The organism is Amycolatopsis sp. NPDC000009, from assembly GCF_055563465.1.
Map to the genome: position 1 here is coordinate 1 of NZ_JBVHDI010000005.1, position 55,179 is coordinate 55,179.

Sequence of the window (55,179 nt, forward strand, 5' to 3'; positions counted from 1 at the left end):
ATAAGCTCTACTGGCTTAGTTCACTAGCACACTGTTGAGTTCTCAAGCAACACACCCCAGATCGCACCGCACTACACGGCCTTATCCGAAGCAGTCATTCCTAGCAGTTTTTGGTGAGACACCCACTCAATCGCCTTGAGGCGAGAGCTTGGTTCGTGTCCCGCGGCCACCCGGTTTCCCTGGCGACTTGGAGAACTTTACATGGCCGGAAACCCCCGAAAACAGGGGGGTACCTTAACGACATTTACGCAGGTCAGAGCCTGGAAACGAGTCCCAACCGGGCGATCACCGGGTGATCGACCGGGGAGCACCCGGATGACCACCCGGGAAGAAACATTGCTCCGAGTACATTGCACCGTATTGATCCTGATGATTGCTCCGATTAGCGTCGGGTTCATGAGCACTGCGGAACTCGACGGCATCTCCGTCGCTTACGACGACCTCGGCACCGGGTTGCCGGTCGTCCTCGTCCACGGCCACCCCTTCAACCGTTCGATGTGGCGTCCCCAGGCCGAGCGCTTCAGCCAGGAGGGTTACCGGGTCATCACCGCGGACCTCCGCGGGTACGGCGAGACGACCATGCCGGCGAAAGACCAGAAGACCGGGCTCGACGTCTTCGCGGCCGACATCGCCCGGCTCGCCGATCACCTCGGCCTCGGACGCTTCGTACTCGGCGGCCTCTCCATGGGCGGGCAGATCGTCATGGAGTTCCACCGCACCTACCCCGACCGCGTCGCCGGGCTCCTGCTCGCCGACACCTCTCCTCAAGAAGAGACAGAGAACGGCAAGCGCGTCCGCAACGAGATGGCCGACCGGATCCTCGCGGAGGGATTGAACCCCTACGCGGAGGAAGTCCTGACGAAGATGGTCTCCCCGGAGAACGTCCGCACGATGCCGGACGTGGCGGCGCACGTCCTCGGGATGATGCGCACGACGCCCAAGGAAGGAGCGGCGGCCGCGCTCAGGGGACGGGCCGAGCGCCCGGACTACAGGGAGAGCCTCGCCCGCGTGGAAGTACCGGCGCTGGTCGTCGTCGGGACCGAGGACGAGTTCACGCCGGTCTCGGACGCCGAGCTCATGCACGACCTCATCCCCGGCTCCACCCTGGCGGTGATCGAAGGCGCCGCCCACATGCCTAACCTGGAGCGCGAGGCCGAGTTCAACACCGTGTTCGCCCAGTTCTTGAAAGAGACAAGCTGATGCCCCAGAAGACCGTTTTCGTGACCGGTGCCAGCGCCGGGTTCGGCGTCGAGATCGTCCGCCGGTTCGCCGCCGACGGCGCCAAGGTCGTCGCGGCCGCGCGCAGCAAGGACCGGCTCGACAAGCTGGCCGTCGAGCTGGGCGAGAACGTCCTCCCCTTCGAGCTCGACGTCCGGGACGCCGACGCGGTGGCCGCGCTCCCCGGCACGCTGCCCGCCGAGTTCGCCGAAGTCGATCTGCTGGTCAACAACGCCGGCCTCGCGAAGGGGCTCGAGCCCGCCCATCGGGCGAAGCTCGACGACTGGGACCAGATGATCGACACGAACATCAAGGGGCTCGCGCACCTCACCCGCGCACTGCTGCCCGGCATGGTCGAGCGCGGCCGCGGGCACGTGATCAACATCGGGTCGGTCGCGGGTTCCTACCCCTACCCCGGCGGCAACGCCTATGGGGCGACCAAGGCGTTCGTGCACCAGTTCAGCCTGAACCTGCGCGCGGACCTGCAGGGCACCGGCGTCCGGGTGACCAATGTCGAGCCGGGCCTGGTCGGCGGTACGGAGTTCTCCGTCGTCCGATTCGAGGGCGACCAGAGCAAGGCCGACAACGTCTACAAGGGCACGACGCCGCTGACGGCCGCCGATGTGGCCGAATCCGTCTTCTGGGCGGCTTCGCAGCCGGAGCACGTGAACATCAACGTCATCGAGTTGATGCCGGTGGTCCAGAGCTTCTCGGCGCTCCATATTCACCGAGAGAGCTGAGACCGAAGAGGTCGAAGAGCGCCTGCTGTTCCGGGCTCCGCTCGGTCAGCAGGCGCCGCGTCCGCGGGCGGCCGCCGGTGGACGGATACCGAAGCACCGTCTCCCCTATTCCCGCGAGGCTGTCCATCAGCTCACGGACCGACAGGTTCATCCCGGCGCGGTCGGCCTCGCGCCGCATGAGGTGCGTGACCGTGGACGCGAGCACCGTGACCAGCGTGTGCACCGCGATCCGATGCGGCGTCCACTCCCAGCGCGGGGCCGGCCCGGTGACGGCGGGACCGGTGAGCCAGCGGAACGTCGAGTCGAGGTGCGTCCGGGCCCGGTACGCGGTGACGACCTCGGACACCGGCCAGCCGTGGTCGGTGACCAGCACCTGCTTGCCGAAGAACTCGTCGTGCAATCGCGAGACGGCGGCGTCGTCGACCTTCCAGGTCAGCCGGATCTCCCCCGGCTTCGTCCCCGCTAGGGACGGGGAGAGCACCCGTTCGACTCGCCGGCCGCGGGTGATCCGCGCGATTTCGGCGTTCACCTGGCCGCGGTCACCCCGGTAGACGCCCGACGCCAGTGCGGCGTCGAGGCCGGCGAGTTCCCGCGTCGCGGTGCTCAGTTCCTCGCCGAACGCGCGGGCCTGCGCGTGGTGCAGGGTCTCCGAATGGGTCAGGATCACCCGCCGCCGCACCCCGGCGACCACGGCCCTGGTGTCGAGGGCGGTCAGCCCGGCGAAGCGCTCCGGGTCGACGGGTTTGCGCGCGGACGGCGGTTTCGCCAGCAGTTCCGGGTGCTCCGAGAGCGGGAGCGCGCCGACGAAATGCCGTCCGAGGTCCAGTTGTGCCGCCTGGCCCGCGGTGAAGACCAGGGTGACGGGATACAGCGAGCGGAGTTCCTCGGCGAGCGCGGCGAACGGCGGCGCCCCTTCCCTCGGGTACACGTGCGACGCCAGCGGGATCGCGCCGTCCTTGGTCACCACCAGGCCGAGGCCGGCGAGTTCACAGCGGCAGGGGTCGGCCGTGGTGAAGGTGGCGAACTGCGGGACGTCCACGGCGAGCGCGGCGTCGCCGGTCCCCAGCCAGGAGAGCACGGCGTCGGCGACGGTGGTCTCGATCCGGGCGATCCGTTCGGGCGTGAGGCGGTGCAGGGCGCGCCAGTGATTCGGAAGGTCGGCCCGGACGAATTCCCGGGCGACGGAGTCACGCCACCAGTCGGCTAAGTGCGTGTCGGGGGCTGTGGCCCGGTGCAGGACGGCGAGCGCGAGATGCGTCCCGAGCGTGGTCGCGGCGCGCTGCGCTCCGACGGCTTCGTCGACCCGGCGCACGAAGTCGAGCCGCCGCAGCGTGGCCCACACCGCCGCGACGTCGCCGAAGGTCCGGTGACGCGCTTCGCCGGGCGCGGAGACATCGCCCTCCATCGCGCGCCCGATCTCCTCGGCCGTCCCGAGGTAGCGCTGCGAAACCACGCGAGGCTCGCCGCCGACCCGCGCGGAGGTGACGAGGTAGTAGTACGTCCGCCCGCCGACCTTCTTGCCGATCACCGAAGCCACACTTTAGGTAATACACTCGCACCCGCTGATCGGCAACCAAGATCTGACCCTGAACAGCGGAAACGGTGACCTTACCCACGTGGGTGACGCGGTGGCGGGTTGCACACTGGCAGGTGGAGCGAGTCCGGCCATAGCGTGCGGGAATGGCATCGGATGCAGACGCGAACGCCCCCACCACCTCGGCGATGCGCCGGGCGCTCGCCAGGGCGCGCGACGGGAAGACCCTCGACATCACCGAGGCCTCGATCCTGCTCCAGGCGCGCGGCGACGATCTCAAGACGCTGTCCGAGCACGCCTCCCGGGTCCGCGACGCCGGGCTCGTCGCTGCCGGCCGTCCCGGCGTGGTCACCTACAGCCGCTCGGTGTTCATCCCGCTGACCCGGCTGTGCCGGGACCGCTGCGGTTACTGCACCTTCGCGACCGTCCCCGGCCGCGTCGAATCGCCGTTCCTCTCCCCCGACGAGGTCCTCGACATCGCCCGCAAGGGTGCCGCGATGGGGGTCAAGGAAGCGCTGTTCACCCTCGGTGACCGTCCGGAGGACCGCTGGAAGGCGGCCAAGGACTGGCTCGACGCGCACGGCTACGACGACACGCTGTCCTACGTCCGGGCGATGGCGATCCGGGTACTCGAAGAGACCGGCGTCCTCCCCCACCTCAACCCCGGTGTGCTGAGCTGGCAGGACTTCCAGCGGCTCAAGCCGGTTTCGGCGTCGATGGGCATGATGCTGGAGACGACGGCGAAGCGGCTGTACACCGAGAAGGGCGGCCCACATTACGGCTCGCCCGACAAGGACCCCGACGTCCGTCTGCGGGTGCTGGAGGACGCCGGCCGGAGTTCGGTGCCGTTCACCACGGGCATCCTGATCGGCATCGGCGAGAACTTCTCCGAACGCGCCGACTCGCTGTTCGCGATCCGCAAGGTCGCGAAGACCTACGGCGGCATCCAGGAAGTCATCGTCCAGAACTTCCGCGCGAAGCCGGACACGAAGATGCGCGCGACCCCGGACGCCGATCTCGAGGAGCTCGCCGCGACCATCGCCGTCGCGCGGCTGGTGCTCGGGCCGCGGATGCGTATCCAGGCGCCGCCGAACCTGATCGGCCAGCAGTACGAACTGATGCTGAACGCCGGGATCGACGACTGGGGCGGCGTCTCGCCGCTGACCCCCGACCACGTGAACCCCGAACGCGCGTGGCCGCAGATCGACGAGCTCAAACGCCGCACCGAGGCGCTCGGGTTCACCGTGCGCGAGCGGCTGCCGATCTACCCGGAGTACGTCAAGGCCGGTGAGCCGTGGCTGGACCCGCGGATGAACGCGCATCTCGCGCCGCTGACCGACACCGAGACCGGGCTCGCGATCGAAGAGGCGATCCCGGTCGGCATCCCGTGGCAGGAGCCCGACGGCGGCTGGAAGGAGGCCGGGCGCACCGATCTGCACGTCGAGGTCGACACGGTCGGGCGCACGGAGGACCGCCGCAGCGACTTCGACTCGGTCTACGGCGACTGGGCCGAGATCAAGGGCAACATCAAGACCGCGCCGCAGCGGTTCGACCTCGACATCCGGGATGCCTTGCGCAGCGCGGAAAAGAACCCGGCGGGTCTCTCGGACGACGAGGCGCTGGCGCTGCTGCACGCCGACGGAGCGGAGCTCGACGCCTTCACCAAGATCGCCGACGACCTGCGTCGCGAGGTGAACGGCGACGACGTCACCTTCGTGGTCACGCGGAACATCAACTTCACCAATGTCTGTTACACCGGCTGCCGGTTCTGCGCGTTCGCCCAGCGGCGCACCGACGCGGACGCGTACACGCTTTCGCTGGAGCAGGTCGGCGACCGGGTCGACGAGGCGTGGGCCGCGGGCGCGACCGAGATCTGCATGCAGGGCGGTATCCACCCGGATCTGCCGGGCACCGCGTACTTCGACCTCGCGGCCGAGGTGAAACGCCGTCAGCCGGACATCCACCTGCACTCGTACTCGCCGATGGAGGTCGTCAACGGCGCTTCGCGGACGAACCTCTCGATCGAGGACTGGCTGGCGCGCGCGAAGGAAGCCGGCGTCGACTCGCTGCCGGGCACGGCCGCGGAGATCCTCGACGACGACGTCCGCTGGGTACTGACGAAGGGCAAGCTGCCGACGTCCGAATGGATCAACGTCGTCACCACCGCGCACAAACTCGGCATCACCACGACATCGACGATGATGTACGGCCACGTCGACACCCCGGCGCACTGGGTCGGGCATCTGAAGCTGCTGGCGAAACTGCAGCGGGAGGGCCTGGAGCGCAACGGGCGGCGCGGGTTCAGCGAGTTCGTGCTCCTGCCGTTCATCCACCAGAGTTCCCCGATCTACCTCGCCGGGCTCGCCAGGGCGGGGACGACGCTGCGCGAGAACCGCGCGGTGCACGCGCTGTCCCGGCTGCTGCTGCACGGGATGATCGACAACATCCAGAGTTCGTGGGTGAAACTCGGCGAGGAGGGCAGCCGCGCGGTGCTCCAGGGCGGGGTCAACGACATCGGCGGGACGCTGATGGAGGAGACGATCAGCCGGATGGCTGGTGCGGCCAACGGGTCGTACAAGACGATCAGCGACATGCGCGCGATGGTCGAACCGCTGGGCCGTCCCCTGCGCCAGCGGACCACCGAATACGGCACGCCGACGGCGGAGCGGATCGCCGCGGCACAGGCGTCCGACGGCGTCGCGACCGCGGTCCGCCGTCCGCTGCTGCCGCTTGTCACCAGCTGACGAAAAGTCACTGACGGCCCCCTTATCCGCGGACGACCGCGGGCAAGGGGGCCGTCACGTTCCGTGTGGCACCGCTCACAAGGCGCGGGGGTCGTGGGCGTTTTCTGTGCTAAACCCGAGAATCACTTCCGGGCAGCCGAGAGGACGTCGATGACCGCGAGCGCAGTCCAGGTGGCCGATACCGCCCGCTATCCGTTGTCCGAACCGGGAAGCCCCGCATGGCGCGAAATCGTTTCCCGGACCCGCGCCGAACTGCGGGAAACGGGCTGCAGTGTGCTGGCCGACTTCATCCGTCCGGAGTTGCGTGACGCACTTCGCGACGAAGGAGCGAAGATCGCTCCGGAGGCGTACGCGAAGGTCGAACGCGTCAACGCCTACAACATCGCCATCGACACTCCGCTGCCGGAAGATCACCCCGGCCGCACGATCATGGAACGCGGCAACGCCTTCGTGGCGCGTGACCGGATCCCGGCGACAGCGGTGATCCAGCAGTTGTACACCAGCCTGGAGTTCCAGCGGTTCGTCGCCGACTGCTTCGAACTCCCCGAACTGCACGAACTCGCCGATCCGCTGTCCGGCCTGGTGCTCAACGTGATCGAACCGGGCCGCTCGCATCCGTGGCATTTCGACACCAACGAGTACACGGTCAGCATGCTCACCCAGGACGCGGCCGAGGGCGGGGTCTTCGAATACTGCCCGAACATCCGCTCCGAAACGGCGGAGAACTTCGACGACGTCCGCGCCGTGCTGGCGGGCGAAGGTGATCACCTGATCCGGCGGCTCACTCTGCGTCCTGGCGATCTTCAGCTGTTTCGCGGACGCTTCGCGCTGCACCGGGTGAGTAGTGTTCAAGGGGCAGTCGCCCGCCATTCCGCGATCTTCGCGTACAGCGAGCGTCCTGGGGTCATCGGCAGTCCGGAACGGACGAGACAGCTGTTCGGCCGGGTCCTGCCGGAACACGTCGCTTCGGCGGCGGTCCGGGGCGATCAGCTGCTCGACTAAGTCAGGAGCTTGGCCGTGCCATTGGATTCGACCGGCAAGATCTCTTTCGACCACATCTACACCGAGCCCGATCCCCGTGCGTTCTTCGGTACCTTGCGCAGGCTGGATTACGCCATCCCCCAGCAGGCCAAGGCGTACTTCGCGACGCTGATCGACGAATACCGCGCGGAAGCCGACGTCAAGGTCCCGACGGTGCTCGACCTCGGCTGTTCCTACGGCGTCAACGCGGCGCTGCACCGATGCGGCACCTCGATGGAACGGCTGTACGACCACTACCGGGACGGCGAGTCGCTGAGCCGGGAAGAACTGATCGCGCGTGATCGCCGGATGGTCGAGAAGCTCGCCGCCGGTGACGGTGTCCGCTTCATCGGCCTAGACGCCTCCGCGCCCGCCCTGGACTACGCGCTCGCCGCGGGCTTCATCGACGAAGCGATCCATGCGGATCTGGAGAGCGAAGACCCGACAGAGGAGCAGCGCGCGCTGCTGGCCGACGTCGACATCGTCATCTCGACGGGCTGCGTCGGCTACGTCACCGAGAAGACCCTCGTGCGGATCGCGCGCGAAAACCGGCCGTGGATGGCGCATTTCGTACTGCGGATGTTCTCCTACGGGCCGGTCGCCGAGAGCCTCGCCGAATTCGGGTACGAAACGACCGGGATCGACGGCGTCTTCCGGCAGCGGCGATTCGCTTCGGATGAGGAACAGTCGCAGATCTTGGACAATCTGTCCGTCGCGGGCGTCGACCCGCGTGGGCTGGAGGACGGTGGCCGCCTGTACGCGCGGCTGTACGTCTCCCGGCCGAACGGCGCGGCGGGCGGGCTCGCCTCCGCGCTGAACGCCCTTCCCCTTCGAGATCAAGGATGATCGTGAGCAGTCCGGAACCGTCCACCCGCACGTTCGGCAACGAGGACATCCTGCCGCGGGTCCCCGTCCCCAGCCTGGAGGACACCTGCCGCCGGTTTCTCGAGTGGTGCTCGCCGCTGCTCACCCCCGGCGAGCTGGCGGAGACCGAAGGCGCCGTCACCGAGTTCCTCGCGGAAGGAAGCCCGGCGCACGAACTGCAGAGCGCGCTCGAAGCCTTCGACGAACGGGAAGGCGTCCGCAGCTGGCTCGACACCTTCTGGCCGTATCGCTACCTCGGCCGCCGCGACCGGATCGCGCTCAACGCGAACTTCTTCTTCCTGTTCACCGAATCCCCGCTGGGGCAGCTGGAACGCGCGGCCGAACTGGCGGCGTCGGCGGTGGACTACAAGCTGAAGCTCGACGAGGAACTGGTGCCGCCGATCGTGCTGCGCGGGCAGCCGCAGTCGATGGTGCAGCACAAGTACCTGTTCTCGGCGACGCGGATCCCCGGCGCCGTGCAGGACACCGCGCGCACGCCGTACCGCGAGGACTGGCCGGGGCCGTCGAGGGCGCGGCATATCGTGGTCTTCCACCGCGACACCCCGTTCCGGATGGACGTCATCGCGCCGGACGGCCACCCGTATTCCCCCGAGCAGCTGGTCGCGGGGCTGCAGACGATCGTGAAGTCGGGGAACTTCGTCGAGGACCCGCGGACCGCCGCCGGGCATTTCACCACCAAGGCGAGGGCGGAGTGGGCGGCGACGCGGGAAGCGCTGCTCGCCGCCGGGAACGCGGCCGCGCTCGACGACATCGAGACGGCGCTGTTCTGCCTGTGCCTGGAGGATTTCACGCCGGCGAACACGCAGGAGGCGTGTGACAACCTGCTGCACGGCGACAGCGGGAACCGGTGGTTCGACAAGGCCGTTTCGCTGATCGTGTTCGAAGACGGCACGGCGGGGATCAACGTCGAGCACTGCGAGCTGGACGGGACCACGATCCTCGGGTTCACCGACGCGCTGCTGAGCGGAACGCGGCTGGAACGCCCGCCCGCCGACGGCGTCCCGGCGTCGGAGGTCATCGAGTTCGTCCTGGGTGAGGCATTGCGCGAGGACGCCCGCGCCGCCGCCGCGTCCTTCGCCGAGTACGCCGACGCGACCGCTACGAAGACGGTGTCCTTCACCGACTTCGGCGCGAAGCGGGCGAAGGAGCTGGGGATGTCCCCGGACGCCTTCGCGCAGATGGCGTACCAGCTCGCGCACAAGCGGGCGAAGGGGATCACCGGCGCGACTTACGAGTCGATCGCGACGCGGCAGTACCAGAACGGCCGCACCGAAGCGATGCGCGTGGTGACGCCCGAAGTGCAGTGGTTCGTCCAGGTGATGGACGACCCGCAGGCCGACCGGCAGACGCGCCAGGCGGCCTTCCGAGCGGCGGCCGCGAAGCACGTCACGCGGGCGAAGGAGTGTCAGGCGGGTGACGCGCCGGAGCAGCACCTGTGGGAGCTGCAGCTGATCCAGAAGCGGCGTGGCGTCGAGGACTCTCCGGCGCTGTACTCGTCGCCCGGCTGGCTGAAGATGCGCGACGACTACCTGAGCACCAGCTCGGCGCCGTCGGTGAACATCCAGTACTTCGGCTTCGGGTCGACCAGCCCGCAGTGCATCGGTGTCGCGTACGTGCTGCTGCCGGAGTCGTTGAATCTGTACCTGTGCACGCCGAAGCATGTGGCACACGAGATGGAGTTGTTCGCGACCGAGCTGGCCAACGCGGTGCGGGAGCTGCAGGAGTTGCTGGCCGTCCAGGGAGCGGCCTGAGATGGGCTGAAAGCGTCCTTCGCCGCGTCGGATGCGGTGAAGGACGCTTTCGGCCAGGTGCTGCGGGTCGGCGGAATCGGCCCAATGCGTTGCGAAAGCCACTTTCGCAACGTTGAAGGTTGCGAAAGTGGCTTTCGCAACACGGACGCTGACGGCTTGGCACCCGAAGCTCAAAAACCGAGGCCGCTGAACAAGCCCTCGAAGAAGTCCGGCGCCGACACGACCACGAAACCGGCGAGCCCCATCGGCAGCGCGGCCAAGGCGACCTGGGCCGCCTGCCGGGGCGAGCGGATTCCCCGCCAAGCCACGAAAGCGATCGCGAGGGCCGTCGCGACCATCAGCGTTCCGACGCCGGACCGGTCGGACCGCCGGACGAGGTCGGCGAGCAGCAGACCCACGATCGCCGCGGTGGCCACGGTGCCGCGCCGGTCGGTCCGCCCCACGGCGTCGAACAGAAGTCCGGCGGCGAGGCCACCGGCGACCGCCAGACCACACCACAGTACGAGCGTCGAAAGGTCGATCCGGTAAGGCATGCCCGGGTACTTGACGCCGTACATCACCGCCTTGCCGAGATAGAACGCGAGTACCGCCGCGATCAGCGCGCATACCGCCCGGACCAGCGCCCGCCGCCTCGGCATCCCGGGAACGACCGCGACGATCAGCACGATCCAAAGGGTGAAGCTGTGAGCCAGCGGCCGTAACGGCTCGCTGTAGTAGGCGTAGGCACCGACCGCGCCGGACACCGCACCGGCCGCGATCACCGCCAGATCGGTGAATCCGAAGTGACCGGACGCCTGTTCACGCGCCGCCTCGACCGACATCGTTCCCCCTCGCTCACGGATACGACAGTGAACCAGGGTTTGTGACGAGACGGCACGGCTCTACGACGGTTCCGCCCCGGATCCGGGCCAGTGCGGCAGAGCGCCCTTACGATCGGTGAGCCTTTCGATCTTGGGGGAACCATGGCTCGCATCCTGCTCGTCGAGGACGACGTGGCACTGTCCGAAGCGCTCACGCTCGCGCTGAAGGCGCTCGGGCACGACGTCGTCGTCGCGCCGAACGGGGAACGGGCGCTGGAGGCGCTGTTCACCGATCGGCTCGAACTCGATTTCGTCCTCCTCGACGTCATGCTGCCCGGGATGGACGGCTTCGAGGTGTGCCGCCGGATCCGCGCACGGAGCCGGTTGCCGCTGGTCCTGCTGACCGCCCGCGGCGACCCGATCGACATCGTCGCCGGGCTGGAATGCGGCGCCGACGACTACGTGGTCAAACCCGCCGAACCGCGGGTGATCGACGCGCGGATCAAGGCGATCGGCAGGCGTGCCGTCACCGCTCCCGGGCCGTCGGCCGGCCGGTTGCGGCTGGGACGGCTGGAGATCGACGCGGCCGCGATGAGCGTGACCCGCGACGGCGCCGAACTGGCGCTGACCGCGACCGAGATCCGGCTGCTCGTCGAGTTCGCCGAACATCCCAACCAGGTGCTGAGCAGGCAGACCCTGCTGAAGCGGGTGTGGGACTACGGCTACGTCGGCGATTCGCGGATCGTCGACGCGGCGGTCGCGCGGCTGCGGGCGAAGATCGAGGACGATCCGGCGAATCCCGTGGTGCTGAAGACGGTGCGCGGGCTCGGTTACCGGCTGGTGGGCGAATGAGGTTCGGGCTCCGCGCCGGGGTGACCGCGGCGGTCGTGGCGGTGACCACGACGGCGACGGTCGTGATGGCCTTCAGCGCGGCCAAGATCCAAGAGGACGGCGCGCTCGACAGGTTCACCGCCGCGGCGGAGACGTCGTTCGGGGTGATGTTCGGACAGGCGTGGCCCCATCTCGAACAGTTCATGAATGGCGACCCGCAGGCCTTGGATTTCTTCTCCCAGACCATGGACGCGGCGGCGGACTGGATGCTCGTCACGAGCCACCCCCGACTGACCAACGACGGCTTCAGCGCGCCCCAAGAACCTCTCGAAGTCGTCAAGTCCTCGTCGCGAAGTTTCGATCGGGCGACCGGCGCCGAGAACACGAACCCTCCTGACCGAAGGGCGGCGTTGGAAAGCGTGAAGGACATGGTCCTCCTGCGGACCTTGAGCCCGGGAAACCTGCTGTCGACGATCACGGCCGATCCGGCGACCGGCCGCAGGCTTCTCGTGATCAGTGCGAACTTCGTCGCGTACTGGGTCGTGCAGTTCTTCGACCTCACCACGTTCGAGCAGGATCTGGCGGCCCAGCGGTGGAAGCTGGGGTGGATCGCACTCGGCGTGACCGTCCTCGGCGTGGCGGCCGCTGTCTTCGCCGCGGGCCGGATCCGGCGGCCGGTGCTCCGAGTCGCCTCCGCCGCCCGAGACCTGGGCGGCGGCGCCTTCGACGTGCGTGTCCCGGTGAAGGGCCGCGACGAACTCGCCGACCTCGCCGCGTCGTTCAACACGATGGCCGATCGGGTCGGCACGGCGATCGAGGAGCTGCGCGCCAAGGACCGCCAGCAGCAACGATTCGTCGCCGATGTCGCCCACGACCTGCGGACGCCGCTCGCGTCGATGGTCGCCACGGTCGACACCATCGACGACGCCAGTCCCGAGGTCCGTACCCGGGCGACCGAGTTGCTCGGTGCGCAGGCCCGGCGGCTGGCGCGGCTGGTCGAAGACCTGATGGAGATCTCGCGGTTCGACGCGGGTTCAGCGGACCTGCGCCCCGAACTCGTCGACCTGCCCGCACTCGTCGAGGACGCGATCGAGGTGAGCGTGCCGGGGACTTCCGTTCAGGTGACGAGCGCCGGCGACACGACCGTCTCCGCCGATCCGCGCCGCGTCCACACCATCGTGTGCAACCTGCTGGTCAACGCCGAACGGTACGGCCGGGCCCCGATCACGGTGTCCCTGGAAGGCCTTTCCGGCACGGTGACGATCCGGGTCGCCGACTCCGGCCCGGGGGTTCCCGAGGAGTTGCGCCCGATCCTGTTCGACCGGTTCGTGCGCGGCGATCACGCGCGGCAGGCGACCGAAGGCAGCGGGCTGGGGCTGTCCATCGCCCGCGAGAACGCGCTGATCCACGGCGGGGAGATCACCGTGCACAACGACGGCGGCGCTGTGTTCACCGTGCGGCTTCCACGGGAGTCACCAGCGTGAGCCCGCGCGGCGCGTAGCCGTCGAAGTACGGCATCGGGACGTGAGTGAGGACCAGCAGGAGCGCGGTCAGAACGCCGGTCTGGGACAGCTTCAGCTCGCGGTGACCGAGCCAGAGCCACACCACGACGAAGAAGTTGGTGACCAGCAGGAATCCCCATCGGGCGTCGTCCCAGCCGCCGAACGCGAGCAGCGCGGGGGCCCCGATCGCGGCGGCCGGCACGACGGCCGCGAGCGTCGGCCGGTGCAGGTACAGGAAGCCGCCGATCACCACGACCGCGATCGGCAGCAGGTAGAGCAGCACGCCGGTGACCGAGTACAGCCGCCAGCTCTCGGCCTGTGTGCGCCCGAACAGGTCCAGCGCGTCGGCACGATAGGGGAAGTCCGCTGTGGACAGTTCGCGCCGGAGACCGTCGACGGTACCGGGAGCGGCGGGCGGCAACGCCAGGATCCCCAGGCCGAGCACCGCGGCCGGGGTGAGCAGCGCGCACGCGCGCCGGACCGGAACCGTCCGCAGCAGGGCGAAGCCGAAGATCGGCACCACGGTGAGCAGCGCGATCTCGTGCACCGTCACCGAAAGCGCCATCACCGCGCTCGCGAGCACCGGCCTGTGCCGGTGCACCGCCCACAGCGCGCCGGACAGCAGCAGGTACAGCACCTGGTCGAAGTAGCCGACCTCGTGGAACAGGTAGCCGCCGGTCGGCAACAGGAGCCAGACGACGATCAACCACCGCCTGCTTTCGGTGCGGCTGCGGAAGAAGGCGAGTGCCGCGACCGCCAGCACCGCGCCGAGGACGGCGAAGCTCGCGACCGCGAAGACCGGATAGTCGTGCCCGAACGGCTTCAGGAGTGTGCCGACGAGAAACCGCCGGTGGAATCCGTCGGTCAGGGACACGGCTTGCAGGGTCGCCGCCCACTCCCCCGGCAACCGGAACCCGGTGTAGCCGGCGACGAGGACGGCGATCGCGAACAGTGCCGCGACGCTTCGCCGCGGGGTTTTCCCGGCGACGGGAGCCACAGCTCGTTCCAGCAAGGTGGTCATGGCGCCAAGCTAGGAACGGATCGTCCCGCTGCCGTGATGGTCGCGTGACAGTTCCGCCACAGCTCTGTTACATGGTTGTCGAGGTGAGGAAGGCCTGTTCGGACCCGTCGGCGACGAACGCGGTCCGTGACTTGGTGGTCGTGGGCAGCTCGCAGGAGAGCCACGCCGCGCCGGACGGCAAGAGCGTCTTCAGCTGTTTCGGCACCACCGGGACCCCGGCATGGCACTTGTGGTCGTCCAGGATCCTCGCGACAGCCTCGCGACGCAGCTTCACCACCGCGGACAACCGGAGGTCGGACGGCCCGGGCGCCTCGATCCGGCCTTCGGAGGTGCCCATCCTCTCCTCGACCCAGGACGCTTCGACGATCTCGCCGAGATCGGGGAAGTCCTCGGCGACGGGCGCCGGATCGGTGCGGACGGCCATTTCCTTCGGTGGTGCCGGGGCACAGGCCGCGATCAGCACGATCGCGGCCGTGATCCCCAGCGTCTTCCCCATGGTGCGCATGGGGACATCCTGGCTCAGGCGGTGAGCTTCAGGATGTCGATTCCGCGAGTGTTGTCGGCGACGTAGACGTAACCCTTGTGCCAGTAGGGCGCCCACGCGCTGGCGTCCGCCGGGCGGAAGTAGGCGATCTGCTTCGGGTCGGTCGGGTCGCTGACGTCGAGGAACCGCGTGCCCTGCGCGTAGAACGACTGCACGAGGACCTTGCCGCGGATGTCGAAGTAGTGCGCGGAGCAGTCACCCGAGGCCGGGTCGCTGCCCTCCTGCCCGGCGACGCTCCAGGTGCCGACGGACTCGAGCCGGAACGGCTTCTCCGGCGTCGAGCGCCAGCCCTCGCCGTGGTAGGAGTTCCGCAGCGACGAGATCGTCAGCACGCCGTCACCGGCGCAGCCGTCGAGGAAGGACTCTTCGGTGGCGTAGATCAGGTCGCGGCCGTGCCAGCGGCCCGAGTCGGCGCCGTCGGCCGAGCGGTGTCCCGCCGGATGGAAGCTGTTGTGCATGAACTTCGACGGTGCCGCCGTCTCCTCGATCCCGCCGCCCGCGTAGGGCACGGGGTCGAAGGCCGTCGCGCGGCGGACCTTGCCCTGCACGGGATCGCGGTGGTAGCCGTTGGTCCAGTAGCCGCGGACACCGCCTCGGCCGGACACCCACGCCACGCCCGCAGCGTCGACCTGGACGTCGTGCACGTAGTCGGTCTTGCCGTCGTTGCGCGCGAGTTCGATCGGGTTCGGGAACGTCTTGGGGTTGCGCGGGTCGCGGATGTCGGTCACCCAGATCGGGCGGCCGCCCCACTCCGCCGGCTGGTTCGCGGCCTTGGCGGGACCGCCGGTCCACAGGTACCGGCAGTCGTCGACGCAGCTGGTCGTGTGACCGGCGGGCACCTTGGTGTAGCTCAGGATCGCCGGTTTGTCCGGATTCTTCAGGTCGATGATGTAGATACCGGACTCACCGGTCTGCGTGGTGCCGCCGTAGGCCCGCGGGTCGCGCGCGAGGAAGACGAGCTTGCGCTTGACGTCGACCTCGGTGTCCTCGGTCTCCCACAGACCGGGAAGGCTGACTTCACCGATCAGCTTCGGGGCGGTGGGGTTCTTCGTGAGGTCGTAGACCTTCAGGCCGAACTCGCCGGAAACGGCCATGACGTCACGCTTGCCGTACTGCAGGAATCCCATGGCGATGGCGCCTTGCGCGTCGGGCACGTTGCCGACGGCCTTGACGTTCTTCACCGCGCCGGGCGCGCCCGCGACCCGGACCTTCTCATCGGCCGGTTTGTCCTCTTCGCCGCACGCGGCGGCGGGCAGGCCGGTGGCGATCAGGGTCGCGGTGACCGTGGCGAGCGCCAGGCACGAACGGAGCAACCAGTTTCCTCGCACAGAAACCTCCCAGGCTGGTTCCTGCACCTTATGATCGCCACTTTGCCCGCACAACCGCCATTGGTCGGGGTGGGACTGCTATGACATGACCATGCGCTTGCGTCTTCTGGTCCCGCTCCTGGCCGCCGCCCTGGTCGCGGCGGGCTGCACGGAATCCGGCGAACCGCCCGCACCGGACGTTCTTCGCGTGGGCCTGACCGCTCCGGCGACCCTGCTGCCCGCCGACGTCCGCGACCAGTCCGGGCGGATGCTCACCGGCGCGCTGTGGACGCCGCTGGCCGATTACGACCCGGCGACCGGCAAGACGGCACCACGGGCGGCCGAAGCATTCACCAGCGCCGACCGGGTCACGTGGACGGTCAAGCTCAAGGACGGCGGGAAGTTCCACGACGGCACCCCGGTGACCGCTCAGTCCTATGTGGACACCTGGAGGGTGATCGACGCGGAGCAGTGGCAAGCGTCCCGGGTGATCAAGGATCTGTTGCGGGCCAAGGAGATCAGCGCGCCGGACCCGCTGACCATCCGGCTCGTGCTCGACCGGCCGTCCGGTCAGGTTCCGGCGTTGCTGTCGTCGCCCGCGCTGGTCCCGCTGCCCGCGTCGGCGCTGGCGTCGCGTGATTGGGCCGGTTTCGCGCGGCGGCCGGTCGGCAACGGGCCGTTCCGGCTGGACGGCGAATGGCAGGCGGCGGGCGGCAAACTGATCCGGGTGGCGGACACGCCAGGCAAGGCGCGGGTGATCGAGCTGAAGACCGGCGACGCGGCGGCACAGTACGACGAGGTCAAGGCCGGGAAACTGGACCTCGCCACATTCGTCCCCGGCGATCGCCACGAGGCCATGCACGCCGATTTCGCCCAGCGGCACGTGATGTGGGCCCTGCCGACCGTCGCCTACCTCGGGTTTCCCTTGACCGCACCGCATTTCTCCGACGCGACCGTCCGGCACGGCTTCGCGCTCGGGATCGATCGCGCGGCACTGGAGGCCGGCGCCCTCGGCAAGCAGGTGGATCCGGCGAAATCGCTGTTGCCGCCCGCCGTCGCGCCGGGCGAGCGCAGCAGCACCTGCCGCCCCTGCACGTTCGACGCCGGGGCCGGGAAATCCCTGCTGACCCAAGCGGAATTCCCGGCGACACCTGTCCACTTCGGACAGTCGCAGGCCGGCTGGCTACGCCCGCTCGCGGAGCAGGTCAGCACGGCCGTCGGCCTCCCGCTCGCCCCGGAGCCGGGGCAGGGTCCGTTCGCGATCGAGGTGGCCCTGATGACGCCGAGCCCCCAAGAGGTGCCGGCCGAGATCGTGAAGGCGACCGGCTACGCCAGCGACGGGTTCGCCGACCTGCTGAAATCTGCCGAAGAGACCGACTCCGCCGACAGCGGCGAGGTCTACCGGCTGGTGGAGAACCAGTTGCTCCGGGATCTCCCGGTCGTACCGCTGTGGTCCGGGCACGGGCACGCCGTCTGGGCGGACCGGGTCGGCGACGTCAAGGCGACGGCGTTCGGCGGGGTGGACCTGTCAAGCGCCTCCGTGCGGTGACCCGAGCGTGCACTCCCCCGCGACGACGTCGATGAAGGCAGAGGTCAGCGGGTCGGGCGTGCTGCGGCAATAGGCGGCGAGCGCGCGCCGGATCGCCGGTTCGGGCCGCAGGACACGGCCGTGGAAGCCTTCGGGCAGGACGTTGGCCGGGACCAGCGCGGGACCGAGTCCCGCCGCCGCGAGCACCGGGGCCGCCGCGCTCTGTTCGGTCCGGACCGCCGCCCGCGGCTGGAATCCCGCCGCGGCGCACGCCTGGTCGACGAGGTCGGCGAGGCCGTTGCCCGGCGCGTAGTGCACCCACGCGCAGTCCGCGAGGGTCGCCAGATCGACGACGCCGGTGCCGTCGTCCTCGCGCGGCCCGTCGATCGGCAGGACCACGACGAACTCCTCGGCACCGATCTCGCGGACCGGCCCGTCCCAGCCCGGCGGGACCGGGCCGACCGCGACGTCGGCCTCACCCGCCGCCATCGCCTCCCGGAGCTCGTCCGCGTGCCGGAACTCGACGAGCCGGACGTCGACCTCCGGCCGCTCCCGCCGCCAGACCCGCAACGCCGCGGGCAGGACCCCGATGCCGACCGAGTAGACCGTCGCGATCTGGAGTTCCCCGGCTTCCAGTCCGGACGCCTGCCGGGCCGCGCACCGCGCGCGCTCCGCGTCGGCGAGGGTGGCGCGGGCGTGCGGCAGCATGGCGCGACCCATCGGGGTGAGCCGGACGCTGCGCGGCAGCCGTTCGAGCAACGGGCCGCCGACGCCCTTCTCCAGCGCACGCACCTGATGCGACAACGCGGGCTGCGTCACGTGCAGCAACTCGGCGGCCTTGGTGAACGAGCCGGTGTCGACGACGGTCACCAGGTACTCGAGCTGCCGCAAGCTTGTCATGAAGAGAGTTTATCGGAGTCGTGAGATCTATGCCTTGGACTTATCCTCACGGTGGGGCCAGGCTTGAAGACATGAACGAAGAACGCAAGGTCGCCCTGGTCGCCGGGGCCAACGGGGTCATCGGCAAGAACCTGATCGAACACCTGGAGACCCTGCCCGGCTGGCGCGTCATCGGCCTGTCGCGGCGTGGCGGCCCCGGCCAGATCGCCGTCGATCTGCTCGACGCGGACGACACCCGCGCGAAACTCGGCGGCCTGGACGACGTCACGCACGTGTTCTACGCGGCCTATGTCGACAAGCCGACTTGGGCCGAACTGGTCGCGCCGAATCTGGCGATGCTGACCAACCTCGTCGACGCGATCGAACCCGCGGCGCCCGGCCTGCGCCACGTCAGCCTCATGCAGGGCTACAAGGTCTACGGCGCCCACCTCGGCCCGTTCAAGACCCCGGCTCGCGAGGACGACGCCGGGCACATGCCGCCCGAGTTCAATGTGGACCAGCAGGAGTTCCTGGAGAAGCGGCAGGCCGGGAAGTCCTGGACATGGTCGGCGATCCGGCCGTCGGTAGTCGGCGGGACCGCGCTGGGCAACCCGATGAACCTGGCGCTGGCCATCGCGGTCTACGCGTCGATCTCGAAGGAACTCGGCCTGCCGCTGCGTTTCCCCGGCAAACCCGGCGCGTACGACAGCCTCCTGGAGATGACCGACGCCGGGCTGCTGGCGAAGGCCACCGTGTGGGCGACCGGATCGGAGAACGAGGCGTACAACATCGCGAACGGAGACCTGTTCCGGTGGAGCGACCTCTGGCCGCGGATCGCGCGGTACTTCGACCTGGAGGTGGCGCCGCCGCTGCCGATGTCGCTGGACGTCGTCATGGCGGACAAGGAGGAACTCTGGACCTCGATCGCCGCGAAGTACGGCCTCGACGTGCCGTACAGCGCCGTTTCGTCGTCGTGGGGATTCGCGGACTTCGTGTTCGGCTGGGACTACGACATGTTCGCGGACGGCTCGAAGGCCCGGCGGGCGGGATTCCACGAGTACGCGGAAACCTCGGCGATGTTCTTCCGGCTGTTCGACGAGTTCCGGAAGGCGAAGGTGATCCCGTGATCTCTCGTGAGTGGTAAGGACTGTTCTAACCGTCCTTACCACTCACGAGACCGATCGCTAGCCGCGCCCGATGTACGGCATCGCGGTCGCCGTGACGGTCAGGAACTGGACGTTCGCGTCCAGCGGCAGCCCGGCCATGTACAGCACGGCGTCCGCGACGTGGCGGGCGTCGAAGGTCGGCTCGGCCTTGACGCTGCCGTCGGCCTGCGGGATCCCGTCGGCCATCCGAAGCGTCATCTCGGTGGCGGCGTTGCCGATGTCGATCTGTCCACAAGCGACGTTCCAGGCGCGACCGTCGAGGGAGATCGACTTCGTCAGCCCGGTCACCGCGTGTTTCGTCGCGGTGTAGGCGACGGACGCGGGGCGCGGGGCGTGCGCGGAGATCGAGCCGTTGTTGATGATCCGGCCACCGCGCGGGTCCTGCGCCTTCATCAGCCGCACGGCCTGCTGTGCGCACAGGAACATCCCGGTCAGGTTGGTGTCGACGGCGCGTTTCCAGTCCGCGAAGGACAGTTCGTCGACGGTCCCGCCCACCGAAACACCCGCGTTGTTCACCAGGAGATCCAGCCGCCCCCACTCCGCGCGGACCGTCTCGAACAACGCGGCGACGGAATCGGGATCGGCGACGTCGGTGGGTACGGGAAGCGTGTCGGTGTCGCCGCCGGCGGTCTCGGCCAGCGCTTCCGCGCGGCGGCCGGCGAGGGCGACCCGGTAGCCGGCGCCGAGTAACGCCCGCGAGATCTCCCTGCCGAGCCCGGAACCCGCCCCGGTGACTACCGCGGTCCTGCCGTTGCCCATCGAACCTCCTCGCAGACCGTGCCGGACCGACCCGGCTCGGTGATTGTTTTCCGATTACCCGCGTCCGTTCAGGCTAGCGCGCCGCCGCCGAAGGAAAACGTTCACCCGTCGGCCGTCGCGCCTTCACGAAAACCGGTAACCCCCTCACCACATCGAGGCGATTCACGGGATGTGACCAGGGGGAATTCAGTAGCGAAGAATCCACGCTTTCAGCTCGTCCAGACCGGCGAGCAGACCATTCGATGGCGGCTGCTCGGCGGCAACAACGTGTCGCTGGGTTCGGCGCCCGAAGACTATCCACGAGCCGAGGAATGCCTTGTCGCGATCGCTTGGCTCAGCACCCATATTTCCGAACTGACCAGCGATTTCAGCCATCTCAGCGGCGGGCGCTGGCGCTGGCGCCTGCATCGGGAAGACACCATCGTCGCGATCGCCAGCCATGCCTACGGACGGCGTATCGAGGCGCAGCGCGGCCTCGACCGATTCCGCTCGGCCACCACCGAGGCGTCCATCGGCGAAGGGATCGAGACGATAGCCGATTGGCGCCGGAAATACCGGCGTGATTCCGGCGGTATTTCACCGAATCGTTCTCCGTGACGGCCGCTCACGGAAAGTGCGTTCCCCGGAGATTAACCACCATGACGTCGGGCGGGAACGCGAAGCACCGCCGCCGGACAGTGTTGCGGAGCGAGGATTGGGCCAAGTCACGGAATCCCGCGACTACTTGGGGACTAGAGAAAGAGTGCAAACAAGATGCGTGCTCGTACCACTCGGTTTCTCGGCGCCACCGCGATCGCCGCGTGTGCCTGCCTCACCCTGACCGGCACCGCCTCGGCGGTCGCCCCCGCCAACGGCCTCGAAGACGTCCTGGCCGCGGCGGGCTCGGACACCACCGTCGACATCACCGGCGCGATCCTGGCCGACGCCAACGGCGGCGCCTGGAACACCGATCCCGACAACCACGTCAACATCCCGCCGCTGCTCGCCCCGGGTGGCACCTTCACCGTTCCCGGTGACCTGTACGCCGACGAGGTCGTCTACAACACCACGACCACCCTGCCGCCGAACGGCTCGTCCCAGGGCAAGGCCGCGCTCAAGGCCTCCGGTGACGCGGGCGACGGCAAGATCGACATCGCGCGGTCTTCCTCGCCCCGCGGCTCGTCCGACCCCGCGTCGTTCGAGTACTACGCCTTCGCCACCGACGGTGTCACCTGGTCCTCCTCGGCGACGGGCTCCGGCGCGGGCCTGTCCCTCACGCTGGCACAGCTGCGCGGCATCTACGACGGCTCCATCACCAACTGGAACCAGGTCGGTGGCGCCAACGCCGCCATCGTCGTCTACCTGCCCCAGACCGGCTCCGGCACGCTGAGCTTCTTCACCACCACCGTCCTCGGCTTCGACCCCACCACCAAGCCGGTCACCATCAAGCGGTTCCAGGAGCACGACGGCAACTCGATCCCCGCCGCCGACCGCGCCAACGCGATCGCCCCGTTCTCCATCGCGCAGTGGATCGCCCAGGGCAACGCGGTGACCGCGGACAAGCGCGCGGGCTTCACCGTGAACCCGCTGACCGGCGCCGGCTTCGACGGCTCCCCGGTCGCCGGCTCGGCCGGTAACTACACCCCGGCCTTCACCACGGCGTTCCTGGGCTCGCGCAGCGTCTACCACGTGCTCGACACCCGCACGCCGAGCTACGACCAGGCCCAGCGCGCCGTCGGTTTCGCCGCCGGTGACACGGCCGCGACCGCCAGCCCGCTGTGCGGTGGCCAGCTCGCCACCACCATCAAGCGGTACGGCTTCCTGACCGTGTCGGGCCCGAACGGCCTGTCCTGCGTCAAGTCCTGACCCCTCCTAGCGCGTGAAGGCCCCCTTTCCCGGCTCAGCCGAGGGAAGGGGGCCTTCACGCGCTACAGAACTACTTCGGGGCGACGCCCAGCGCGGCGAGCGCCGGGCCGGTCATGATCACGCCCGCGCCGGTGACCGGGTCGAAGCCGGGGGCACCGAGGTCGATCGCGGTCGACACCAGGGCGTTCCGGATCTCCGCCTGGGTCGCGGACGGCTTGCCCTGCTTCAGCAGCGCGGCGATGGCGGCGGCGCTCGGCGCGGCGGCCGAGGTCCCGAAGAACGGCTGGAAGCCGCTCACCGAGGTCGCGACGCCGTCGGCCGCGGTGATGTCCGGCTTGTTCCGCGTCGCACCACCGGTCGAGGACACGTTGCCGGGGGTGATCACCGAACCGTCCGGGTTGTAGAACTGGTGACGGCGGCCGTCCGAAGTGAACCGTTCCCATTTGCTGGCGGCGGTGAACAGGCCCGGGTACGGGCCGGCCGGGTTCGCCGGGTCACCGGCTTCGAGCGCGCGGCCGAAGGCACCGGCGGCCGGGGCGGCAGCGACGCTGAAGGCGTTGACGGCCGCCGAGTGACCGGAGGTGACACCGTTGGTGCTGAAGGCTTTCAAGTCACCCGAGGGGACGAAGCGGCCGCGGATCACGTTGAGCGCGATGAACCGGTCGGCGCCGCTGTACTTGACCACGGCGACCTTGAAGCCCGAGCCGCTGGCCGGGACCTGGGTGATCTCGTACGGGTTCTGGGTGCCGTTCTGCGCGCCCTCGCTGGAGGCGACGACCGCGCCGGACGAGTTCAGGACGAACAGGTCGTAGTCGCTGGTGGCCTTGCCCCACGGGTCGGACCAGAACAGGGTGACGTAGCGGCCGACCGAGTTCGGCGAAAGCGCGTTGTACAGCTGGGTCGTGGCGCTCGGGTCGAAGTCGTGCGGCGTCCCGGTGATCCCGGAGATCTTGCCTGCGGAGCCGCGGAAGTCGCCTTCGTAGTAGCCGCTGGTGCCGTCGGTCAGGTTGCCCGAGTTCCCCGCGGAGGAGAAGTAGAGCGCGCCGTTCGCGGTCACGTCGTTGACGGCCTGCGCGACCGGGCCGTCCTGGAACGGCGATTCGTCGAAGTACGAGACGTCGTCGACGATGATCGTGCACTTGCCGGTGGTGCGCAGGGCGCGGATGTTGTCGGCGAAGCTCTGCTCGCTGGTGAAGGCGGTCGCGAAACCGAGCGCGGCGCCGGGCGCCATGTCGTGGATGATCTCCAGCATCGCGGTGCCTTCGTCACCGCTGCCGGCCTGACCGGGGAGGACGTCGACGGCGGGGAGTTCGCCGGCGGTCTGCGACGCCTGGAGCGACTTGATGCCGTCCGAGAGCACGCAGACCTTCTGGCCCGCGCCGGTGACGCCGTACTTGGTGCGGGCGGTGTCGTTGCCGTGCGCCTTGTCGCCCTCGGCGACCTGCAGCGCCGCGGCGGTCTTCTTGGCCGCGGCCTGCCGCCGGTCCTGCGGGGCGGATTCGTTCCAGGTCATGGCCTGGGAAGCGGCCTTGACCTCGGCGACGTCACCGCGTCCGGCGATCGCGTCGACGGCGGTCAGGGGGAGGTCGGCGCGGATCGCACCGGCGGGTGAGGCGTAGCGGACGGTGCCACCCGCCGCTTTGACTGCGGCCACCAGGGACTGTCCGGCGCCCTTGATGTCCACCGCGACCGTGCCGGCGTCGCTGACGCCCAGCCCGGTCCGGTACTCGGGGAGCTTGCCCGCCAGGCCCTTGTCGGCGCGGAGGCGCTTCTCGATGACGAGCTGGCTCGACTGCTTGCGCTCGGCCGGAGTGAGGCTCTTCTTGATGCTCTGCAGTGCGCTGATCCCGGCCTGGGTGCGCACCTCTTCCGACGGCTGGGCACTGGAAACCGCCGTCGACAGCAGCAAAGCGCCGACCGCGACCGGAACCGAGCATGTGACCACCCGGCTGAATCTGCTCATCGAAATCTCCCTGTTCCCACACACGGCACAGCCCGTGACAGGAATTCCTTCGGCTGCCCGAATGAATTACCCCTGACCGGGTGTAATGGGGAGAATCTAAAGAGCTATCAGTGAGGAGTCCACCGACCAAAGTCGGTATCGGGGGAAGATCCACATCGTGGGAGTGATTTCGGCCCGAAAAGACCGAAATACGGCCTAAGCCCAGGCGGGGAAAAGCCGCCAAAGCGCCAAAGCCGCCAGTGACGCCAAAGTGAGCAGCACCGGACCGGTGATGACGTAGGTGGAGACCGGCCGCCACCGGCGATAGAGGAAAGTCGCCCCGGCCGCCGCCACCACGAACCCGCCGAAGGCCAGCACGAGCCCGGCCCACGCGTCGGAGTCGCCGGTCCGACCGTCCTGCGCGTCCGCCTTGCCGTTCTGCGGCGTGGGCCGGAACGGCCTGCCCTCCAGGACCGCGGTCACCACCGTCGCTTCCTCCGACGCCAGCGGCCACCAGGACGCCGAGGTCACCAAGGTCAGCCGGTCGTTCTGGGTCTTGCCGTAGTCGGTCCCCTCGTCGAGCGGGCGGGTGGCCTTCTCGGTCACGCGGTAGACGGACTTGCCCTGAGTCGTCGCGACGACGATTTCGTCCCCGGGTTCCAGCGCATCCACCGAACCGAACGGGCCACCGTAACCGGCGTTGCGCGCCACGATCGCGGCGTTGCCCGGCTGGCCCGGTCCGGCGGTCCCCGGAACGTGGCCCGGCCCGGACGCGGTTTCGCCGCTCGACGCCCCCTCCACGACGACCTGCTGGAGCTTCAACGCGGGAATCTCCAGCACGGCGACCGGCTTGCCGAACTCGACCGGTTCGGTGGGCGGAGCCGCGCCGAACAGGCTTTGACTGGCACCGAGCGCCAGGCCGATCTCGCCGCGGATCTCACTCAGCGCCTTCCGCTGGTCGCCCGCCTGGAGCATCGGCCCCAGCGCGTAGACGACCAGGGCCAGCGCCACCAAGGTGGTGACCAGCCAGGCGGCGAGCACGGCACCGATCCATCCCGGACCGAAACTCAGGAATCGGGTTTCCGGTTCCTGATGCCTCTCTTCGACGGAGGTGCTCACGCCGCCCCTCCGGCCGATTTGCCCCGCAGGAGGCCGAAGAGCATGGCGAACGCGGCCCCGATCTCGGCCAGCGCGACGACGAGCCACCTCGGCACCGGGCGCCCGGCGGCGAGATACGCCGTCGCGGACGGGAGCGTCGCCAGGATCACCAAGGCCACCAAGGGAATGAGCGCGCCCAGCACGCCGGCCCCGGCGAACTTCGGGATGTCGATCGACTCGGCGAGGTTCTTGGCCGCCAGCACGCTTTCCGGGGTCGGAGCGGCCGCGGGAGCGGGCCCGGTGACGGCCGCCGTCGCCGACGTCCCGGCAGGCGAACCCGTTCCCCCGCTGGGACCGGTCAGCGAGGAGTTGGCAGCCGTCGTGGCACCGTTGCCGCCTGCTGGAGGCGGATTCTTCGCTTCTTCCCTTTCCTGACAGGCTTCTTGGACCGTCCCGGTGCCGATCTTGGCCACTCGCGCCGGAGCGGCGGCGGCCAGGCCAGGGCTCAACGGGGTCATCCCCGGCGGGAGCAGCGACTGGCCGTAGCCGCTCGCCAGCTCGGCGACCGCTTTCAGCTGCGCCTGCTTCTCGGTCATCGGCTTGCAGGTCGCGTCGATCAACGGATTGACCGGCGCCGCCAGGTATTCCACGAAGGTCAGCGGGTACGCGCCGTCCTTGGTCACAGTGCCGGGCTGCACGGTCCCGTCCGCGCCGATCCGCATCGAGTCGGCCGCCAGCTGCAGGCTTTCCTTGGTCGGCGCGACGAAGTTCCCCTTGCCGTCCGGGAGCGCGACCGGCGCCCAGCCGTAGGCCCTCGCCGTCGCGAGATCGGTGACGACCCAGCTCATACAGCCGCCGGTGCAGACGAATCCCGTTCCCACGACACCGTTCTGCACCGTCTTGCGCACGGCGAGCTGACCGGTTTTCGCGTCGATGTTGTGCAGTGAGCGGGCACCGGGATCGAGCGCGTTGAGATCGGAGATCACCCCTGGCGATTTCCCGTCCAGCTCACCGAAGTATTCGGTCCCTTTCTTCGGGAACACCCAGGCCGACGGCGCCGCCCCGGCGAGGACCTTGCTCAACGCGAGCGGCACGGTCCCCGGTCCGGACTCCCCGGTCACCCCGAAGAAATCCAGGCTCTCGGCACCGGCCCTGGCGCTGGCCGCGTTCGCCTCGTTCTCCCTCGTGACGGCGGCGAGCGCCGGATTACGGCCGACCAGCGGGGAACCGTTCCGGAAGATGCCGCCCCGGCCGTCCAGATCGGGTTGCTGCCCGCCCTTGGTGACCATGTTCGCCACTTCGTCGTGGGTGAACCGATGAGTGCCGGTGAACTTCGCGTTGAGCGAACTCCCGTTGTCGTCGGTGTCGGTCGGCGACCAGCCGACCGCGGCCACGACCGCCGCGTTGATCCCGACCGGGATGTACTGCCGCTCCCGGACGGTCTGGGTGGCGAGCGCGTTCCCGCTGCCGGTGATCACCAGATCCGAGGCGCCCTTGTCGAACGCGGTCAGGCCGGCGTCTTCCGTCTCGCTCACGATGTTCGCCGGCTGCTCGGCCTGGGTGGGCGCGCAGAGCGCCTGGTTCCAGGCGACCGCGGTGCGGCCCAGCCGCTCCGGCATGCTGGCGCTGATGGTGTTCTGGCCGGCGCCCTTACAGCCTTCGACGCCGATCGCCCGCTGCGACGGCGTGAAGGCGATCGAGCTGTCGATCCACGTCACGAACGCGCCGTCCGCGTTCTTCGCGGTGATCGTGACCGCGACCGAACAGGGATTGTTCTCATCGCATCGGAACGAGTACTTGTTGCGGGTCTTCGCACCGGTCGCCGGATCGACGACGTCGGGATTCTCCGCCCAGGAAACCGTGGGCGGCTTGTCCGCCTGACCTTCGGCGTTCTTGTTGAAGGTGGTGTAGAGCGGGTCCCAGATGATCGGTTTCGGCGTGGAGGAGCCGAGCGGGATCTGGGTGTCGATCACGATGTCGCCGGTCCTGCTGCTGCGACGGCCGGTGACACTGTCCATATGCGCCGCGTTCGCGATGAACTCGTCCTTCAGCTCTCCGCAGTAGGCACGGACGCGCGCGCTGACGCTGTCGTCCCGCGCCCACGGCGGTTTACCGGCGACCTTGATCAGATTGTCCGGCAAGGTCTTGGGGCAGACCTTCAAGGACGCTTGCGCACCGCTCGCCAATCCCGACACCGTGATCCGCACCGGGTCGCCGTTCCGGGCGGCCGACAGATCGGCGGGCTCGGTTTTGAGGGTGTACGGCGGGTTCGCCGGCACTTGCGCCTGCGCGGGGACGGACACCCCCGTGACCATCAGCACCCCGCAGATCAGCAAGATCCCGGCTTGTCTCGCACGGACGAAGAACACGGACGACTCCCAAGGTGCGCGGGCATACGGCGGAGAGCGGGACTCGATCACGAGCCGCACCGGAACCAACGTCCCCGAGTCGCCCGTCCGGGGTCAACCGCCCCCGGACCCGCCCCGGCACAGATTCACACGCGCCCCGTCGGGCGTTCTCCGCTTGGACACCTTTCGCGGTATCGGGCCGCACATACTGGCCGCGTCGAGGGGCGACGTGGTGTGCCCTGAACTCGTTTACATACCAACGCGAAGGAAGGCCGCTCGTGACCGTCGCGCCACCCCGGCCCGACCCGTCCCCACCGGGAACCCCGGTGCGGCGGGCCATCACCGAAGTCCTTTCCCGGGCCGACCGGGCGTTCCGCCGGGTCACCACCGGCGCCGGGCTGGCCATGCTGGGAATCCTTCTGGTCATCGGCTTCTTCCTGGTCTACCGGTCCGGGCCCGCCTTCGACAACAGCGGTTTCGGGTTCTTCACCACCATCCGGTTCGATCCGGCCTCCGGGGTACTCGGTGTCCTTGGCCTGCTCTACGGGACGATCGTGGTCGCGCTCATCGCGGTCCTGGTCGCCGTGCCGCTGAGCATCCTGGCGGCGCTGTTCATCACCGAGTACTCCAGCGGCCGGGTGCGCGGTTTCCTCACCGGCCTCGTCGACCTGCTCGCCGCCATCCCCAGCCTGCTGTACGGCCTGTGGGGATTCAGCTTCCTCGGCCCGCAGATCGTCCCGGTTTCCACGTGGCTGACCGAGAACCTCGGCTGGTTCCCCCTGTTCGCGTCCAAAGAGAACACGCTGTACATCCAGTCCATGTTCATCGCCGGGCTGGTGGTGTCCCTGATGGTCCTCCCGATCACGACCTCGGTGATCCGCGAGGTCTTCGCGCAGACTCCGCCCGGGGAAAAGGAAGCGGCGCTCGCGCTGGGCAGTACCCGTTGGGGGATGGTCAAAACGGTCATGCTGCCCTTCGGCCGGGGCGGTATCATCGGCGGCTCGATGCTCGGGCTCGGCCGTGCGCTCGGCGAGACGATCGCCGTTTCCCTGCTGCTGCCCCAGGTTCCGGAGATCACGAAGCACGTCCTCCAGTTCGGCGGTGCGACGATCTCCGGGTTCATCGCCAACAACTCCGGCGCGTCAGGGCTCTCCCTGTCCGGGCTGATGGCGGCGGGCCTGGTGCTGTTCGTCTTCACCCTCGCCACGAACTTCACCGCGTCGGTGATCATCTCCAAGAGCCGGTCCGGTGCGGGAGTGGATGCCTGATGACCACGACCCTCACTCCCCCGGTCTCGTCGGGCCCGCGCAAACTCGTCAAACGCCGACCGTCGGAGACGACCCGGCAGGATCGGCTGGCGGCGCTCGGCTGCGCGGTGTCGGCCACGCTCCTCACCTGGTTCGTCATGCATCTCCTGCTGGATTCCCCCGGCTGGCTGGCGGATCTGATCGTCGCCTACCTGCTGTACCTGGCGATGCTCTACCTGGTCACCCGCGACCGTCTCGGCAGGCTCGCCGCGTCGGACCGGCTGGTCTCGACGATCGTGGTCTCCGGGGCGCTCACCCTGCTCGTCCCGTTGCTGTTCCTGTTGACCTACATCGTGATCGAAGGCGCGCCGTATCTGCGCCTCGGCTTCTTCACCCACGACATGTCCGCCGTCGCGCCGACCGATCCGGTCACCGCGACCGGCGGTCTGCACGCGGTGGTCGGCACCCTCCAGCAGACCGCGCTGACCCTGGTGTTCGTCGTTCCGCTGGGCGTGCTCACCGCGATCTTCCTGAACGAGACGCGGTCGCGGTTCCGCCGCCCGGTGCGGATCATGGTCGACGCGATGAGCGGTCTCCCGTCCATTGTGGCCGGTCTGTTCATCTACGCGGCGCTGATCATCCCCGGTATCCAGGCGGGGGTGGGACTGTTCAGCTACAACGGTTTGATGGCCACTTTGGCCCTGACGATGGTCATGCTGCCGACGGTGACGCGGACCGTCGACGTGGTGCTCCGGCTGGTCCCGGACGGCCTGCGCGAGGCGTCGCTGGCCCTCGGCGCGAGCCGCGCGAGGACGGTGTGGTCGGTGGTCCTGCCCACCGCGCGCACCGGCGTCACCACCGCCGTGATCCTCGGGATCGCCAGGGTGGCGGGCGAAACGGCACCGCTGCTGTTCACCTCGTTCGGCTCGCTCGCGATGAACGCCAACCCGTTCTCCGCGCCACAGGAGAGCATCCCGCTGTTCATCTTCCGCTTCATCAAGCAGCCGCTGGAAAACGTCCAGCAGCGCGGTTACGTCGGCGCGCTCGTGCTGATCCTGCTCATCTTCGGCCTGTTCGCGATCGCCAGGATCGTCGGGCGCGACCGGTCGAAGCGCAAGGCGAAAAGAACGAAGGAGAACCGGTGACCGACACCACCGCATTGTCCACTGTGGACGAAGACCGGGTCGCCTTGACCGGCGGTCCCCCGCCCGGCGCGGCCGAGCTCGAGTCGCGCGAGATCGGCGCCTGGTTCGGCGACCGGCTGGTCCTCGAAGGCGTGTCGCTGCGGATGCCCGCCAAAGAAGTGACCGCGCTTATCGGCCCGTCGGGCTGCGGCAAGTCCACCTTCCTGCGCATCCTCAACCGGATGCACGAGCTCGTCCCGTCGGCGTCGCTAACCGGTGAAGTCCTGCTGGACGGTCAGGACATCTACGCCGACGGAACCCGGCCCCAGCAGGTCCGGCTGCGCATCGGGATGGTGTTCCAGAAGCCGAACCCGTTCCCGGCTATGTCCATCCGGGACAACGTGCTCGCCGGACTGAAACTGGCCGGCGTCAAATGCGACGACAAGAACGCGCTCGTGGAACAGAGTCTCGAACGCGCCGGGCTGTGGCGCGAGGTCCGCGACCGCCTGAGTTCGCCCGGCGGTGCCCTCTCCGGTGGGCAGCAGCAGCGGCTCTGCATCGCCCGTTCGCTCGCGGTGCAGCCGAACGTGCTCCTGATGGACGAGCCCTGCTCCGCGCTCGACCCGACGTCGACCCGGCGGATCGAGCAGACGATCGCCGAGATCGGACATGAGGTGACCGTCGTGATCGTCACGCACAACATGCAGCAGGCCCAACGGGTTTCGGACCACTGCGCGTTCTTCCTCGCGGCCGAGAACGAACCCGGCCGGGTGATCGAGCACGGTCCGACGGACACGATCTTCAACGCGCCGTCGGACGAGCGCACCTTCGACTACGTGAACGGGCGGTTCGGATGACGACCTTGCGCAGAGTGGGCGCTCTGGGCGGGATCTCGGCGCTGTTGCTCTCGATCTCCGTGGCGGGCGCGCCCGGCGCGGCGGCGCTCAGCAGGGTCACGGGCTCGGGATCCAGCTACGTCGGCGTGGCGATGACCGACTGGCAGAACGGCGCGACGTCGCGGGGTATCCCGGTCAACTACTCGGCGACCAACTCGCCCGCCGGCGTCAACCAGTACGGCGACCGGACGGTCGACTTCGGCGGGACCGAGGCCGAGGTCTCCTCGCTCCTCGCCGCGGGCGGTGGCGGGGTGACCGCGCAGACCCGCGGCTACCAGTACGTCCCGGACGTGGCCGGCGCGGTCGCCGTCATGTACAACGTCACCGACCAGGCCGGGAAACGGGTCGACTACCTGCATCTCACCCGCGAGGTGATCGGCCGGATCTTCAGCCGGGACATCACCCGCTGGAGCGATCCGGCGATCACCGCGACCAACGGCGGGAAGTCCCTGCCGGACCAGCCCATCACCCTCGTCGGGCGGACCGGGCAGTCCGGGACGACGGCGCTGTTCTACGACTTCGTCGCGCACGCGGCACCCGACGCATACCAGCGTTTCGTCTCCCGCAACGTCGGCAACGGGATGGGCAGCCTGCCCGCCGGGGTGCGCCCGATCCAGCTGCCCGAACGGGGGCCGGACGCCGACTGGTACCGGCTGCTCGCGGACTCGGACCAGATCGCGCAGGCCATCGGCAAAGCGACCATCCCGTTCTCCATCGCCTACGACGAATTCGCCTACGCGCAGCGCCACAACGTGCCGTCGGCATGGGTGCGGAACGGCGCGGGGCAGTACACGCAGCCCTACGCGGAGAACATCGCCTCCGCGCTGAAGTTCGCGGAACTCCGCCCGGACCTCAGCCAGAAACTCGACAAGGTCTACTCGAACGCGGATCCGAAGACGTACCCGATTTCGGCGTACTCCTACATCATGATGCCGTGCACGAGCGGCCGGGACACCTGCCGCGGCGGCTATGGCGACCAGGGCAAAACCGACACGATGACCGCGTTCCTCGAACACGTCGCCTGCGACGGCCAGATCAACATGGCCCGGATCGGCTACTCGCCGCTGCCGCCGAACCTGTCGCAGGAGATCATGAACTCCAACGCGCGGCTCACCGGGCAGCCGCCGAAGCAGCTGAACGCGGGCAACTGCGCCAACCCGACCTTCCGCGGCAGTCTCGGCGCGGGCGCCACCAGTCCGCCCGACCCGCTGGTGACCGCCGGGATCATCGCCCCGAACGGCAAACCCGCGACCGGACAGGGGACCGCCGGACCGAACGCGTCGACAGGCCCGAGCACGGGGCCGGCCACCGGTGACAAGACCGCGACCGCGACGGCGAGCCCCGACGAGGAATCGGCGGGCGGTGGCTCGAAGAACTGGCGGGAAGCCGCACCGGCGGCCTACGACGAGGGCGGGTTCGGCGGCTTCGGGGGCTGGGCGGCACTGGTGCTCTTCGTGGCGATCGTGACGCCGTTAGCGGTGCGCGGGGTGATCCGGAAGCTGCGGAAAGCTTAGGGGCTCGTGAGTGGTAAGGACGGTTAGAACCGTCCTTACCACTCACGAGATCGACCTCAGGGGAAGGTCAGCACGACCTTGCCCCGCCCGTGCCCGGTCTCGATCTCCCGGTGCGCCGCCGCGGCCTCGGTGAACGGATACGTCCGCCGCACCAGGAAACGCAGCTCCCCCTTGGCGTACAACGACGCCAGCATCCCCAGCCGCTCGGCCGACCGGGTCCCGGTGACCACTCGCGCCCCAGCCTCGGGCGCGCGCCCGTGCTCGACCAGCGTGAGCACGCGGTCCGGATTCCCGACCAGCTCCAGCGACAGGTCGAAGGCGACCCCACCCGCCCCGTCGAGCGCCGCGTCGATTCCGGACGGCGCGAGCGCGCGCACCCGGTCGGCGAGGCCGTCGCCGTAGACGACCGGTTCGGCGCCGAGCGAGCGGACGTACTCCTGGTTCGCCTCGCTCGCCGTCCCGATCACCCTCACCCCGCTCAGCGCGGCCAGCTGGACGGCGGCCGTGCCCACCGCGCCCGCCGCCCCGTGGATCAGCAGTGTCTCGCCACGGGCGACCCGAAGTGCCTCCAGTGCCAGAGACGCCGTCTGCGTCCCCGCCGTGAACCCGCCCGCGACCTCCCACGGCATCTCCGCCGGCTTCGGCGTGACGTTCTCCGCGGGCACCACGATGTACTCGGCGTACGCCTGCACGGCGGTGAAACCGAGCACCTCGGCCCCCGCGACGAGGCCGGTAACCCCGGAACCGACCTCGTCGACGACCCCGGCGAACTCGTTCCCCGGGACACGCGGCCAACGCAGCTCCAGGCCCGCGGGTTCCCATCCCGCCCGCACGGCCGCGTCGTAGGGCTGCACCCCCGCCGCCTTCACCCGCACCCGGACCTCCCCTGCCCCGGCGTGTGGCTCCTCCAACTCCAGCACCCGGAGCACTTCCGGGCCACCGGCTTCCGTGAACGCGGCCGCTTTCATCTTGTTCCTCCAGTTCGTCCCCAGCTGTCGGAACCCAGCCTCATACCTCTAGATAGCTGGAGGTCAAGAACTGTCGGTGTGACGTTCTAAGCTGCGCACGTGACGAGCTACCGCATCTCCAGGGCAAGCGCTTCCGACGCCGGCAGGCTGACGGCGCTGATGCACGAATCGGCCGCCTACCAAGGGGAGTACGCCTCGATCCTCGAGGGCTACCAGGTCACCGAGGACTACCTCGCCACCCATCCCGCGTTCGTCGCGCACGCGCAGCAGGAAGTGGTCGGCTTCTACAGCCTGATCGAGTACCCGGCCGAGCTCGACCTGCTGTTCGTCGCCGATTCGACCCAGGGCACTGGCATCGGCGCGTGGCTGGTGGAGCACATGCTCGGGCAGGCCGCGGAGCTCGGCATGACCGAGATCCGCGTCGTCTCCCATCCGCCGGCCGCCGGGTTCTACGAGCGGATGGGTGCCCGCCGCGTCGGTGTCATACCGCCCAACCCGCCGAAGATCACCTGGGAGCGCCCGGAGCTGGTCTTCGACGTCAAGCGTCCACCGCACGACTGAACCGGCCGATCAGTTTGCGCAGGTGACCGGCGAATTCCGGGGAGTCGACGACCTCGAAGTCGGTGTCGAGCAGGCCCAGGTAGAGCGCCAGGTACTCCAGCGTGTCCGCACCGGCTTTGAGCAGGCAGGTCCGCTCGTCGACGGCTTCGACGACGACGGCGGGCGGCACCTTCGCCGCGGCTTCGGCGGCCGGGGCGTGCAGCCGGATCGTGGCCTGATGCCGCCACAACGCCGCGCCGACACCGCGTTGGAGGTAGGCGACCACGCCGCCTTCGGGTGGTTCGCGTTCCTCGAAACGCCGTCCGTTGGGCGTGCGCGGCCGCACCCGATCGGCGCGGAACGTGCGCCAGTCCTGTTTGTCGACGTCCCAGCCGACGAGGTACCACCGGCGGCTCATGTGCACGACGCGATGCGGCTCGACCTGCCTCCGCGTCTCGGATCCGTTGTGCCCCACGTAATCGAAGCGCAGCGTTTCGCGGTCACGGCAGGTGGCGGCGATGGCCGCGAGCACCTCGGCGTCGACCGTGGGCCCGCCGCCCTGCACCGCGAGCGTCGCGGAGTTCAGCGCCGCGACTCGGTGCCGTAGCCGCGAAGGCAGCACCTGCTCCAGTTTCGCCAGCGCGCGCACCGACGTCTCCTCGATCCCCGCGATCGTGCCGCCCGCGGCCGTGCGCAGGCCCATCGCCACCGCGACGGCCTCCTCGTCGTCGAGCAGCAGTGGGGGCATCGCCGCGCCGGCGCCCAGGGTGTAGCCGCCGGAGACGCCGGGCGTCGCATCGACGGGATACCCCAGACCGCGAAGCCGCTCGACGTCGTTCCGGATGGTCCTGGTGGTGACGTCGAGCCGGTCCGCCAGTTCCGGACCCGTCCAAACGCGCCTGGCCTGCAGCAACGACAGGAGCCGCAGCAGCCTCGCCGAAGTTTCCGCCATGAATCCCACCTTGTCCGCAATCGCGGAACGAACCTTTCCGCAATGGTTCCTAATCTAGCCCCCATGACCGAGATCAAGCCCTTCCGCATCGCCATCGACCAGGCCGAACTCGACGACCTCAAGGACCGCCTGAACCGCACCCGCTGGCCCCGCGAGGTCACCGGCGACTGGAGCCGAGGTGTCCCAGTCGCCTACCTCAAGGGACTGGCCGAGTACTGGGCCGACGGCTTCGACTGGCGCGCCCAGGAAGCCGAGCTGAACGAGTTCCCGCAGTTCACCACCGAGATCGACGGCCAGACCATCCACTTCCTGCACATCCGGTCGACCGCCCCGGAGGCGCTGCCGGTACTCCTCACGCACGGCTGGCCGAGCTCGCCGTTCGAGTTCCGGCGAGTCGTCGAGGAACTCGCCGGCGAGTTCCACCTCGTCATCCCGTCCCTGCCCGGTTACGGGTTCTCGAACCCGGTGAGCGGCCCCGGCTGGGGCAACCTGTTCCGCGTCGCGCAGGCGTGGACCACGCTGATGGATCGCCTCGGCTACGAACGCTTCGGCGTCCACGGCACCGACGCGGGCGCCGGGGTCGCGGGCATCCTGTCGATGATCGCCCCGCATCGCGTGGCCGGCGTGCACCTGACCGGGACCAGCGCGGGGATGCCGTTCGGCCCGGCTCTCGACCTGGACGGCCTCGACGACAAGGACCGTGAGCGCGCCGAACGCTTCAACCGGTTCCAGTCCGACGGCCTCGGCTACCTGCACCTGCAGGCGACCCGGCCGCAGACGCTGGCCTATTCGCTGAACGACTCCCCCACCGGCCAGCTCGCGTGGATCGTGGAGAAGTTCGCCGAGTGGACCGATCCGGCCAAGGAGCTGCCGGACGACGCCGTCGATCGCGACCACCTGCTGACCGCGGTCAGCCTGTACTGGTTCACCGGGGCGGGCGCCTCTTCCGCGCATGCTGTGTACGAAGGAATGGAGGCCTACCGGCAAATGTCGGAAGGCGGCTGGGGCGAGGCGCCCGCCGGTCCGCCGCGAGCGATCGCCGTCTTCGCCGGGGACACCACGATCCGGAGCCTGCAGGACGGCCCGGTGGAACACTGGTCCGAGTACGGCACCGGCGGTCACTTCCCGGCGATGGAGGTCCCCGGCCTGTTCGCCGAAGACCTCCGTGCTTTCCTGCGAAAGTGCGTCTGACGATGGAGCAGCTGAGCCCCCGGGCCCTCAACCGCGCGACGCTGGCCAGGCAGCTCCTGCTCGAGCGCGCCGATCTTCCCGCTGTCACCGCGATCGAGCGGCTGGCCGGTCTCCAGGCGCAGGCCCCCGACTCGTCGTATGTCGGGCTGTGGTCGCGGCTTCGGGATTTCCAGGCGGACGAGCTGGCGAAGCCGCTGGCCGCCCGCGAGGTCGTCCGGACGACGTTGATGCGCGGCACGGTGCACCTGGTCACGGCCGCCGACGGCGTCGCCCTGTGGCCGACCGTCAAATCGGTGGTCGAGCGCGGTTTCCTCGGCCACTACTCGCGGGAGATCGCCGGACTCGATCTCGCCGCGATCGCCGAAGCGGGGCGCGCCCTGCTGGCCGAACGCCCTCGCACACGCGCCGAGATCCGGACCGCGCTGGCGCCTCGATGGCCGGACGCCGACCCGCAGACCCTTGCGTACGCGGTCAACAGTCTTCTCCCGCTCGCGCACGTGACCCCGCGCGGTCTGTGGGGCCGGACCGGCCCGGCCGCGTTCGCCCTGCTCGAAGACTGGGCCGGTGAGCCGATCGCGGCCGGGATCTCCCTCGACGACCTGGTGCTGCGCTATCTCGCGGCGTTCGGCCCCGCGACCGTCCGCGACGCACAGGTCTGGTCGGGGCTCACTCGTCTGAAGGAGGTCTTCGAGCGGCTACGGCCCAGGCTGGTCACCTTCCGCGACTGTGCGGGGAAGGAACTGTTCGACCTTCCCGGCGCACCGCGGCCGGACCCGGAAACCCTGGCACCGCCCCGGTTCCTGCCCGAGTACGACAACGTCCTGCTCTCCCACGCCGACCGCGTGCGGGTGATCCCCGACGGACGCCGTGTTCCGTTGCCTCCGGGTAACGGGGGCCGCCGGGGCACCCTGCTCGTCGACGGTGAATTCCTGGCCATCTGGGCGATCAAAGGGGCGACATTGACGATCGAATCGCGGAAGCCGTTGCGAGATCGGGATTCGATCGCCGAGGAGGGCGCTCGGCTCCTGGAATTCGTAGTACCGGGCTCCGCGCACGACGTCCGTTTCGGCATCGGCGGATAACGTTCCGGCCTTTCGCCGTAACGATGGGCGCCGTTCGGGCGAAGCAGCCGCCAAGAGCCTGAAGGGAGCGGGCCATGAGCAAGAACTACGGGTTCATGACGGTGCTGGCTGGGCTGAGCGCGCTCGCGGTGATCGCGGTCGCGGCGGTCTGGCGGTACCCGAACACGTCGGACGTCACGGCGGTGATCACCGCGGCGGGAACGGTGATCGGCACCGTGGTGGGCGCCTTCTTCGGTGTGAACGCGGCCTCGGCGGGACGCGTGAAGGCCGAAGAGAGCCGGGATCAGGCGACCGCGGCGCTGGTGAAGGTCGCGGGCGAGGCGGAAAGAGGAAGCGACGTCGCCAAGACGGCGATGGAAGGCGTGAGCTGACCGTCCCTTATGGACAGTCAGTCGAGCGCTTCGAGCAGGGCGAGGTCCGGCGGGACGAGCGTCGTGGACAGCACGAGCTCACGCAGCAGGTTGTCGTTCAACGCGTTGCCGACCGGCTCGCCGACCTCCTCACGCCGCAGACCGAAAACACCGCCGGCGGACAGCCGCGTCCGGACGTCGATGACGACGTGCTCGACCCTGCGCGCGGTCCACGTCTCACCGGGGCGGAGCTCGGTGAGCACCTCGGCCGTCTGCTGGCGGGACAACGGCTGCGGATTGAGGTCGTGCAGCAGGTAGCGCTGCCCGAAGACGACCAGGACCAGGCGTTCTTCCGCGCTGAGGCGCCAGCGGCGGGGCGGCACGGTGACGTCGTCGTGCCGGGTGACGGGCTGCCCTCCCTCGGGCCCCGCGACGTACAACTCGAGCAGGTGCTCCCGCCTGCCCGAACCGCGGACGAACAGCGGCGTGTAGCCGTCCGACAGGGGGATCGGCTCCTCGCCGCGCGACAGCCAGCGGGAATTCGGCAAGCGGATGGGCAGCTGGCCGGTGTTGCTGACCCACCACTGCCCGTCGGTGAAGTTCAGGAGCCCGTGCCTGCGGCTGACCTGCAGGTCGTTCTCCCCCACACAGACGTCGACCTGCGGCCGGTTACGCCCGAACGTGATCGCACCGCCCTCGCCGGGGTCGACGGACACGCCGCCCGCGAGCGTGAGCGCGAACACCGCGCCGGGAGCCGACGGCGGCACGCCGAGCGCCAGGCTCTCGTGCGTCGTCGTGAGCCGCTTCATCGTGCCTCCTCCTGTTCCCCGGCAGTATGCGGGACGCCGCCGGGGACGGGTCCCGGTGTCGCGCTCGTCCGCCTGTTTCCGTCCGTATGTTGGAGTACATGATTGACTTCTCCAAGGACACCGTCTTCAAGCTCACGCCGTGCAAGCCGAAGGACATCGCGCCCACGGTGCAGCCGATCATCATCCCCGGCGAGGAGATCATCTCGTCGTTCAAGGCGGTGCGCGACTTCGTGGTGTTCACGAACAAGCGGCTGATCGCGGTGAACGTCCAGGGCATGACGGGCAAGAAGAAGGACTTCACCTCACTGCCGTACAACAGGATCCAGGCCTTCTCGATCGAAACCGCGGGCACCTTCGACCTCGATGCCGAACTGGACCTCTGGTTCAGCGGGCTGGGGAACGTGCGGCTCGAATTCCGTGGTTCGGACATCCGGGCGATCGGGCAACTGATCGCCACCCACACGCTTTAGCCTCCTCCCGCATTTAGTCGACTACGTGCGTTGGGGGCTAGGCCGCGGGCGGGCGTTGGGCCGGGTGGGTCATGAGTGCGATTCGGGTTCCGTCCCTGATTGCCACTCGCGACCCACCCGACTTGGCCCCGCCGGCCGCACGCGTTGCGAAAGCCACTTTCGCAACGTTGAAGGTTGCGAAAGTGGCTTTCGCAACGCCCGGCCTGCGTTCCGCGGGCGTTCGGGTCACTAGCGCCGACCGCCACCGCCGTGCGCGAATGGCCGCCTCGCGTGACTGGGCGGCCGACTCGCGTGATCCGATGGACGACACGCGTGTCCAGACGGACGACTCGCGGCGGAACCCCTCGTGCGCGTGTCGTCCATGCAGTCACGTGGAGTTGCCCCCGGATGGCGGACACGGGGTTTTCACGCGGCTTGGTGGTGACTGTAGCTGGTTCGGGTTTCGTGGGGTGTTCGGTGGCTGAGTGTCGAATGTAGACGGTTGTGGTTGTAGTAGTGGAGGTAGCGGTATATGTCGTGTCGTGCCTGGTCGCGGGTGCGCCAGATGGTGGTGCCGATCTCGGTTTTGAGGGTGGCGAAGAACGCTTCGGCGACGGCGTTGTCGTAGCAGGACCCGGCCCGTCCGATCGACGGGCGGATCCGGTGCTCGGTGAGCGCGGCGCGGAACTGGCCGGAGGTGTACTGGACGCCGCGGTCGGAGTGGAACACCGCGTCGGGGCGGATCAGGCCGCGTGCGGTGGCCAGGGTGATGGCGTCGCAGACCAGGTCGGCGCGCAGGTGATCGGCCATCGCGTGCCCGACGACCTCACGGTTGTGCAGGTCGATCACCGTGGCCAGGTAAAGCCAGCCCTGGAAGGTGGGCAGGTAGGTGATGTCCCCGACGAACCGCCGGCCAGGGCGCTCGGCGGTGAAATCACGGCGGATCACATCCGCCACCGGTGGCACCGGGGTGGCGGCGGGTCTGGTCAGGCTCCGGCGTTTGCGGCGGGTGATCCCGGCCAGGCCCTGCTCGCGCATGAGCCGCTCGACTCGTTTGTGGTTCACCACGCGTCCGCGCCGGCGCAGCTCCGCGGTGATCCGGGGCCGCCCATAGGCGCCTCGGTGCTGCGCGTGGATCGAGGCGATCACCGCTATCAGCTCCCGCTCCTGTTCCGCCGCGGCCTCCCGGACGGCCTCGGCGGCGGCCCACTCGTGGAAGCCCTGCCGGCGCAGACCCAGTACCTGGCACAACCGCTTCACGCCGAACTCGGCGCGATGCTCGGAGATGAACCGGTAGCGGTAGATCATCGATCCATCTCTTTGGCAAAATAGGCGGCCGCTTTACGCAGGATCTCCTTCTCTTTCTGCAGCTCAGCGACCTGTTTCCGCAGTCGTTGCACCTCATCGATGACCTCGGGATCCTCCACCGGCCCGGCTTCAGCCGCTTGCTTGGCGGCATTTACCCACGACCGTAAGGTCTCGTGATTGACCCCCAGCTCGCGGGCGATCTGACGCAACGGCCTGTCACTCGTGTTGACCAGCTCGATCGCGTCACGACGGAACCGCTCCGGATACTTCGACCTGCGAGACACCAGGACATCCTCCCTCCAGACCAACGTCTGGAATCAAGGTGTCCGCTCCCAGGGGGCAACTCCACACGCGTGTCGTCCATCCGATCACGCGAGTCGGCCACAGGATCACGCGAAACCGCCGCCTGAGCTCAGGTACTCGTGAGTGGTAAGGACGGTTCTAACCGTCCTTACCACTCACGAGGGCTTACATGTTGATCTTATGGTTCCGGTGTTTCGCCGACCTCGGCATGATCGCTACTTTTGGCCGCCGACCTGCGCGGATAGGGCTGGACACTTCTCGCGTGTTCTCACCCCTACCCGACGTCTGACGGCCTGGAGACGGCCTGGCACTCGCCCACTCCTCCCCCATCTCCCCGATACGAAGCCATCCACGCGGCCGTCGCGTCGGGTCAAGGCACGCTTTCCCGCCTTGACGCGTCGTGACGGCCGTTGTGACGATCTGGCATCGGGGCGATGGCTCCGCGTAACAGCCGTTGGGCCGTTTGCGACATCGGTGGCACGAATGTCTCAGCGAGGAGGCCGACGTGCTCATTGGCGTACCTGCGCGCCGCTGGCGGCGGCAACACCTGTCCACGACTTCAGCGGGCGCACCGCCCGGCCGGTGGGCGGAGCGGAGCGGCAGCCCGCCGTGTCGGGCAAGGTGCGCCCGCAGGCGAGACGCGGACGCAAGGTGACCAGCGCGCCGCCGACGGCGGCGCGCCTTGATCCCATGGAGCCAAGTTCGGCAAGACATCGATACACATAACGGAGGAACAACCGTGAAGATTCTTGGAATGAAGTGCACCAAGGACAAGCTTGTCTGGGCATTGCTAGAAGGCACGAGCCACGCGGATGCACACGTCGCAAAATATGCGACCGCATCAGCGCCTTCTCTCGACCGTGGCCACCAGCTCGCATGGATCAGAAAAGAGGTTAACGAGATTCTTAACCAATCAAACCCTGACCAAGTCGCCCTACGGATAGTCGACGCCGGAGGAAGGGGAAATAGTCTTCCAAGAGCAGAGACCGAAGGGGTGGTTCAGGAAGCGGTCGCAACACGTGACATCTCGACCACCAGATACTACTCGGCGACCATCAGGGGAAAGCTTTCGGCAAAGAAGACCGCCGAAGTCGATGCAGCAATTGCACGAATCCCAGAAGTGTCCGCCACGCCCGCCGCCAGGCGGGATCCAGTACTGGTCGCGTTTCTCAGCTTTCCCAAGGGAGACGCATGACGATCGAACGAATCCGCAAGTTAGGAAGCGGATACTTTGGTGACGTGTGGCTCGAAAAGGACATAGCCCTAGACAGATTCCAAGCCACCAAAGTACTTAGAAACACGGAGTACTTCGAAGAACGGGACGTATTCACGGAAGCCAGGGCTATGCGCCTCGCGCAGCACGAGCATGTAGTCCAAGTCTACTCTGCGGAAATGGTAGACGGCATGCCCGCGATACGCATGGAATACTTGCCAAACGGCAGCATCGAAGACAGATACATGGGTGCACCACTACCCGTACTGACCGCATTGGAAGCAATTGAAGACGCGTGCCGAGGGCTCGAATTTCTTCATAATTCCAACTGGCTACACCGCGACATTAAGCCTGCAAATCTCATGCTCGATGAACGCCACAAAGTCAAAGTTTCCGATTTCGGCCTCGCAAGCAGCAAGGAGGCCTTCCCGGAGGCCCCTATCGGATATGTGACACACATCCCTCCAGAATCGATATCTACCACTGGGTGCATCGATAGCGTCGTTGGCGATATTTACGCCATGGGAGCAACTCTCTACAGGCTACTCAACGGTGACAAGCACTTTCGCGCACCGTTCGAAGAATCTGAGAATGTCGTGGAACTAATAGGAAGGGGCAAGATTCCTCCGCGAAACAACTTCCTACCCCACATAGATGACCGCCTCAGGCGAGTGGTCAGGAAGTCGCTGAATATCGTCCCGTCGCTGCGACACCAAACTGCCAGCGATCTTCGACATGCCATCGAGAAGGCTCACCCGAAAGTCTCGTGGTCAACTGTCGGAGATGAGTTTCAGGAGGGTTGGACGGGAACCTCGCCAGACAGAAAGACCGATTGGAAAGCCCGCATCTCCTTAACAAGAGGCGGTCAACACCGGTTTCAGATTGAGACCAGCAAAAACGGTGGCAAGTTCAGAAATATCAAATCGGACACCAAGGACTTCGATTCGAACCCTGAGGCAATCCAGCATGCCGCAACCATCCTGGACCGAGTTGCACGAAACGGACGATAAACGGCGCTCAGAGTCAAGAGTAGAAAACAGAGTCACCCCCTGAACACGCATGTTCTATCCTCAGCCTTATAGATGAATGAATCCGCATGTTCTCTAACTTATCAACTTCGACCCAGTGCACTTCTTTACTTTCACTGCTCGCGCGCAAACCTCCACCAACTGGACTCGCACGAAAGCAGATCGAGAATTCCTGGCGTACCTCGCCATCGTCGTAGGCGATGACGTGGTTCGGGTTCGAGTACAGGCCGATCACCCCAGTAACCTCGCACTCGATGCCGGTTTCCTCCCGCACCTCCCGCACAGCGGCCTGCGCCAAGGTCTCGCCGAGCTCGAGCTGTCCGCCGGGGATCGCGTACAGGTCGTTGTCGGTGCGCCGGATCATGAGGATGCGGCCTTCGTCGTCCTGGATGAACGCGGACACCGCGACCGCGATGCTGTTCGCCTTGGGGGCGTCCGGGTCGTTGTAGTAGTCGACGCGTGCCATGTGTGGCCTCCTAGAAGGTGGCGGGCTTGGCGAGGTTCCAGACGGCTTCGAAGCTCTCCGAGTAGGTCTCGAAGAGGTCCCCGGCGGATAGCCGGCGGAGGTGCAGGGATGGGGCGTGTGCTCCCTGGAAGCCGTAGACGTGCGTGTTGATGATCATTTCGTCGTCGAAGCGGAAGATCGAGTTGTAGAGCGTGGTGTTGTGGAAGCGCATCTCCACCCCGTCTACCCCGATGAGCGGCCGGTAGAACGCGAGTGCGTTGCGAATGCGCGCCGCAAGCGTCCCGTCGCCTAGCTGCTCCTCGTCCCCGCGCAGAGCGACGCTCTCCCCTTCGGGATCTCCGAAAATCAGTCGTATCTTCGCCCCGGCCTGGGCTTTTGCGGTCAGGTCCTTGATGAACCGCGGGCGCTCCACCAGGAACAGCGCGGCGTGGACCAGGACCTCGACCGTCTCCGACGCTTCCTTGATCAGCCGGTCCCATAGCTCGACCGGGATGGCGTTGCGGTGCGGGAACACCCGCACGACCTCGGCGGCGGCCGTCTCGGCCTTGCGCTCCGGGGCCACCGAGTCCGGCCAGAGGTAGGTCTCTGACTCGCGCGCCATCGCGGCGATCTTGTGCCGGTGCTTCGGGTACGGCGTCCGCCCCTTGGTGATCCACCGTTCCACGGTCTTCTGATCGACCCCGGTGGCGTCGGCGACTTGTTCCAGCGTGAGGCCATTGCGCAGCAGGGCGTCCCGCAGACGTTCGTTCGGCATCCGCCCTCCTAGGGACTTTTAGGGACGTCTTCGACCGTACCAGGGACGTCCCTAGATGTCCCGCCACGTGGTGATCACGTCCCGCGTTTTGGCGGAGATTAGGTGCCAGGTTGCCGGGGACTCGCCCCAGCACCTCGACACCAAGAGGGAGGCAGGCATGACGACTCCAACCGCCGGTCGGGCAGCGTCCGCGCGCGGCTCGGGATCGTGGACAGCTCGCCGGTTCGCGATCTGAGCGCCCGATGCGTGACACGGTCCAGATCCACGTCACGGCAGACCTGCCGATCCGCGTCCGTGCGCTCACCTACGCCAACCGGGCGGAGATCCGTTTCGGCAAGGCGTTCCCCGTGGTCCTGCTCGTCGATTCCGACGCGATAGCGGTGCTGGGGAGAGAACTCGCAGAGGTACAGGCCGCACTGAACGCGGCTGCCGCAAGGGGCAAAGACGGCGACGAAGTGCCGACAGACACAGACAAGCAAGGGAACTAACGACATGGCTATCTACAAAGGACACCGCTTCACCATCGACTTCGACGAAGCGTTCGCGCAGGGCCTCGTGATGGTCGGCGAGGTCTCGCCGGACAACGAGTACCAGTCGCGGGAGGACCGTTCTTCGGGGCGTCCGGCTCGTCAGCGGGTCGACGAGGTGACGGGCAAGCGTCAGTGGAAGGTCACGGTGACCGACCCGGACGAGGTCAAGGCGAAGCGCGCGTCGTTCGAGATCACGCTGCTGGCCGACGTGCAGCCGGTGCCGACCACGTCGGAAGTGCTGCCGGGTATGCGGCCGATCGAACTGGAGGGCCTGACGGCTGAGCCGAAGGTGGCGGGTCAGGGCGAGTTCAAGTACCAGTCCTACCTGTTCCGCGCGACTGGCTTCAAGGCTGCGGCGTCCGGCGGCGGAGCGAAGTCGGGCCGGGCTTCCGCCGCTGCCGAGTCAACGCCCAAGGCTGCGTGATGGTGGGCGGGGCGCCGGGGGCGGCATCCCCGCACCTGGTCCAAACCTGGGAAGCCGCTTACCGCCACTACAGCGCGATGACGCAGCGGACCGCACACGGCGGGGATGCCCTGGCGGCACATGACATGGCCGTCGCTTCCTGGGCGGTGGCGTCGGCATGGCGGGAGCTGGCTACGCAGGGCCGGTTGCCGTGGTGGGTGTTGGCGGCGGTGACTGCGGCGGCTGAGGGGTTCGAGGAGAACGCACGGTCGTGGGAGATGCGCGCCTACAGCGAGGAAGGGCAGGGCGGTAGCGTTCAACGCGATGTGGAAGCCGGGACGGCAGGCGGTCGCGGGGATGCAGGGCAATGGTTCGGCAAACCCGGCGCTGGTGATCTATCTCGATCCGGACAGCCTGGCGATCCTGCCGCCGTCCGATCCGGCCGAGTGGCCGGAGTTCATCCGGCTCCTTCGCCAAATCCGCGACAGCGCGGACGAACTGGCCGTGTTCCTCGGCAAGCACAAGGCGGTGCGTGATGACGCCACCCGGCCGGAATGAGCCACAAACACTCCAAGAGGCGCACGCGCTCGCCACGGCCCGAAGGCCAAAGCCCGGGTCGAACCTGGAGACCTGGTTGAAGTTCCACCAGGCCAACGCCCGCACATATCAGGCGGCGTCCGATGTGGACCGCTGGCACCACCACGAACTCAAGTACTGGGTCGGCTACGAGGAACGCAAAGCCAAGGAGGTGGCCGCCCAGATCCAAAAGGAGAAGTCGCAAGCCAGCTGAAAACTGAATGACAGAGCGAAAAACGCACGCGGGGACGTGCGGCGTACAAACACGTCCTCAAACGCTTTTCTTGTCCTGTAAGGCGCAGAAGCGGAATCCGGCTACCAACCTTGCCGCTCCTGCGCTGTCCACAACCTCTGGAAGTGAACAATGACAACGCTAAACGATGGCAACAACCGACCGCTAGACGGGGTCACCCGAACGCGCTGCACAGTCTGCAAGCGGTTCGCCAAGCTCCTACCCGGCGAGACGGAATGCGCTCCCTGCCGGGGAATGCTGCCGCTCGACCTGACCGGCGGTGGTCGCCGATGAATACCAACGGGATCGGCTTCCTTCTCGTCGGCGGCGGGGTGCTGGGTGTGGTGGTGTGGCTGCTGCACAAGCTCGGCCGCGCGCTCGCCACGATCGCGGAAGTTCTCGCCGCTGCTGCGGTGGTGTTCATCGCCCTGTGGTCAACGGTGAAGTTGTTGGTGTGGCTGGGAAAGCAGGTCTTCACACACTGGCGGACGAGCCTCGGTGTGATCGCGGTGGCGGTCTGGTGGCAGTGGCTCGGCTGGCTCTCGCTGGCTGTCACGGCGGGTTCGGTCGCGGTGGTCCTGGTGGTGTGGCGGCTGCTCGACGTGGTGTCGTTCGATCGGTGTTGTGGCCGGTTCCTGCGGGCGTGGTGGTTGCGCTGGTTCACCTACGCCCGGAAACTGCCGGGCTGGCTGCACGCCTGCGGTCTGTCCATCTCCGATGGCACCGTGCCCGTGGAAGTGACCGTCAACCTCGTCGGCCGTCGTCGGAAGGCGGTCTCGCGTACTGCGGGCGGTGGTACTGCGGTGCAGGTCCCGAAGGTGCTGGGTGTGAAGTCGGGGCCGTCGTGGGATGAGGTCCGGGTCCGGCTCGTGCCAGGGCAGAAGCCGGAGGACTTCGACGACGCTGCCCGCGCCTTGGCCGTGGCTCGCAAGGTCACGCGGTGCCAGGTGCGGGAGCTGGAACCCAACGTCGTCTCGCTCGACTTCCAGCGCCGCGACCTCCTCGCCGCGCCGGTGGACTGCGCAGACCTGGCGGCCGTCGACGGCGTGGATCTGCGGCGGGTGTTCGCCGGACGGACTGAGTACGGGAAGGACTGGCGGCTGCCGCTGACCGGTCCTGGCGCTCACATGCTCGTCGCTGGGGCCACCGGGGCCGGGAAGAACTCGGTCATGTGGTCCCCGCTCGTCTCGGCCGCCTCGGCGATCCGGGCCGGGACGGTACGCGTCTCGGGGATCGACCCGAAGGGGATGGAACTCGCCTACGGGCGCGGGATCTTCGCCCGCTACGGCGTCGCGGGGAAGGAGGCGATCGAGGTCCTGGACGACCTGCTCGACGGTCTTGAGTCCCGCAAGCGCGAGTTCGCCGGGCTCACCCGTGAGGTTCCGATTTCCACCGACTACCCGTTGGAGGTGCTGGAGTTCGACGAGATCGGCGCACTGACCAAGTACACCGACCGCAAGACCCGCGAAGCCATCGTCGAACGGGTGGCGATTCTGACCACGCAAGGCCGGGCGCTCGGTTACACGGTGCGGGGCTATGTGCAGGAGCCGACGAAGGACACAGTTCCCGTACGTGAGCTGTTCCCACGTCGGGTTTGCCTGCGGGTCACCTCGAAGACGCACGTCGGGATGGTCCTCGGTGACGGGGCCTATGAGCGCGGGGCGTGGGCGAACCGGATTGAGGAGTCGGCGGCGGGTGTCGGCTACATCTGGGGTGAGGGCATCCGCGAACCGCTGCGGGTCCGGGCTGGCTGGGTGCCGGACGAGACGGTCAAGGCGTTGGAGAACTACGTGACCAACGGTGGCGCCCATGTCGTCGACCTGGCCACCCGTCGCGGTCCTGAGGGGGTGGCGGCGTGAACCGGCTGATGGTCTTCCTCGACGCGATCCGCGATCACCTCGACTCGTTCGCGCTTCCTCCGGCCGCGTCGGTGCGAGTTGGGGTGACTGCTGATCCGATCACGGTGCAACTCGACTCTAGTCGGCTTGAGGACGTCGCTCGCGGCTTGCTCACCTGGGCCAACTCCCTGGAGGAAGTGAAGGCATCGCTGTGGCGTCCTGAGGGCGGTGGGTCGGTGCACCTGGAGCTGAGCGGCCGGACTCCCTGCGGCATCCCGGTCGTCGTCTACGGCGGCGTCTGGTTCGACGAAGCGACGTTCCCGGACCTGCCTGCGGGGATGCGGCAGGAGATGCCGGTGTTCGTGCTGCGGCAGTGGGACACGCCTGGGGAGGTGGCCGCCTGATGAGCACGAAGGAAGCCGCGGTGACCACGCCGGCCAAAACCCGGGCCGCTCGGATGCGAGAACCGCTGGCCTCGGACGTGGTGAAAGCGACGGCGGAGAAGCACGGGGTCTGCGTACGGCCGTTCACGATGGAGGTTGGGGACACCGACACCGGCGAACTCCGGTACGTCCCGGTCCCCTGTGGCTCGACGGTCGAATCGGTGTGCTTGCCGTGTGCTCGCAAAGCCAAGGCGCTCAGGCAGGTTCAGTGCCGTGAGGGCTGGCACATGGCCGAAGAACCTGACTTCACCGCAGAGCCACCGAGTGAGGTTCAGACGGAGCTACTGGCGTTCCGGGCTGACCTCGTCGCCGCTTACCGGCAACAGACGGACCAGGTAGAGGCCGACGAACTGCGAGAGGAGATCCAGAGCGTCGACGACGAACTTCGGCAACTCGGAATGCGCGGCCGTCTCCCCTCGATCGACCTGCCAACGAAGAAGACGGTGAAGCGCTCGACGAAACGGCGGCAGGACGCACCGAACCTCCCTCGACGCAAGGTCGCCAAGACGACGGTCGGACGGGAGTACGCGGGGCGGTTCCGGCCCTCGATGTTCGTCACGCTCACCTGCGACACCTACGGCCCAGTTCGGTCGGACGGTGCACCGGTCGATCCGTCGACTTATGACTACCGGCGGGCTGCTCGGGACGCGGTCCACTTCTCCGCGCTCGTGGACAGGTGGTGGCAGAACCTCCGGCGGGTCGTGGGCTGGGACGCGCAGTACTTCGCCACCGTGGAGCCTCAACGACGCGCGGCCCCGCACCTGCACGCGGCGATTCGAGGATCGGTTCCGCATGACGTGATCCGCCAAGTCACCGAAGCCACCTATCACCAGGTCTGGTGGCCCAACCACGACCAGGTCGTCTACGTCGACCGGATGCCGCTCTGGGACGGCGACCGCAGAGTGTTCGTCGACCCGGACACCCGTGCACCGCTGACCGACTGGGACGACGCGATAGAGGCCATGGAAGACCCGGCGCATGTGGTCACCTTCGGCCGTCAGGTGCACTCCAAGGGCATCCTCGGCGGGACGGAGGAGGCTGGGCGGCACATCGGCTATCTGACCAAGTACCTCACCAAGTCCACCGGTGAGGTGGTCGAAGCCGACACCGTCAGGCAGAGGGATCACCACGACCGGTTGCACGCGGAGCTGTCGGTGACGCCCTGCTCGCCTCGGTGTGCGGTGTGGCTGTTGTACGGGATCAATCCCAAGGGCGCCAACGGAAAGACGACTCCGGGGCACTGCAAGGGACGGGCTCATCGGCGGACCACGCTCGGCTTGCCCGGTCGGCGGGTGCTGGTGTCGCGGAAGTGGTCGGGGAAGACGCTCGTCGACCACAAAGCGGACCGGAAGGCGTTCGTGATCGAAGCGCTAGCGGCCGTAGGGATCGAGAAACCAGCACCGGACCCGGCACGGCTGGTCTGGCGCAAGGTCGACTCCGGCGACCCCTCCGTGCCTCCTCGGGACCACCTGGTTATGCACGCCATCTCCGAACGCATCACCTGGAAAGCCGAGTACGACAAAGCACTACTAGCCGCGCAGAGCCCGCCAGATCTTTCGGCAACTCCGCTCGCGGCCTAAGGGGAAGGCATGGACAGCATCGATCCACTGTGGTCAGTCGAAGACGTCGCGGACTACCTCCGCGTGCCAGTGAAGACGCTCTACCAATGGAAATGGCTCGGTGAGGGGCCGCCGGTGCGCAAGATCGGCCGTCATCTCCGCTATGACCCCACGAAGGTCCGGGCCTGGGTTGCTGAGGAGGCCGCCTGATGGGACACATCCAAGATCGCTGGTACAAACCCGCCAAGGACGCCAAGGGGAACCTGCGGCTCAATGCTCGCGGAAAACCGGTTCTGGAGAAGACCGAACTGTACGGCGTCGGGATGCGGTACAAGGTTCGCTACCTAGACCCGAACGGTAGCGAACGGTCGAAGTCCTTTCCCGACAAGCAAAAGAAGCGCGCCGAAGACTTCCTCATCGAGATGGAGTCGGACAAGCGCGAGGGCAAGTACATCGACCCTCGCGCGGGCCTGGTGCTCTTTGAGGTCGTCGCACAGAGCTGGCTGGACTCGCAGACGGTCGACTACACCAGCCGGGAACGCTTCGCGACGCGCGTCAACGTCCACCTGCTTCCGTACTTCGGCAAGAAGGCAGTCGGGTCGATCCGGCCGAGTCACATCCAGACGTGGCTACGGAAGCTCCAGGATGCCGAAGCCTCGGAGACTTCGCGGGCGCTCTACTTCGGGCATCTGGTGTCGATCCTGAACTTCGCGATGGCGGACAAGAAGATCTCCGAGAATCCGGCGCTGTCCAAGGTGATCTCGCGTCCGAGGGCGAGCCGGAATCAGGTCGTGCCCTGGTCTCGCGAACGGGCTCGGGGCGTGCGGGACAACCTTCCGAGGCGGTACAAGCCTGCTGTCGATGTCCCGGCCGGTCTGGGCCTGCGGAAGGGTGAGCTGTTCGGATTCTCGCTCGACGACGTTGACCGCGGTAAGGACCTGGCGTACATCACCCGACAGGTGCGCGTGGTCGCCGGGAAACCGGTGTTCGCTCCGCCCAAGGGCGGCAAGTCGCGTGAGGTGCCGATCGGGCGGAAGCTGCTCGGCCTCCTCGACGAGTACGCGGAGGAGTTCCCCGCGACCGAAGTCACGCTGCCCTGGTCGCACCCGGGCGGCGAACCGACCACGGCCCGCCTGCTCATGGTCAACGGGTACGGACGGGTCTTCCGAGCGGAGTGGTTCCGGGTGAACTTCTGGCTGCCCGCGCTCAAGGATGCCGGAGTGGAGAAGCCGACCAGGGCGGACGGCGTGCACGCGCTCCGGCACCTCTACGCCTCGGTGCTGCTCGACGCTGGCGAGTCGATCAAGGCGCTGTCTCAGTACCTCGGCCACACCGATCCCGGCTTCACGCTCCGGGTGTACACGCATCTCCTGCCGAGTAGCCACGCTCGGACACGGAAGGCCGTCGACGACTTCTTCGATGACACGCTCGGCGACCAGGCCGCATGACGGCCTGGCCACGGCCTGACACCTGCCCTGACCCGCGAAACCGCAGGTCAGGGCAGGTTCACGCTTACATGTTGATCATGTGGCCCGCGAGGCCGTGCACGGCTTCCTTGACCGCTTCACCAAGGGTCGGGTGAGCGTGCACGTTCCGCGAGATTTCGTGCACCGTGAGGTCCCACTGCTGCGCCAAAGTCAGCTCCGGCAGCAGTTCGGTCACCTCGGGGCCGATCAGGTGCGCGCCCAGCAGTTCGCCGTGCGTCGCGTCGCTGAGGATCTTCACGAAGCCGACCGCCTCGCCGAGGCCGTGCGCCTTTCCGTTGGCGGTGAAGGGGAACTTCGCCACCTGGACGTCGAAGCCCTTTTCGCGGGCCTGTTCTTCGGTCCAGCCGAAGCTGGCGATCTGCGGCTGGCAGTAGGTCGCGCGCGGGATCATCACGAAGTCGAGTTCCATGGTCTCGGCGCCCGCGATGGTTTCGGCGGCGACGACGCCCATGGACTCGGACGCGTGCGCGAGCATCAGTTTCGCGGTGACGTCGCCGATGGCGAAGATGTGCGGGACGTTGGTGCGGCCGCGCGCGTCGACGGCGATGGCGCCGCGGTCGGTCAGTTCCACGCCGGTCTTGTCCAGCCCGTATCCCTCGACCCGCGGCTGGAAACCGATGGCCTGCAACACCTTGTCCGCTTCCAGAACGCGGGACTCGCCGTTCTTCGACACGGTCACGCGCACGCTGGAACCGGTGTCGTCGATCGACTCGACCTTCGTCGAAGTCAGCACCTCGATGCCGAGCTTCCGGTAGCGGCGCGCGAGCTCCGCGGAGACCTCGGCGTCCTCGAGTGGGACCATCCGGTCGAGGTACTCGACGATGGTCACCTTCACGCCGTAGTTGTGCAGCACGTAGGCGAATTCGACGCCGATCGCGCCCGCGCCGGCGATGACGATGCTCTCCGGCAGCTCGTTTTCCATGATCTGCTGTTCGTAGGTGACCACGCGGTCGCTGCGCGTGGTGCCCGGCAGCAGGCGCGCGGTGGCACCGGTGGCGATCACGCAGTGGTCGAAGGTGACCCGTTCGCCGTTGACCTCGATGGTGTTGGCGTCGAGGAAGGTGCCGTGCCCGTCGTATTCGGTGATCTTGTTCTTCTTCATCAGGAAGTGCACGCCCTTGACGCGCCCGTCCGCGACCTTGCGACTGCGGTCGAAGGCGGCCTGATAGTCGAAGCTGACACTTCCTTCGACCTTGATCCCGAAGGACTTCGCCTCTTTGGTCACGATGTGCGCGAGTTCGGCGTTGCGCAGCAGCGCCTTCGACGGGATGCAGCCGACGTTGAGGCAGACACCGCCCCAGTATTTCTCCTCCACGACCGCCGCGCTCAGCCCCAGTTGCGACGCCCGGATCGCCGCCACGTAACCGCCGACTCCGGCCCCCAGGACAACGACGTCATAGTGTGCACTCATACCCCGAAACCTACCCTTCACCGGGACGGTCCGAAGGGTGAGACTGCCTACTCGGGGCGCGAGCCGCGGATCTCGATCAGCAGGTCGGTCACCGCGGTCATGATCCGCTTCGTGGCCTCCTCCAGCACCTCACGGGACGGCGAGGGCGTCACGAGATCCGAGAGGTCCACCGGCGGGCCGGCGACCAGGTTCACCGTCTTGCGCGGGAAGGCGCGCGGAAGCACGGCGTCGGACGGCAGCAGGTGGTGCGTGCCCCAGTTCGCCAGCGGGATCACCGGGACGCCGGTCTCCAGCGCGATCCGCGCGATCCCGGTTTTGCCGCGCATGGGCCACCCGTCCGGGTGATCGGTGAAGGTCGCTTCCGGGAAGATGACGACGCATTCACCCTCACGGACGGCGCTGACGGCGTCGCGGTACGCGTCCGACGCGGTCGCCGCCCCGCGATAGACCGGGATGTGCTTGCCGGACCGCATCACCGAGCCGATGACGGGCGCGTCCCACAGGCTCGCCTTCGCCAGGTAACGCGGCACGCGGCCGTGCGCGAGGCAGTACGCCGTCACCGTCGTCGGGTCGGCGAACGACAGGTGGTTCGACGCCACCAGGAAGCCGCCCGACGCGGGCAGGTGTTCCCCGCCGCGCACCCGGAACCGGGTGAACAGCACCAGGAACGGCCAGACGACGTTGATCGCGAAGGCGAACCAGGCGCCCCGGCCGGCGCGGGCGAAGCGCCGGCCGAAGGCGATCATCTGGCGGAACGTCAGCAAGTCCCCCGAAGCGGGGCTCAGCGCGGTCCAGCGTTCACGGGGTCTCAGCACCATGGACGTAATTCGTAGCCGAACCAGCCCCGGTTCGGCTGAAACGACGCGTGAACGCGGCGCGGATCACACGCGCTCGAGCACCACCACGGGGATCTCGCGGTCGGTCTTCTTCGCGTACTCGTTGTAGTCCGGCCAGACCGCGGCGAGCTTCTCCCACAGCTTCGCGCGCTCCTCACCTTCGAGGGTCCGGGCGCGAGCGGTGAACTTGTCCGCCTTGACCTGGGCCTTGACCTCGGGGTTGGCCTGCAGGTTCTTGTACCAGCCCGGGTCCTCAGGCGCGCCGCCCTTGGAGGCCACGATCACCGGGTTGTCCTGGTCGTCGAACTGGTAGATCAGCGCGAACTTGCGGTCCTCGCCGGTCTTGCGACCCTTGGTGGTGAGGATGAGGCAAGGGGCACCCTTCTCCCAGTCGTGGCCCACCTCGCCGTCGGTCTCTTCGTAGCGACGGACGTGCTCGTCACCGAAAAGCATGTCTGCGTTCCTCTCGTCCTGGCGTGTACCGGCGCCCTGCCAGTCTGACGCGAATCGGTCGGTCGCGCTGATCAACTCGTGCAGGGTGCCGGGTTCGTCGAACGCGTGACCCGAGTCGCCGACCATCACCAGTTCGGCGGAAGGCAGCACCTGGCTGAGCTCCCACGCGGTGATGGCCGGGGTGACCACGTCGTAGCGTCCCTGGACCAGAACGCACGGGATGTCCCGGAGCTTCCCGGCGTCGCGCAGCAGCTGATCTTCGGCCAGCCAGCCGCCGTGCCGGAAGTAGTGGTTCTCGATCCGCGCGATCGCGAGGGCGAACGCAGGGTCGCTGAACGCGTCGATCACTTCGTCCCGCGGACGCAGTTTGACCGTCTCCCCCTCCCAGCGGCTCCACGCGATCGCGGCGGGGCCGTGCACGGCGGGATCCGGATGGCTCAGCAGTTCGTGATAGACCTCGATCAGGTTCTCCTGCCGACGCGGAAACGGCACCGGGGCCAGGAAACGCGACCACGCCTCCGGGAAGAGGTACGCCGCTCCCCCGCCGTAGAGCCATTGCAGTTCCTTCACCCGCAAGGTGGCGACGCCGCGGAGAACGAGTTCCGTGACCCGTCCGGGGTGGGTTTCCGCGTAGGTCAGCCCGAGCACACTCCCCCAGGAGCCGCCGAAGACCATCCAGTGTTCGATGTCCAGATGCTCGCGCAAGCGCTCGATGTCGGCGACCAGATGCCACGTCGTGTTGACCGAAAGATCGGCCTCCTGGCCGGCGCAGTTCGGCGTGCTGCGCCCGCAGCCGCGTTGATCGAAAAGGACGATCCGGTATCGCCGCGGGTCGAAAAGTCTGCGATGTCTCGGAGTCGAACCACCACCGGGGCCACCGTGGAGGAAGATCACCGGCTTGCCCCCGGGATCGCCGCACTCCTCCCAATAGATCTCGTTGCCGTCACCGACGGGCAACATCCCTTGGACGTAAGGTTCGATTTCCGGGTAAAGGCCGAGCATGTCCGCCACTATGCCCCAAACGCCCGCTTGGAGGATCGATGAAGGCTCGCCCCCACGTGACGCTGGAGGATGTGGCGCGCACCGCGGACGTGTCGCTCGCGACCGCGTCCCGCGTACTCAACGGCACCGCCACCGTCCGGGGAGATCTCCGCGAACGAGTGATCGCCGCGGCCTCGGAGCTGTCCTATACCCCCAATGCTCACGCTCAGGCATTGGCCGGTGGCTCACAGCCGACCGTCGGAGTGATCTGTCACGACGTGGGCGATCCGTATTTCGCCGCGATAGCCGGCGGGATCATGCGGGTGGCGAGTGAAAACGATCTTCTGGTGATGCTCGCGAGCACTTTCCGCGATCCGGCAAAAGAGGTCGCCTACGTTTCGACGCTGCGTGCCCAGCGCGCGTCGGCGATTCTGCTGATCGGTTCCGCGTTCGAGGACAAGGTGTGGGAAAAGGCGATGGCCGCCGAGCTCGAACCGTACCGGCGCGGCGGCGGGCACGTCGCCGCGGTCAGCAGGCATCGCGGGCTCAAAGTGGACACCGTCCAGCCCGACAACCGCGGTGGCGGCGCCGAACTGGCGAAGGCCATGCTCGGCCTCGGGCACCGGCGGTTCGCCGTGCTCGCGGGGCCGAAGAGCCTGACCACCGTGGTCGACCGCCTCGACGGGTTCGCCGCGGAGCTGCTGGAGCACGGCGTCGAACTGGCCGAGGACGACGTCTTCGAGGCGGCGTTCACCCGCGACGGCGGTTACGAGG

General features: G+C 68.0%; 54 protein-coding genes and 1 pseudogene (1 of these 55 only partly in view). 33 read left to right on the forward strand and 22 right to left on the reverse strand.

Features of this window, described 5'->3' with window-relative positions:
• The first annotated feature begins 396 nt into the window (after window positions 1-396).
• Window positions 397-1,200 carry an alpha/beta fold hydrolase gene (locus tag ACZ3HL_RS16000; protein ID WP_465421788.1) on the forward strand — a complete coding sequence of 268 codons (804 nt, stop codon included), beginning with the start codon at window positions 397-399 and terminating at the stop codon, window positions 1,198-1,200.
• Window positions 1,200-1,958, forward strand: a complete 759-nt coding sequence (locus tag ACZ3HL_RS16005) for an SDR family oxidoreductase (RefSeq protein WP_465531654.1) — start codon at window positions 1,200-1,202, stop codon at window positions 1,956-1,958. Before ACZ3HL_RS16000 ends, ACZ3HL_RS16005 begins: the two co-directional genes overlap by 1 nt.
• On the opposite strand, the gene ACZ3HL_RS16010 is transcribed toward ACZ3HL_RS16005, so the two are convergent.
• A complete protein-coding gene (locus tag ACZ3HL_RS16010; protein WP_465531655.1) occupies window positions 1,897-3,495 on the reverse strand; it encodes an IS1634 family transposase in 1,599 nt (532 codons plus the stop codon). The two genes, ACZ3HL_RS16005 and ACZ3HL_RS16010, sit on opposite strands and share 62 nt — an antisense overlap.
• Before the next feature lie 143 nt (window positions 3,496-3,638).
• Here ACZ3HL_RS16010 and ACZ3HL_RS16015 point away from each other — a divergent pair, with 143 nt between their 5' ends.
• The 4 genes from ACZ3HL_RS16015 (at window position 3,639) to ACZ3HL_RS16030 (ending at window position 9,892) form a co-directional block, all read left to right on the forward strand.
• The gene (locus ACZ3HL_RS16015; protein WP_465531656.1) at window positions 3,639-6,236 is read left to right on the forward strand and encodes a bifunctional FO biosynthesis protein CofGH; all 2,598 of its coding nucleotides are present in this window, start codon (window positions 3,639-3,641) and stop codon (window positions 6,234-6,236) included.
• A 150-nt stretch (window positions 6,237-6,386) separates the two neighbouring features.
• Window positions 6,387-7,238, forward strand: coding sequence for a HalD/BesD family halogenase (locus ACZ3HL_RS16020; RefSeq protein ID WP_465421780.1), 852 nt, complete (start codon window positions 6,387-6,389; stop codon window positions 7,236-7,238).
• A gap of 15 nt (window positions 7,239-7,253) precedes the next feature.
• The gene (locus ACZ3HL_RS16025) at window positions 7,254-8,102 is read left to right on the forward strand and encodes a class I SAM-dependent methyltransferase (RefSeq protein WP_465531658.1); all 849 of its coding nucleotides are present in this window, start codon (window positions 7,254-7,256) and stop codon (window positions 8,100-8,102) included.
• Window positions 8,099-9,892 (forward strand): choline/carnitine O-acyltransferase, encoded by a 1,794-nt coding sequence (locus ACZ3HL_RS16030; RefSeq protein WP_465531660.1) that lies wholly within the window; start codon window positions 8,099-8,101, stop codon window positions 9,890-9,892. Before ACZ3HL_RS16025 ends, ACZ3HL_RS16030 begins: the two co-directional genes overlap by 4 nt.
• A gap of 170 nt (window positions 9,893-10,062) precedes the next feature.
• Here the strand turns inward: ACZ3HL_RS16030 and ACZ3HL_RS16035 are convergent, their stop codons facing one another.
• A complete protein-coding gene (locus ACZ3HL_RS16035; protein ID WP_465531662.1) occupies window positions 10,063-10,713 on the reverse strand; it encodes a hypothetical protein in 651 nt (216 codons plus the stop codon).
• 141 nt (window positions 10,714-10,854) lie between these two features.
• Here ACZ3HL_RS16035 and ACZ3HL_RS16040 point away from each other — a divergent pair, with 141 nt between their 5' ends.
• Window positions 10,855-11,544 (forward strand): winged helix-turn-helix domain-containing protein, encoded by a 690-nt coding sequence (locus ACZ3HL_RS16040; protein WP_465531664.1) that lies wholly within the window; start codon window positions 10,855-10,857, stop codon window positions 11,542-11,544.
• Entirely contained in the window at window positions 11,541-13,007 is a 1,467-nt protein-coding gene (locus tag ACZ3HL_RS16045) for a sensor histidine kinase (RefSeq protein ID WP_465421772.1), read from the forward strand. The genes ACZ3HL_RS16040 and ACZ3HL_RS16045 overlap by 4 nt, the downstream gene beginning before the upstream one ends.
• Here ACZ3HL_RS16045 and ACZ3HL_RS16050 read toward each other — a convergent pair.
• The 3 genes from ACZ3HL_RS16050 to ACZ3HL_RS16060 form a co-directional block, all read right to left on the reverse strand.
• Window positions 12,973-14,046, reverse strand: coding sequence for a hypothetical protein (locus ACZ3HL_RS16050; RefSeq protein ID WP_465531666.1), 1,074 nt, complete (start codon window positions 14,044-14,046; stop codon window positions 12,973-12,975). The genes ACZ3HL_RS16045 and ACZ3HL_RS16050 overlap by 35 nt on opposite strands.
• A gap of 67 nt (window positions 14,047-14,113) precedes the next feature.
• Window positions 14,114-14,551, reverse strand: coding sequence for a hypothetical protein (locus tag ACZ3HL_RS16055; RefSeq protein ID WP_465531668.1), 438 nt, complete (start codon window positions 14,549-14,551; stop codon window positions 14,114-14,116).
• 14 nt (window positions 14,552-14,565) lie between these two features.
• Window positions 14,566-15,903 carry an LVIVD repeat-containing protein gene (locus tag ACZ3HL_RS16060; protein WP_465531670.1) on the reverse strand — a complete coding sequence of 446 codons (1,338 nt, stop codon included), beginning with the start codon at window positions 15,901-15,903 and terminating at the stop codon, window positions 14,566-14,568.
• Between the two features lie 100 nt (window positions 15,904-16,003).
• On the opposite strand from ACZ3HL_RS16060, the gene ACZ3HL_RS16065 reads away from it, so the two are divergent.
• A complete protein-coding gene (locus ACZ3HL_RS16065) occupies window positions 16,004-17,446 on the forward strand; it encodes a peptide ABC transporter substrate-binding protein (protein ID WP_465531672.1) in 1,443 nt (480 codons plus the stop codon).
• On the opposite strand, the gene ACZ3HL_RS16070 is transcribed toward ACZ3HL_RS16065, so the two are convergent.
• Window positions 17,426-18,325, reverse strand: a complete 900-nt coding sequence (locus ACZ3HL_RS16070; RefSeq protein WP_465531674.1) for a LysR family transcriptional regulator — start codon at window positions 18,323-18,325, stop codon at window positions 17,426-17,428. The genes ACZ3HL_RS16065 and ACZ3HL_RS16070 overlap by 21 nt on opposite strands.
• A 71-nt stretch (window positions 18,326-18,396) precedes the next feature.
• Here ACZ3HL_RS16070 and ACZ3HL_RS16075 point away from each other — a divergent pair, with 71 nt between their 5' ends.
• The gene (locus tag ACZ3HL_RS16075; RefSeq protein ID WP_465421760.1) at window positions 18,397-19,431 is read left to right on the forward strand and encodes an SDR family oxidoreductase; all 1,035 of its coding nucleotides are present in this window, start codon (window positions 18,397-18,399) and stop codon (window positions 19,429-19,431) included.
• 57 nt (window positions 19,432-19,488) lie between these two features.
• Here the strand turns inward: ACZ3HL_RS16075 and ACZ3HL_RS16080 are convergent, their stop codons facing one another.
• The gene (locus ACZ3HL_RS16080; protein ID WP_465531676.1) at window positions 19,489-20,229 is read right to left on the reverse strand and encodes an SDR family oxidoreductase; all 741 of its coding nucleotides are present in this window, start codon (window positions 20,227-20,229) and stop codon (window positions 19,489-19,491) included.
• A gap of 171 nt (window positions 20,230-20,400) precedes the next feature.
• On the opposite strand from ACZ3HL_RS16080, the gene ACZ3HL_RS16085 reads away from it, so the two are divergent.
• Together ACZ3HL_RS16085 and ACZ3HL_RS16090 are read left to right on the forward strand one after the other, a co-directional pair.
• Window positions 20,401-20,826 (forward strand): YegP family protein, encoded by a 426-nt coding sequence (locus ACZ3HL_RS16085; protein ID WP_465421756.1) that lies wholly within the window; start codon window positions 20,401-20,403, stop codon window positions 20,824-20,826.
• Window positions 20,827-20,982: 156 nt separating this feature from the next.
• Complete coding sequence (locus ACZ3HL_RS16090) at window positions 20,983-22,074, forward strand: substrate-binding domain-containing protein (RefSeq protein ID WP_465531678.1); 1,092 nt, start codon at window positions 20,983-20,985, stop codon at window positions 22,072-22,074.
• 70 nt (window positions 22,075-22,144) lie between these two features.
• On the opposite strand, the gene ACZ3HL_RS16095 is transcribed toward ACZ3HL_RS16090, so the two are convergent.
• The 3 genes from ACZ3HL_RS16095 to ACZ3HL_RS16105 all read right to left on the reverse strand — a co-directional run bounded on the left by ACZ3HL_RS16095 (window position 22,145) and on the right by ACZ3HL_RS16105 (window position 27,543).
• Complete coding sequence (locus tag ACZ3HL_RS16095) at window positions 22,145-24,037, reverse strand: S8 family peptidase (protein WP_465531680.1); 1,893 nt, start codon at window positions 24,035-24,037, stop codon at window positions 22,145-22,147.
• 195 nt (window positions 24,038-24,232) lie between these two features.
• Window positions 24,233-25,135, reverse strand: coding sequence for a sortase (locus ACZ3HL_RS16100; protein WP_465531682.1), 903 nt, complete (start codon window positions 25,133-25,135; stop codon window positions 24,233-24,235).
• Complete coding sequence (locus ACZ3HL_RS16105; RefSeq protein WP_465531684.1) at window positions 25,132-27,543, reverse strand: hypothetical protein; 2,412 nt, start codon at window positions 27,541-27,543, stop codon at window positions 25,132-25,134. Before ACZ3HL_RS16105 ends, ACZ3HL_RS16100 begins: the two co-directional genes overlap by 4 nt.
• 197 nt (window positions 27,544-27,740) lie before the next feature.
• Here ACZ3HL_RS16105 and pstC point away from each other — a divergent pair, with 197 nt between their 5' ends.
• The 4 genes from pstC to ACZ3HL_RS16125 are packed head-to-tail and all read left to right on the forward strand — an operon-like array spanning window position 27,741 to window position 32,243.
• Window positions 27,741-28,730: a phosphate ABC transporter permease subunit PstC gene (gene pstC / locus ACZ3HL_RS16110; RefSeq protein WP_465421745.1), complete on the forward strand. Its 990-nt coding sequence runs from the start codon at window positions 27,741-27,743 to the stop codon at window positions 28,728-28,730.
• Entirely contained in the window at window positions 28,730-29,854 is a 1,125-nt protein-coding gene (gene pstA, locus ACZ3HL_RS16115; RefSeq protein ID WP_126735604.1) for a phosphate ABC transporter permease PstA, read from the forward strand. The genes pstC and pstA overlap by 1 nt, the downstream gene beginning before the upstream one ends.
• A 23-nt stretch (window positions 29,855-29,877) precedes the next feature.
• Window positions 29,878-30,690: a phosphate ABC transporter ATP-binding protein gene (locus ACZ3HL_RS16120; RefSeq protein ID WP_465532229.1), complete on the forward strand. Its 813-nt coding sequence runs from the start codon at window positions 29,878-29,880 to the stop codon at window positions 30,688-30,690.
• Window positions 30,687-32,243 carry a substrate-binding domain-containing protein gene (locus ACZ3HL_RS16125; protein ID WP_465421740.1) on the forward strand — a complete coding sequence of 519 codons (1,557 nt, stop codon included), beginning with the start codon at window positions 30,687-30,689 and terminating at the stop codon, window positions 32,241-32,243. Before ACZ3HL_RS16120 ends, ACZ3HL_RS16125 begins: the two co-directional genes overlap by 4 nt.
• 56 nt (window positions 32,244-32,299) lie before the next feature.
• On the opposite strand, the gene ACZ3HL_RS16130 is transcribed toward ACZ3HL_RS16125, so the two are convergent.
• Window positions 32,300-33,211 (reverse strand): NADP-dependent oxidoreductase, encoded by a 912-nt coding sequence (locus tag ACZ3HL_RS16130; RefSeq protein ID WP_465421737.1) that lies wholly within the window; start codon window positions 33,209-33,211, stop codon window positions 32,300-32,302.
• 99 nt (window positions 33,212-33,310) lie between these two features.
• On the opposite strand from ACZ3HL_RS16130, the gene ACZ3HL_RS16135 reads away from it, so the two are divergent.
• On the forward strand, window positions 33,311-33,772 hold the full coding sequence (locus ACZ3HL_RS16135) for a GNAT family N-acetyltransferase (protein ID WP_465531686.1): 462 nt from the start codon (window positions 33,311-33,313) through the stop codon (window positions 33,770-33,772).
• Here the strand turns inward: ACZ3HL_RS16135 and ACZ3HL_RS16140 are convergent.
• Complete coding sequence (locus ACZ3HL_RS16140) at window positions 33,750-34,703, reverse strand: helix-turn-helix transcriptional regulator (protein ID WP_465531688.1); 954 nt, start codon at window positions 34,701-34,703, stop codon at window positions 33,750-33,752. The genes ACZ3HL_RS16135 and ACZ3HL_RS16140 overlap by 23 nt on opposite strands.
• 63 nt (window positions 34,704-34,766) lie before the next feature.
• On the opposite strand from ACZ3HL_RS16140, the gene ACZ3HL_RS16145 reads away from it, so the two are divergent.
• The 3 genes from ACZ3HL_RS16145 to ACZ3HL_RS16155 all read left to right on the forward strand — a co-directional run bounded on the left by ACZ3HL_RS16145 (window position 34,767) and on the right by ACZ3HL_RS16155 (window position 37,347).
• The gene (locus tag ACZ3HL_RS16145; protein WP_465531690.1) at window positions 34,767-35,894 is read left to right on the forward strand and encodes an epoxide hydrolase family protein; all 1,128 of its coding nucleotides are present in this window, start codon (window positions 34,767-34,769) and stop codon (window positions 35,892-35,894) included.
• The gene (locus tag ACZ3HL_RS16150) at window positions 35,891-36,976 is read left to right on the forward strand and encodes a winged helix DNA-binding domain-containing protein (protein ID WP_465532231.1); all 1,086 of its coding nucleotides are present in this window, start codon (window positions 35,891-35,893) and stop codon (window positions 36,974-36,976) included. The genes ACZ3HL_RS16145 and ACZ3HL_RS16150 overlap by 4 nt, the downstream gene beginning before the upstream one ends.
• A gap of 74 nt (window positions 36,977-37,050) precedes the next feature.
• Window positions 37,051-37,347: a hypothetical protein gene (locus ACZ3HL_RS16155; RefSeq protein ID WP_034312745.1), complete on the forward strand. Its 297-nt coding sequence runs from the start codon at window positions 37,051-37,053 to the stop codon at window positions 37,345-37,347.
• Window positions 37,348-37,364: 17 nt separating this feature from the next.
• On the opposite strand, the gene ACZ3HL_RS16160 is transcribed toward ACZ3HL_RS16155, so the two are convergent.
• The gene (locus ACZ3HL_RS16160) at window positions 37,365-38,135 is read right to left on the reverse strand and encodes an FHA domain-containing protein (RefSeq protein ID WP_465421725.1); all 771 of its coding nucleotides are present in this window, start codon (window positions 38,133-38,135) and stop codon (window positions 37,365-37,367) included.
• A 98-nt stretch (window positions 38,136-38,233) separates the two neighbouring features.
• Here ACZ3HL_RS16160 and ACZ3HL_RS16165 point away from each other — a divergent pair, with 98 nt between their 5' ends.
• Window positions 38,234-38,605 (forward strand): PH domain-containing protein, encoded by a 372-nt coding sequence (locus ACZ3HL_RS16165; RefSeq protein WP_026467493.1) that lies wholly within the window; start codon window positions 38,234-38,236, stop codon window positions 38,603-38,605.
• A gap of 405 nt (window positions 38,606-39,010) precedes the next feature.
• Here ACZ3HL_RS16165 and ACZ3HL_RS16170 read toward each other — a convergent pair whose 3' ends face one another.
• The 3 genes from ACZ3HL_RS16170 to ACZ3HL_RS16180 all read right to left on the reverse strand — a co-directional run bounded on the left by ACZ3HL_RS16170 (window position 39,011) and on the right by ACZ3HL_RS16180 (window position 40,887).
• The gene (locus ACZ3HL_RS16170; RefSeq protein ID WP_465531692.1) at window positions 39,011-39,892 is read right to left on the reverse strand and encodes an IS3 family transposase; all 882 of its coding nucleotides are present in this window, start codon (window positions 39,890-39,892) and stop codon (window positions 39,011-39,013) included.
• On the reverse strand, window positions 39,889-40,176 hold the full coding sequence (locus tag ACZ3HL_RS16175; protein WP_465531694.1) for a transposase: 288 nt from the start codon (window positions 40,174-40,176) through the stop codon (window positions 39,889-39,891). Before ACZ3HL_RS16175 ends, ACZ3HL_RS16170 begins: the two co-directional genes overlap by 4 nt.
• Window positions 40,177-40,704: 528 nt before the next feature.
• Window positions 40,705-40,887 carry a hypothetical protein gene (locus ACZ3HL_RS16180; RefSeq protein WP_465531696.1) on the reverse strand — a complete coding sequence of 61 codons (183 nt, stop codon included), beginning with the start codon at window positions 40,885-40,887 and terminating at the stop codon, window positions 40,705-40,707.
• Between the two features lie 47 nt (window positions 40,888-40,934).
• On the opposite strand from ACZ3HL_RS16180, the gene ACZ3HL_RS16185 reads away from it, so the two are divergent.
• Window positions 40,935-41,390, forward strand: coding sequence for a hypothetical protein (locus ACZ3HL_RS16185; protein WP_465531698.1), 456 nt, complete (start codon window positions 40,935-40,937; stop codon window positions 41,388-41,390).
• Window positions 41,387-42,418: a serine/threonine-protein kinase gene (locus ACZ3HL_RS16190; RefSeq protein ID WP_465531700.1), complete on the forward strand. Its 1,032-nt coding sequence runs from the start codon at window positions 41,387-41,389 to the stop codon at window positions 42,416-42,418. Before ACZ3HL_RS16185 ends, ACZ3HL_RS16190 begins: the two co-directional genes overlap by 4 nt.
• A 13-nt stretch (window positions 42,419-42,431) precedes the next feature.
• On the opposite strand, the gene ACZ3HL_RS16195 is transcribed toward ACZ3HL_RS16190, so the two are convergent.
• Window positions 42,432-42,902: an NUDIX hydrolase gene (locus ACZ3HL_RS16195; protein ID WP_465531702.1), complete on the reverse strand. Its 471-nt coding sequence runs from the start codon at window positions 42,900-42,902 to the stop codon at window positions 42,432-42,434.
• Between the two features lie 10 nt (window positions 42,903-42,912).
• Window positions 42,913-43,656: a DUF5919 domain-containing protein gene (locus tag ACZ3HL_RS16200; protein WP_465531704.1), complete on the reverse strand. Its 744-nt coding sequence runs from the start codon at window positions 43,654-43,656 to the stop codon at window positions 42,913-42,915.
• Window positions 43,657-43,898: 242 nt separating this feature from the next.
• Between ACZ3HL_RS16200 and ACZ3HL_RS16205 the strand changes: the two genes are divergently transcribed.
• From ACZ3HL_RS16205 to ACZ3HL_RS16245, 9 genes are all read left to right on the forward strand, one after another.
• Window positions 43,899-44,144 (forward strand): hypothetical protein, encoded by a 246-nt coding sequence (locus ACZ3HL_RS16205; protein ID WP_378440264.1) that lies wholly within the window; start codon window positions 43,899-43,901, stop codon window positions 44,142-44,144.
• 4 nt (window positions 44,145-44,148) lie between these two features.
• Entirely contained in the window at window positions 44,149-44,610 is a 462-nt protein-coding gene (locus ACZ3HL_RS16210) for a hypothetical protein (RefSeq protein ID WP_465531706.1), read from the forward strand.
• Between the two features lie 303 nt (window positions 44,611-44,913).
• The gene (locus ACZ3HL_RS16215; RefSeq protein WP_465531708.1) at window positions 44,914-45,147 is read left to right on the forward strand and encodes a hypothetical protein; all 234 of its coding nucleotides are present in this window, start codon (window positions 44,914-44,916) and stop codon (window positions 45,145-45,147) included.
• The gene (locus ACZ3HL_RS16220; RefSeq protein WP_465531710.1) at window positions 45,125-45,379 is read left to right on the forward strand and encodes an AMED_5909 family protein; all 255 of its coding nucleotides are present in this window, start codon (window positions 45,125-45,127) and stop codon (window positions 45,377-45,379) included. The genes ACZ3HL_RS16215 and ACZ3HL_RS16220 overlap by 23 nt, the downstream gene beginning before the upstream one ends.
• A gap of 308 nt (window positions 45,380-45,687) precedes the next feature.
• Window positions 45,688-47,256, forward strand: coding sequence for an FtsK/SpoIIIE domain-containing protein (locus tag ACZ3HL_RS16225; RefSeq protein WP_465531712.1), 1,569 nt, complete (start codon window positions 45,688-45,690; stop codon window positions 47,254-47,256).
• Entirely contained in the window at window positions 47,253-47,639 is a 387-nt protein-coding gene (locus ACZ3HL_RS16230; protein ID WP_465531714.1) for a hypothetical protein, read from the forward strand. The genes ACZ3HL_RS16225 and ACZ3HL_RS16230 overlap by 4 nt, the downstream gene beginning before the upstream one ends.
• A complete protein-coding gene (locus ACZ3HL_RS16235) occupies window positions 47,639-49,258 on the forward strand; it encodes a replication initiator (protein WP_465531716.1) in 1,620 nt (539 codons plus the stop codon). The genes ACZ3HL_RS16230 and ACZ3HL_RS16235 overlap by 1 nt, the downstream gene beginning before the upstream one ends.
• A 9-nt stretch (window positions 49,259-49,267) precedes the next feature.
• Window positions 49,268-49,447 (forward strand): helix-turn-helix domain-containing protein, encoded by a 180-nt coding sequence (locus ACZ3HL_RS16240; protein WP_007033922.1) that lies wholly within the window; start codon window positions 49,268-49,270, stop codon window positions 49,445-49,447.
• A complete protein-coding gene (locus ACZ3HL_RS16245) occupies window positions 49,447-50,685 on the forward strand; it encodes a tyrosine-type recombinase/integrase (protein ID WP_465531718.1) in 1,239 nt (412 codons plus the stop codon). The genes ACZ3HL_RS16240 and ACZ3HL_RS16245 overlap by 1 nt, the downstream gene beginning before the upstream one ends.
• A 64-nt stretch (window positions 50,686-50,749) precedes the next feature.
• Here the strand turns inward: ACZ3HL_RS16245 and lpdA are convergent, their stop codons facing one another.
• From lpdA to pip, 4 genes and pseudogenes are all read right to left on the reverse strand, one after another.
• Window positions 50,750-52,135 carry a dihydrolipoyl dehydrogenase gene (lpdA, locus tag ACZ3HL_RS16250; RefSeq protein WP_465421698.1) on the reverse strand — a complete coding sequence of 462 codons (1,386 nt, stop codon included), beginning with the start codon at window positions 52,133-52,135 and terminating at the stop codon, window positions 50,750-50,752.
• Between the two features lie 47 nt (window positions 52,136-52,182).
• Entirely contained in the window at window positions 52,183-52,953 is a 771-nt protein-coding gene (locus ACZ3HL_RS16255; protein WP_465421696.1) for a lysophospholipid acyltransferase family protein, read from the reverse strand.
• 63 nt (window positions 52,954-53,016) lie between these two features.
• Window positions 53,017-53,424, reverse strand: coding sequence for a nitroreductase family deazaflavin-dependent oxidoreductase (locus tag ACZ3HL_RS16260; RefSeq protein ID WP_434088616.1), 408 nt, complete (start codon window positions 53,422-53,424; stop codon window positions 53,017-53,019).
• Window positions 53,425-53,487: 63 nt separating this feature from the next.
• A pseudogene (pip, locus tag ACZ3HL_RS16265) lies at window positions 53,488-54,426 on the reverse strand (prolyl aminopeptidase); the annotation flags it as partial.
• 38 nt (window positions 54,427-54,464) lie between these two features.
• Between pip and ACZ3HL_RS16270 the strand changes: the two are divergent.
• Window positions 54,465-55,179, forward strand: the 5' portion of a protein-coding gene (locus tag ACZ3HL_RS16270; protein WP_465421694.1) for a LacI family DNA-binding transcriptional regulator. It continues 326 nt past the right edge of the window; the window shows 715 of its 1,041 coding nt (coding positions 1-715); it begins with the start codon at window positions 54,465-54,467; its stop codon lies off the right edge, out of view.

Excerpts from the sequence above, each read along its gene's own strand:
- ACZ3HL_RS16200 (WP_465531704.1), bottom strand. The coding sequence starts at position 43,656 with ATGCCGAACGAACGTCTGCGGGACGCCCTGCTGCGCAATGGCCTCACG.
- ACZ3HL_RS16020 (WP_465421780.1), top strand. The coding sequence starts at position 6,387 with ATGACCGCGAGCGCAGTCCAGGTGGCCGATACCGCCCGCTATCCGTTG.
- ACZ3HL_RS16130 (WP_465421737.1), bottom strand. The coding sequence starts at position 33,211 with ATGAAAGCGGCCGCGTTCACGGAAGCCGGTGGCCCGGAAGTGCTCCGG.
- ACZ3HL_RS16080 (WP_465531676.1), bottom strand. The coding sequence starts at position 20,229 with ATGGGCAACGGCAGGACCGCGGTAGTCACCGGGGCGGGTTCCGGGCTC.
- lpdA (WP_465421698.1), bottom strand. The coding sequence starts at position 52,135 with ATGAGTGCACACTATGACGTCGTTGTCCTGGGGGCCGGAGTCGGCGGT.
- ACZ3HL_RS16125 (WP_465421740.1), top strand. The coding sequence starts at position 30,687 with ATGACGACCTTGCGCAGAGTGGGCGCTCTGGGCGGGATCTCGGCGCTG.
- ACZ3HL_RS16255 (WP_465421696.1), bottom strand. The coding sequence starts at position 52,953 with ATGGTGCTGAGACCCCGTGAACGCTGGACCGCGCTGAGCCCCGCTTCG.
- ACZ3HL_RS16155 (WP_034312745.1), top strand. The coding sequence starts at position 37,051 with ATGAGCAAGAACTACGGGTTCATGACGGTGCTGGCTGGGCTGAGCGCG.
- ACZ3HL_RS16070 (WP_465531674.1), bottom strand. The coding sequence starts at position 18,325 with ATGACAAGCTTGCGGCAGCTCGAGTACCTGGTGACCGTCGTCGACACC.
- ACZ3HL_RS16225 (WP_465531712.1), top strand. The coding sequence starts at position 45,688 with ATGAATACCAACGGGATCGGCTTCCTTCTCGTCGGCGGCGGGGTGCTG.
- ACZ3HL_RS16205 (WP_378440264.1), top strand. The coding sequence starts at position 43,899 with ATGCGTGACACGGTCCAGATCCACGTCACGGCAGACCTGCCGATCCGC.
- ACZ3HL_RS16005 (WP_465531654.1), top strand. The coding sequence starts at position 1,200 with ATGCCCCAGAAGACCGTTTTCGTGACCGGTGCCAGCGCCGGGTTCGGC.
- ACZ3HL_RS16040 (WP_465531664.1), top strand. The coding sequence starts at position 10,855 with ATGGCTCGCATCCTGCTCGTCGAGGACGACGTGGCACTGTCCGAAGCG.
- ACZ3HL_RS16140 (WP_465531688.1), bottom strand. The coding sequence starts at position 34,703 with ATGGCGGAAACTTCGGCGAGGCTGCTGCGGCTCCTGTCGTTGCTGCAG.
- ACZ3HL_RS16065 (WP_465531672.1), top strand. The coding sequence starts at position 16,004 with ATGACCATGCGCTTGCGTCTTCTGGTCCCGCTCCTGGCCGCCGCCCTG.
- ACZ3HL_RS16195 (WP_465531702.1), bottom strand. The coding sequence starts at position 42,902 with ATGGCACGCGTCGACTACTACAACGACCCGGACGCCCCCAAGGCGAAC.
- ACZ3HL_RS16145 (WP_465531690.1), top strand. The coding sequence starts at position 34,767 with ATGACCGAGATCAAGCCCTTCCGCATCGCCATCGACCAGGCCGAACTC.
- ACZ3HL_RS16245 (WP_465531718.1), top strand. The coding sequence starts at position 49,447 with ATGGGACACATCCAAGATCGCTGGTACAAACCCGCCAAGGACGCCAAG.
- ACZ3HL_RS16090 (WP_465531678.1), top strand. The coding sequence starts at position 20,983 with ATGCGTGCTCGTACCACTCGGTTTCTCGGCGCCACCGCGATCGCCGCG.
- ACZ3HL_RS16240 (WP_007033922.1), top strand. The coding sequence starts at position 49,268 with ATGGACAGCATCGATCCACTGTGGTCAGTCGAAGACGTCGCGGACTAC.
- ACZ3HL_RS16030 (WP_465531660.1), top strand. The coding sequence starts at position 8,099 with ATGATCGTGAGCAGTCCGGAACCGTCCACCCGCACGTTCGGCAACGAG.
- ACZ3HL_RS16050 (WP_465531666.1), bottom strand. The coding sequence starts at position 14,046 with ATGACCACCTTGCTGGAACGAGCTGTGGCTCCCGTCGCCGGGAAAACC.
- ACZ3HL_RS16170 (WP_465531692.1), bottom strand. The coding sequence starts at position 39,892 with ATGATCTACCGCTACCGGTTCATCTCCGAGCATCGCGCCGAGTTCGGC.
- ACZ3HL_RS16095 (WP_465531680.1), bottom strand. The coding sequence starts at position 24,037 with ATGAGCAGATTCAGCCGGGTGGTCACATGCTCGGTTCCGGTCGCGGTC.
- ACZ3HL_RS16045 (WP_465421772.1), top strand. The coding sequence starts at position 11,541 with ATGAGGTTCGGGCTCCGCGCCGGGGTGACCGCGGCGGTCGTGGCGGTG.
- ACZ3HL_RS16075 (WP_465421760.1), top strand. The coding sequence starts at position 18,397 with ATGAACGAAGAACGCAAGGTCGCCCTGGTCGCCGGGGCCAACGGGGTC.
- ACZ3HL_RS16055 (WP_465531668.1), bottom strand. The coding sequence starts at position 14,551 with ATGCGCACCATGGGGAAGACGCTGGGGATCACGGCCGCGATCGTGCTG.
- ACZ3HL_RS16015 (WP_465531656.1), top strand. The coding sequence starts at position 3,639 with ATGGCATCGGATGCAGACGCGAACGCCCCCACCACCTCGGCGATGCGC.
- ACZ3HL_RS16000 (WP_465421788.1), top strand. The coding sequence starts at position 397 with ATGAGCACTGCGGAACTCGACGGCATCTCCGTCGCTTACGACGACCTC.
- ACZ3HL_RS16165 (WP_026467493.1), top strand. The coding sequence starts at position 38,234 with ATGATTGACTTCTCCAAGGACACCGTCTTCAAGCTCACGCCGTGCAAG.
- ACZ3HL_RS16260 (WP_434088616.1), bottom strand. The coding sequence starts at position 53,424 with ATGCTTTTCGGTGACGAGCACGTCCGTCGCTACGAAGAGACCGACGGC.
- ACZ3HL_RS16180 (WP_465531696.1), bottom strand. The coding sequence starts at position 40,887 with ATGGGATCAAGGCGCGCCGCCGTCGGCGGCGCGCTGGTCACCTTGCGT.
- ACZ3HL_RS16190 (WP_465531700.1), top strand. The coding sequence starts at position 41,387 with ATGACGATCGAACGAATCCGCAAGTTAGGAAGCGGATACTTTGGTGAC.
- pstA (WP_126735604.1), top strand. The coding sequence starts at position 28,730 with ATGACCACGACCCTCACTCCCCCGGTCTCGTCGGGCCCGCGCAAACTC.
- ACZ3HL_RS16210 (WP_465531706.1), top strand. The coding sequence starts at position 44,149 with ATGGCTATCTACAAAGGACACCGCTTCACCATCGACTTCGACGAAGCG.
- ACZ3HL_RS16235 (WP_465531716.1), top strand. The coding sequence starts at position 47,639 with ATGAGCACGAAGGAAGCCGCGGTGACCACGCCGGCCAAAACCCGGGCC.
- ACZ3HL_RS16160 (WP_465421725.1), bottom strand. The coding sequence starts at position 38,135 with ATGAAGCGGCTCACGACGACGCACGAGAGCCTGGCGCTCGGCGTGCCG.
- ACZ3HL_RS16035 (WP_465531662.1), bottom strand. The coding sequence starts at position 10,713 with ATGTCGGTCGAGGCGGCGCGTGAACAGGCGTCCGGTCACTTCGGATTC.
- ACZ3HL_RS16220 (WP_465531710.1), top strand. The coding sequence starts at position 45,125 with ATGACGCCACCCGGCCGGAATGAGCCACAAACACTCCAAGAGGCGCAC.
- ACZ3HL_RS16215 (WP_465531708.1), top strand. The coding sequence starts at position 44,914 with ATGTGGAAGCCGGGACGGCAGGCGGTCGCGGGGATGCAGGGCAATGGT.